Raw genomic sequence first — 56,772 nt, 5'->3', positions numbered from 1 at the left:
GCAGGACCTATGGCCCTAGGCGGCGGCCCGATACACGCGCCAGAGTGGATCCTGGTGCGCGATATCGTGCCCAGAACCGCGTGAAGGGACTGAAGGACTTTGTCGATCCAGACCTCAGCACAGGCCGAGACTCATGTCAGCACATCCCTCCGGGAGGTCGTGGAGTCCGAACTCAGATGGATCTCGGAGCTGCGCGAGGGCAACGTCACGGCCTGGGTCGAGGATCGTGACGTCACCTTGTTCGGTCTGGTCGACTGGACCTATCAGAGTGAGGCTGCCGAGCGGGCAGTCCGGAACATCCCCGGAGTCGAATCAGTGGAGAACCAGATCGCCACTGCTGCCCGTACGCCGTTGCAGAATGCGGAGGAACGACTCAGGAACGCCGCGTTCCGGGACCCCCGGATCGACGCCGACCACGTCGTCGCCACCATCACCGGTCAGACGGCGGTTCTGACGGGGAAGGTCAAGTCTCTGGCCGAGAAGCGGCAGGCAGGTCTCGCAGCATGGATCTCCCCAGGGGTGATCGAGGTGGACAACCGCCTCGACGTCTGCCCACTATGACCTCAAGAAGGAGCAGAATATGAAGAAGAAGACCGTGATCAAGAAGCACCCCGTGAAGGATGCGAGGAAGTCCCCGAAGAAGCAGTGGAAGGACATGAGCCCGGGCAGGCGGGCCGGGACCATGGTGTTCAGCATCGTCCAGATCTCGCTGGCCGTGGCGGCCTGGGTCGACCTTGCCAGGCGGCCTGCGAATCAGGTCAACGGCAAGAAGGGCATCTGGGCCGCGATCATCGCAGTCAACTACGTCGGACCGATCAGCTACTTCCTCAAGGGTCGCCGGACCGACTGATGGCTGCGCTCTCGGCGCTCAGCCTGCCTCAGATCCTTCACCGAGTTCTCGCTCAGGATGGGGGCCGAACTGGAAGTGGCGGCCACTGATCTCGGTAGGGGTCACCCGCACGTAGTTGTCCTTCACAGAGGGCGCCCAGGGCCGCAGCTCCAGCCTCTCTGCCTCTTCGATCTCTTCAGTTCTCTGCAGCCACTGCGCCTGGCCGCGCACCGTCACCGACCATGCCGTGTCAACAGAGATGTGGTCCGCCTCGAACAGGACCGTCTCATTGATCGCGAGCTTCGCGAGCTTCGTTCCCGGGGCGGTGCGGAAGACCAACGTCCGGTCAGGCGCCGCGGCGTAGTTGATCGGGAAGATGTCTGCGCGTTGCCCGACGACGACGACCAGGCGCCCGAATCGGCCCCGTTCGAGCAGCCCCCAGATCTGATCTGGGTTCAGCGTGAGGATCGGTTCACCGTCTGCGTGTTCGAGAATCATGGGCGTGTCACTTTCAATGCTTGTGAGTGGGCACCACGAGAACGGGGCAGACCGCGCGATTGAGCACTGCCTGGCTGACGGAGCCGAGGAGCAGACCGGAGAACCCTCCGTGGCCGCGGGTTCCGAGGACCACCAGCTCCGCAGTCCTGGAAGCCTCGGAGAGCACGCCTGCGGGTGAGCCGTCGAAGAACTGCCAGCGCACGGGAACCTCTGGGAACTCCTCGGATACCCGGTCGGCTGATTTCTGCAGGTGCTCCGTGTAGGGGCGGCGCAGATTAGGAATCTCGAGATTGTGTTCGATGGTGTTGGGCCACCAGTGCCCCTGTGCGTTCAGGGGAGCGGCCGAGACCAGGGTCAGCGGGTTGTCCAGCAGTGCGGCCGCCTGCGCCGCCAGGTTCACGACCAGCTCAGGGTCGGTCTCGACGTCGATTCCCACCACGATCTCGGAATCGAAGTTGAGATCCGTTTCCACGTTGGCGAAATGGCGGCGCTCATGCGTTCGAGGGCTCGACTCTTCCATCTGAGCCAGCGGCTCGGTGGCGCCGGTCTGACCAGTGGGCAGGTCCTGAGCCGGGGCGAGGAGCTCTGTCGAGGACTCGTTCTCCCACTTCTCGGGGACCACCAGGGTGGGGCAGTGCGCATGAGCGGCAAGCTTGGCCGATACGCTGCCGAGGAAGCGGCCGGCGAAGCGGTTGCGTCCGCGTTTGCCGACGACGACCACCTGCGCGGACTTGGACTCCGCGACCAGCTCGGAGCCCGGGTCGCCTTGTACGGCACGCACGGTGACCTTCACCCCGGACGCCTCCGCCTGTGTCGCGTACCCACGGAGCATCTCGTGCACCTCTTTGACCACGGCCTCGAAATATTCGTCCATCATCGGCACGTAGTAGGCGTCAGTCACCACGGGGCGGGCGAATGTGCCGACCAGGCGCAGCGGGAGGTTTCGTTGCTGAGCGATTCGCAGACCAGCTCGGAAGGCGCGCTGACCGGCGGCTGAGCCGTCCATGCCTACAAGAACACCGGGGTCGTGGTCAGTGCCACTCTCGTGAGAAGGATTCATGGCCCAACCATACGTCTCGTATTCCATCGATCTAGGGTCTTTGGCCTCTATCAATAATCTACTTTTCTGGTATGAAAACATCGTGTCATGAGTGTTTTCTCGGGGCGGAAGCGTCACATCAGGATGAACGGCAGCGCATCTGACGATCTCGGGCAGCCGGCGGGACCAATGGCCCTGCACCACTGGTGAGCCACGCTGGACAGTGGAATCAGCTTCGTGGCTTCGTGAGCGATCACCCTAAGGGCTCCGCCTGTGAAACACACATGCCGAGCTCCACCCGTGCGCGATCTTGAAGCCTCTTCTGACCACCGAGAACTTCCGGCGCCGCAGCTGACGTCGAACCAGGTAAGTCCCCGCTCAGAGAGGCCTCCATCATGAGCTCGCCAGGCAGGAATCTTCGTCTCGTCGCTGCAGCCCTGATGGCGGGTGGTGTGATGATTCTCCCCACGGCGAGCGCCACGGCCTCCGCACCCTCAGAGTCCGTACCCTTGGAGGGATCCCTCGCCACATCTGAGATTGCGTCGACATCAGATGATGGGGAGGGCCCGCAGTTCTTCAGCGGCGTCTCCGTCGAGGTCTCGGAACAGGTCCAGGGCGATGTCTACGTCTCCGGGCAGAGCATCACCATCAGTGGCGACATCTCGGGTGACGTGATCGCGGCAGCTCAGACGATCGACATCACCGGCACAATCGATGGAAACGTTCGCCTGGCGGCCCAGGATGTGTCGATCAGTGGGGAGGTCGGGCGGAGCGGAACCGTCTTCGCCTCAGTCCTGAACCTCGCTGAAGATGGATCGATCGGAGACGATCTCGTCGCCGCGGCAAGATCGGCCACTATCGGAGGAGACCTCGGCCGAGACCTGGTGGCTGCCGTCGACGGTCTCACCATCGACGGGGCCGTCGGGGGAGACGTGACCTATTACAGCGACCGTGACGCGACCATAGCTGAGGGTGCGGTGGACGGCGACGTCGAACGCATCGCCCCGACACCAGCACCGGAGATGGAGCCGTCGCCGTGGGCGCTGTTCATCGGGTGGTTCCTCGGGCTGCTCTACGCGCTGGTTGCGCTGAGCCTGATCACTCTGCTGGCCGGACTGCTGCTTCCCGGCAGATTGACACGGGTCACCGATCAGCTGAGGCACGCTCCCTGGAAGGCGCTGCTCGTGGGGTTCGTCGCCTCGATCGTCGTTCCGGTGATGCTGGTCGCGCTGCTGATCACCATCATCGGCGCCCCGCTGGCTATTGCTGGTCTCCTGGTGTGGCTGCTGCTGACGCTGGCCACGTTCGTCTACGGATCCCACTTCATCGGGCGACTGGTGTTCCGGGACTCCCAGCGACCTGTCGTCATGACCCTGGTCGGTGGGCTGATCCTGATCTTCGCTCTGCACGTTCCGTGGTTGAACATCGTGGTGTGGCTTGCGATGGTGCTCTTCGGCCTCGGCGCACAGCTTCTGGCCTTCTATGCTCAGCGGCCATGGCGGGTGCGTCCCGAGGTCATCGCGGAGCCACCCGGCAGAACAACCGCCAACCCACCCGTGGAACCACCGGGGGAGCCTCTCGGGGAACCGGCGGTCAGGTAGCGGAATGCAGGCCTGACCGGAAGCTTCGCCCGCCACTCTGGTTGTCAACGGGACCTGCGGCCCTGGGACGGCGAGTCCCATTCACGCACAGTGGGTCCAGCGATACACGACCAGAAGTGCCCATCAACTGGCATAGTCAGGACCATCGGCGCGCGCTGGCAACTGCGATGGATGCCGGGGGAGCCGAGTGACCGTGCAGGACGAATCCAGGAGGATCACCATGAAAGCTCTCCAATACGTCGCCATCGGCCAACCGCCGCAGGTGCGCGAGGTCCCCACCCCGGAACCCGGCCCCGGTGAGGTCCGGCTGCGCATCACCGCCGCGGGCGCCTGCCGTTCGGACAGCTTCGTGATGGGACTCAGCGAGGAGCAGTACGCCGCCTTCGGCTACCCGCTGCCGATGACGCTGGGACACGAGGGCGTCGGGGTCGTGGACGCTCTGGGTGAGGGCGCCTCCGGCATCGAGGTCGGCGAGGCCGTCGCGGTCTACGGTCCGCAGGGCTGCGGGCGCTGCCTCAGCTGTGCCCAGGGCATCGAGAACTACTGCCCCCACGCCGCCGCCCTCGGCATCACGCCACCGGGACTGGGCAAGGACGGGGCGATGGCCGAGTACATGATTGTCACGGACCCGCGGCTGCTGATCCCGCTGGGAGATCTGGACCCGTCTGCCACGGTGGCCCTCACCGACGCCGGACTGACCCCCTACCACGCGATCCAGGGGTCACTGGATCTGCTGGTCCCCGGCAGCGTGGCCGTGGTGATCGGAGTTGGCGGCCTCGGCCACATCGCGGTGCAGCTGCTGCGCACCCTGACCTCTTCCACAGTGATCGCGCTGGACATCAGCCAGAGCAAGCTCGACTTCGCCCGCGAGGTCGGAGCTCATCACGCCTTCCTCTCCGACGACCAGGCCGCCGCACAGATCGCCGAAGCCGTGGGGCCGGGCCCGGTCACCGCGGTGTTCGACTTCGTCACCAACGGCCCCGTGATGAACATCGTGCGCTCGCTCAGCGGTCCGCGCACCGACCTGGTGCTGGCGGGAGCCGGATCCGTGGAGACCACGGTGGGACTGCTCGGCCAGCCCTTCGGGTCTCGCATCCGGGCGCCCTACTGGGGCTCACGGCCCGAGCTCATGGAGGTCTTCGAACTGGCGCGCACAGGTCAGCTCGCCGTCGAGACCGAGACCTTCAGCTTGGATCAGGGGCCCGAGGCCTACCGCAAGCTGCACGACGGCGAACTGCGCGGTCGCGCTGTAGTGGTTCCCTGATCTGGGGTCGAGGAATAGGATCGGAAACGAAGCGGGCGAAATCCGACCACGGGGGCGTCGCTCGCATCTGCTGATATCAGACCCCCGGGTGGAGGATTGTCATGGACAACGACGCTCACGCAGCACCACGACCTGTCGCATTTGATCCCGCCACACGTGATCTGGGGGTGCTGGTCGGCTTCGATGGTTCCAAGCAGTCCTTCCTCGCCCTGCACTACGGGGCCCTGGCGGCGCAGCGCAGCGGGCGGGTGCTCACCGTGGTCAGCGCGTTCCACGTTCCGGCCCGGATCTACACCACCCTGATTGCGGTGCCGGAGAAATCCGAGGCCGAGGTGGCCGTCGACGCAGCCAAGACCGTCCTCGCCGAGGCCAGGGAATACCTGAAGGACTACTCAGGCAAGGTGATCTACCGGACCGAACGCGGAGATGCCGCAGGGGTGCTGGTGGATCTCTCCGCCCTTGCGGAGCTCGCCGTCGTCGGCGCTCGGGGCAGGGGAGGGTTCCTGGGCAGGGTGCTGGGATCGGTGTCCTCGGCGCTGCCGGCCCACGCGCACTGCCCCACCGTGGTGGTGCCCCGGCAGTACAAGGTCAACGAGCCTGAGAGTCAGGCTGAGGGCGCTGGTCGGTTCATTGCGGGCAGGGATCGGCGTCCGGTGGTGGTCGGCATCGACGCGTCGGGTCAGAGTCGGGTCGCGATGCTCCAGGCCGCGCTGTCGGCACAGAACCGGGGGGTCACGCTGCATCTGCTGATGGCGCTGCCGTCTCTGGAGGCGTGGCTGGAGTGGTATCCGGAGCTTGATTCCCCTGATGAGAGCGTCACCGAACGGCGCAAGACGCAGCTGGAGAAGACCCTGGAGACCGAGCTCGCCCTGGTGAAGAGGCACTTTCCGGCCCTGGAGGTGACCGCGTCGGTGAAGCCGGGGGATCCGATCGCTCAGCTGGTGAAGCAGACCCGGGAGGCGCAGCTGACCGTGATCGGCACCCGGGGTCGCAGCGGATTCACCGGAGCGCTGATGGGGTCGGTCTCCCGCGGCGTGCTGCTGCGCGCGGAGGGCCCGGTGATGGTGGTCCCTGATCTGAAGGACGAGCGGCTGGAGGACCATCCCGAGCCCTCGCGATGACGTCGTCGCAGTGAGGCTTCCGCTGTGAGCCGCAGGATCATTCTGGTCCGCGCCGTGAACGTCGGCGGCACGGCCAGGCTTCCGATGGCCCAGTGGCGCGACCTGGCCGAGTCCCTCGGGGCCACCGAGGTGTCCAGCCATATCGCGTCGGGCAATCTGCTGTGCAACCCGCCCGGACCGGCTGAGAACTTCGACCGGGCGCTGGAAGCCGCTGTGCAGACACGCTTCGGCTTCTTCCGGGAGGTGATCAGCCGGTCCCGGGAAGAGGTTCTCGCCGCCCTGGAAGCCCATCCGTTCGAAGAGCTCGACCCGCGGTTCTCCTACATCAGCTTTCTGCAGTGCGCGCCGACAGCCGAGGCGGTACAGGCGGCCGCCCTGCTGGAGACCGGCGACGACCGCTGGCAGGTGATCGACCGCGAGATGCACCTGCGCTACGCCGACGGCGCGGGCTCGCCCCAGATGAAGGAGCCGACCATCTCCCGGGTGCTGGGAGTGACCGGGACCGCGAGAAACCTCAACACCGTGCGCAAGCTTCTCGACCTCTCCGATGTCTGACACGAACGCCAGCTGGCCGGATCATCTCCGAACTCGCGGAGCTCCTGGGCGCACCGGCATGCCACGGCGAGCCTGCGCGCAACGGTTCACGGGTGCGGCAGTCCAGGATCACGGCTGGCAGCGGTGGCGGTGCTGCAGCGGCGCCGTCGTCGGGCGCCGGGACTGGAGTCACAGAGGCGTCCGCGCTTACGCTCATGTCATGACAGTCCGCAGCGCGTTCGAGATCCTGACCACCGGCGATCTCGGCGCGGCGCACGCTGGCCGCAGGGGGCGTCAGCGTGCGCCGCGTCGAGATCGGCTTTGGGGTGAGCGGCTCAGTGTCGCTTGGCGCGGTGGGCGGCCTTCTCGTAGAGGTTCTCGACCACACGCTGGAAGTCACGCATGACCTCGGCCCGGCGGATCTTCAGCGAGGGCGTCAGGTGCCCCGAGTCGATGGTGAAGTCATCCTCGAGCACGGTGAAGCTGCGGATGGACTCGGCCTTCGAGACACTTGCATTGGTGGCATCGATGACCTGCTGCAGATGCTCCAGAACCTGGGGGTGCTCGGTGAGCTCGCTCATCGCGGTGTCGGGGTCGAGACCTTTGCTGCGCAGCCAGGCAGGTATGACATCGCCGTCGAGGGTGATCATCGCGCTGATGAAGGGCTTGCCGTCACCGACCACGACTGCCTGGGAGACGAGCAGGTCTGCCCGGATGGCATCTTCGAGCTGCGCGGGGGCGACGTTCTTGCCTCCGGCGGTCACCAGGATCTCCTTCTTGCGTCCGGTGATGATCAGCCGACCCGCCTCATCTAGACGACCCAGGTCACCGGTGTAGAACCAGCCATCGGCGGTGAAGGACTCGGCGTTGAGCTCGGGCCGGTTGCGGTACCCCCGGAAGACGCTGCTGCCCTTGACCAGCAGCTCGCCGTCGGACTCCACGCGCACGGCATTGCCTGGGAGCGGGATCCCGACGGTGCCGATCCGGTAGACCGAGGGGATGTTGCCGGTGACCGGGGCCGTGGTCTCGGTGAGTCCGTAGCCTTCGATGATCTGGATGCCCACGCCGTTGAAGAAGTGGCCCAGCCGTTCACCCAGCGGGGACCCGCCGGAGAAGGCGTGGGTGACGTTGCCGCCCATCCGGTTGCGCAGCTTCGAGTAGACCAGCTTGCTGAACACGGCGTGCTTGAGCCGGAGACTCAGCGGAACGCGGCCCTCGGCGGTGGCGCGCGACCAGTCCACCGCCGCGTCGGCCGCGGCCTTGAAGATGCGCTTCTTTCCATCGCCTTCGGCCTTCAGCGCGGCGGCGTTGTAGATCTTCTCGAAGACCCGCGGAACTCCGAGCAGGAAGGTCGGCCGGATCACGCCGAGATCTTCGATGAGCTGCTTGATGTCGGGGGTGTGCGCCACCCGTCCGCCGGCGGCGATGAAGATCACCGAGATGAACCGAGCGAAGACGTGGGCCATGGGCAGGAACAGCACCGTGGAGGAGTGTCTGCCGACGACGCCGTCCATGGCGGCAAGGGTCTGCAGGCTGTGGTCCACGAAGTTGCCGTGGGTCAGCTCGCAGCCCTTGGGTCGGCCGGTGGCTCCCGAGGTGTAGATGATGGTGGCGAGATCCTCACCGACGGCGGTGGCCCGGCGGCCCTCGAGGTCCTGGTCTGAAACAACAGCGCCGGCCTGCCGGAGCTCGTCCAGTGCGCTGGACTCGATGAGCAGCACCTCGGGGGTCTGCTGGAGTCCGGATCCCTTCAGACCCTCCAGGATGGTCTCCCGATGCCCTGGCGTCTCAGCGAAGACCAGGCTGAGTGCGGAATCCTCGGCGATCCAGGCGATCTGTGCGGCGGAGGAGGTCTCGTAGACCGGGACCGAGACGGCGCCGGCGTACCAGAGCGCGAAGTCCAGCAGGCTCCACTCATACCGGGTCGCAGACATGATCCCGACGCGATCGCCCAGCGTGACACCGCGCTGGATCAGGCCCTTGGCGAGAGCTGCGACGTCGGTGTGGAACGCGGCGGCGGTGACGTCCACCCACTCGCCGGCGGCGTCACGGCGCGTGAACAGGACGTTCTCAGGGTCCTCGGTCCGCTGCTGCTCCAGAAGATCGGTGATGTTCATATCGGCCGGCACATCGATGAGCGCCGATATCGCGGTTTCCTGCACGGAGTTCCTCCCGGTGTGGTGACGCGTTCTTCGGCGAGCGCTGCTGGTGATCCGGTGTTGACCACCGCCTTAGGAAGAATATCCTGCCCGCGATGAGGTGTGCTCAGAGGCGAAATCCGGCGACGCCGTGTGAAGCGCCCGAGGGACGGTTTCAGACCGACGGCAGGTCCACGTGGTTCATCGCGCCGTCCTGCAGGCGCAGCAGAATGCTGCGGGGTGCCCGGCCGGACGCATCCTGATAGCGGATGCTGAACGGCTCGCCTGCCACCAGGGTGATCGGAAGATCCAGCGGGTCCCGCTTCAGAGACTCGGCCAGGCTGTCACCCTCATTGAGGATGGCCACGACCTTCGCGTCCAAGCTGCTGGTCAGGGTGATGACTCCGGGCTGATGTGACGCGGTGATCCGTGCGTCCTTGCCGGCGTGTCCCCGAGCGATGGCCACCACAACGGCAGCCACCGCCAGTATCGCGATCGCGCCGGCGGCGAGCCAGTTCGCGGAGAGAAAGTCCATGCCCCAACCCTACTCACCGTGCTGGGCTCCGATGGCAACCGGGCCTGATGGCAGCCGGGGTGATGGCAGCCGGGGCGACGAAGCCGATCACGGCAAGCCAGGCGCGGGAAGGAGATCTCTGGCTGCGTTGAGCGCGGAGTCGTTTCGGTGCCCTGGTCTCCCACGCTTCGACCAGGAGCTCGGAGAGCTCATCGGCCTCCTCCTGCTGAGCCTCGCAGATGAGATCGCATGAACCCTCAAGGCTGATCTGCGGGGACGACTCCGGGCGGAGTGCTGCAAAAAACTTGCAGCGAAGCGTGAACGAAACCGGGTCGAGCGGCGTAACCCCTAGAAACACTCCCATCCAGCGACCGAGGGGACGCCAGGACATGAGCAGTCGAGCTGAACTCGAGGACCAGGCCCATTTCGCCCTGATGGACGTCAACAGGCACTGGTTGGAAGCACTCACCGCGGAGCAGGCAGGGGATCTGATCAGATCCCACTCCGCATTCGATGACATGATCACTGCGGCGCGCGCAGGGAAAGCCGCACTCGAAGCCGTGGAGAGCATGGTCGAGGAGCGCCGAAGCAAGGAACACGCAGCATAGGATCTGGCACCGGTGGGCAGTGGCGCGCTGTTCACCGCATAGAGACTTTTCCATCCGCGTACGCGTGCCGCGTGGACTTCACCGTACCCAAGCTCCACCGAGGCGCATGCTGACCCAGGAGCGCCAGGGTCTCGGCCCTCGGTCCGCCTTCGCGCGCGCAACGAAGAACGGCCCTGGTCGGATGACCAGGACCGTTCCATGGGGTGAGCGACGGGGCTTGAACCCGCGACCCTCGCGACCACAACGCGATGCTCTACCAGCTGAGCTACGCCCACCATGTGGAGCCGAAGCCGGCTCCCGCACTCGCTGCTCATCAGTCTTGAACGCCTGAAAGCAACGCATATCAGTCTACACAGACTCCGGCCGAATCCGGAAATCGGCTCAACTCTGCTTGAAGACCGTCCGGCGGTAGTGCCGCAGCTCTTCGATGGAGTCCTGGATATCTCCGAGCGCCCGGTGGTTGCCGGTCTTCGCCGGCGCGGACTCCTTCGCCTGCGGGTACCAGCGGGAGGAGAGCTCCTTGATGGTGGAGACATCGATGAGTCGGTAGTGCAGGTGCTTCATCAAGTCCGGCATGGCCACACGCAGGAAGGCCTTGTCCGCGTGGATCGAGTTCCCGGCCAGGGGCGCCACACCCGCCTCAGGGATCCAGGCCTTCACATAGTCCAGGACCCGCTCCTCGGCGACCTGGACCGAGACGCCGTTCTTGAGGTCCTCGAGCAGGCCCGAGGCGGTGTGCATCCTCTGCACGATGGGGGCCATCGTCTCCAGCCGCTCGGCCGGGTCCGGGCTGATGACCACCTGGACCCCTTCACCGAGGATGTTCAGCTCGGCGTCGGTGACCAGCGCCGCGATCTCCACCAGGACATCGTGATCGGGATTCAGTCCAGTCATCTCACAGTCGATCCACACCATCCGGCCCGCCCAGGAGCCACCCGGGCTCACCGGCACAGACGTGATGGATGAGGCGTTGGTCTCAGTCTCTTCGGAATTCACGGTTCTCACTCTACCGACAGCCCGCCAGGCGCCGGGGTGACAGCGACTGTGGGTGATAAATTCAAGGGCGATGAGCGCTGAGGCTGGAGCCACCGAGAACAGCCCTGCACCGCGCGGTGCCGAGGGCGCCGTCGGGCTCGGCAACCCCGATCAGCGCCCCCAGACGGACCCCGATCCGCGCCCGCCGCGCAAGCGGGACATCTGGCTGCACATCCTGCGGTCCTCCACCCGCCCCAAGAGCGTCTGGTCCCCGATGGTCGAAGGCCTGCTCGGGTCGATGCTGGTCCTCCTGGGCTCCTTAGGCGTCGGATGGCTGGTCAGCGTCTCCCCGCTGTCCCGGCAGCCGTGGATCATCACGTACCGCACCGAGACGGTCGGCGTGGTCGTCGCCACGATCGCGCTGACCCTGGGCTGCTGGGTCATGCTGCGCGCCTGGCTGCGGCTGGGTCGGGTGCTGGAGAACCCCGATCAGAGCCAACAGTGGCCCACTCGCTCGCTGCGCACGGTCAACGCCGCCGTCGTGCTCTGGTCGCTGCCCCAGCTGGTCGCGCTCCCGATCTTCTCCCGCGACGTCTTCGCCTACCTGAATCAGGGCAGGCTGGTCCTGGCCGGTCAGGACCCCTACACCACGGGCGTCTCCACCCTGGACAACTGGTTCCAGCTGGGCACCGACATCCTCTGGGCCGAATCCGAGACGCCTTACGGTCCGCTGTTCCTCTGGCTCGAGGCCGCGGTGATGAACATCGCCGGAGACAGTCCCGACCTTGCGCTGTTCCTCTTCCGGCTCGCCTGCGTGGGCGGGGTGGTCATGATGATGATATTCGTGCCCAAGCTCGCCCGGATCCACGGGATCGACCCTGCCCGGGCGCAGTGGATCACGCTGGCGAACCCGCTGCTGATCATCAGCTTCATCTCCAGCGCCCACAACGACGCGATCATGGTCGGCTTCGCCCTGGCGGGCATCTACGCCGCGGCCCACAGCAGGGGAGTCCTCGCCACGCTGCTGGTGGTCGTCTCGATCGGGATCAAGCCGATCACCATCGTGCTGCTGCCTTTCATCGGGCTGCTCTGGGCCGGACCGGGGGCCTCCTGGTCGCGGAAGTTCACCTACTGGTTCCTCACCGCTGGCATCGCCGCCGCCGTGATGATCACCATCGGCCTCATCCAGGGCTACGGCTTCGGCTGGCTCGCCGTCCTGGCCGGCACCGGCACCGGAAGCGTCTTCTGGTCCCCGATCGGGATCGCCGACGGCTGGCTCGGCACGTTGCTGCGCTCCTTCGGACTCGACAGCAGCTGGACCCTGGAGGTGTTCAAGGTCGCAGGCCGGCTCCTCTCGGTGGCCGTGGTGCTGTGGCTGATGTTCCGCGGCAGTGAGAAGTTCGTCGTCCAGCGGATGGTCTGGGCGTTCACCGCCCTGGTGGTGCTCTCACCGATCATCCAGCCCTGGTACCTGCTGTGGCTGCTGCCGCTGTTCGCGATCACCGGGATCCGCAAAGACTGGCAGTTCAAGTGGGTGGTGTTCACCATCGCCTTCTTCCTGACCTTCGGCGCCTCGGACCAGCTGTCCATCTACCAGTTCCTGCAGCTGGACGCTCAGATGCTCGCTCTCTCCGTCACGGTGTCCTGGATCTGCATCGTGTGGCTGGCCCTGCTGGACCGGCAGACCCGCTGGGTGGTCTGGGAGGGCTGGGGCCTGCCCGCGGTCCGCTGGGAATGGCCCCGACTGCGCGGCCGCCGATCCTCCCAGACCGACGACGGCGCACGGGCCAGCCCCGCCGCCCACGACGCCGCCGCACCGGCCGACGCCGCCGCACCGGCCGCCGAGCCCGGGGGAGAGGAGACCGCTCCAGGTGCGCGCTAACCTCGTCTCCCGCAATGCGCTGCGCGCGCGCTCTTTCCTCGGCCAGTGGCGGCCGACCGCCTGGTTCATCGGCGGCGAAGAGGCCGCCGCCTCGCACACCGCCCGTCAGGGACTGCTCGCCTCGATCATGATCATGTTCGGCTCCTGGGGCGTGGGCTGGCTGGCGATGACCCCGCAGTCGCTGCTCGCGCTGAACCCGGTGCTGCTGCCGCTGCGCACGACGACGGCGGGCGTGGTCACCTGCACGGTGCTGCTGGTCTTCGGCGCGCTGCTGCTCGTGCGGTCCTGGCTGCGCCTGTCCCAGCGGGTGGGGTCCTGGTCGGCGCGGGCGACCCCGGTGATGCGCCGGACCCTGTTCATGTGGGCCACCCCGCTGATGTTCACGCTGCCGATCTTCTCCCGCGACGTCTACTCCTACCTGGCCCAGGGCCGGGTGCTGCACGCCGGACTGAACCCCTATGAGCACGGCGTCTCCGAGCTCCCCGGATGGTTCATGGAGGGCGCGGACGGGCTCTGGGCGGAATCCCCGTCCCCCTACGGACCGCTGTTCCTGGTGCTGGCGCAGGTCGTCTGGTTCGTCTCCGGCGGCGTCCCAGAGATCGCGATCCTGCTCTTCCGCGGCCTGTCCCTGATCGGGATGGCACTGATGCTCTACTGCATCCCCCGGCTGGCCAAGGCCTTCGGCTCTGAGCCTTCCTGGGCGCTGTGGCTGTGCCTGCTGAACCCGATGACCCTGCTGGTGTTCCTCCCGGCGGCCCACAATGACGCGCTGATGATCGGGCTGATGCTCGCCGGCACGCTCGCGGGGCTGCGCCGGAGACGGGTGCTGTGCCTCGTGTTGGTGGTCGCGGCGATCGCGGTGAAGCCCATCGCGATGGTGGTGCTGCCCTTCATCCTCCTGCTGCCGCTGCGCAGCACCGCCGCGCTGCGGCACCGTCTCCGAGAATGGGCCGTCGGGGGCACCGCCGCCGCCGTGCTCCTGGTCGCCGGTGGCGCGGCGCTCGGGATCGGCCTGGGCTGGATCGCAGCCGCCCTGGGTGCTGGCGCCGCGGTGCTGCAGGCCGCCCCGGTGGGACTGCTCGGGATCGGCCTCGGTGCCGCGCTGCAAGCGCTGACCGGGGTGGACGCCGCCGTGGTGACCGAGATCGTCTACACCCTGGCGCGCGCCGCGGCCGGCGCGATGCTGGCGTGGATGCTGCTGCGCCGCAACGTCGGCAACCCGGTCCTCTGGGCCGGCTACGGGCTCACCCTGGTGGTGCTGACCTCCTCGATCATCCAGCCCTGGTACCTGCTCTGGCTGCTGCCGTTCTACGCGGTGGTCCACGTCTACCGCGGACGAGTCCTGGTGCTGGTGACCACGGTCTTCACGGTGATGGTGCTCCTCTCGATGGTCGGTCAGCTCTCGGTGGCGCAGTGGATCGATGCGGCCGCGATCTACACCATCGCCATCGCCGTGGTCACCCTGTACCTGATCTATGTGGTCTTCCTGGACCCCAACACCACCGAGTTCTTCGACATGCGGCGGCGCTCCCAGCGCTGGAATGCACAGCACGGGTGGGAGCGGCTGAGAGGATTGACCCCGCCGCGCACCTCCTGGGCGGCCGAGGACATCTACGAGAAGGACACGACGTGAAGCTCCCCGGCTCCCGACTGCTCTGGCTGCTGCTGGCCGCCACCACCCTGGGCGCCGCGCTCTCCGTGGCGGCCGTGCAGTGGTGCCGGATCAACGGCTGGACCGACCCCGATCAGCACATCCACATGTGCTACTCCGACTTCTCCCTGCTGTTCAGCCAGCGCGGGCTCGCCGAGGGACTCTTCCCCTTCGTCGATGACGTCCCGGCCGATCAGGTCATGGAGTACCCGGTGCTGCTGGTCATGGTCGCCGGGGTGCTCGCGCTTCTGGTCCCCGGAGAGGGCATCACCGACGAGCGGATCCTGGCGTTCTACGACCTCAACCACTTCGCGGTGATCCTCTGCTGGCTCGGCGTCGTACTGGCCACCGCGTACTCCACCGCAGGTCACCGACGCCAGGACGCGCTGATGGTGGCCCTGGCTCCGGGGATCATCCTCTCGCTGTCGATCAACTGGGACATGTGGGCGGTCTTCCTGGGCGCCCTGGCGCTGCTGCTCTGGGGCCGCTCGCATCCGGTCTGGGCCGGGGTGCTCATCGGTCTGGGCGCTGCGATGAAGCTCTATCCGCTGTTCTTCCTGGGCGCGATCCTGGTGCTGTGTCTGCGCAGCGGGCGGCTGCGCTCCTTCGCGGCGACGACGATCGCCGCAGTGCTGACCTGGCTCGCGGTGAACCTGCCCTTCATGCTCCTGCAGTTCGAACAGTGGTCCACCTTCTACCGCTTCTCCTCCGAGCGCGACGTCAGCTTCTCCTCGGTCTGGCTGTTCTTCAGCTGGCTGCCGCTGGACGGCGCCGGGTTCTCGCTGCTCTCCAACGGGCTCTTCCTGCTGTGCTGCCTCGGCGTGGCCTACCTGGGCTGGGCGGCTCCCACCCGGCCGCGGATGGCGCAGCTGTGCTTCCTGATCGTGGCCAGCTTCCTGCTGCTGGGCAAGGTGTACTCCCCGCAGTTCGTGATGTGGCTGATCCCGCTGCTGGTGCTGGCGCGCCCGAAGGTCCGCGGATACCTCGTCTGGCAGGCCGCGGAGGTCTACCACTGGGTCTCGGTGTGGATGATGAGCGCGAAGATCACCTCCGGCGGGGAGTTCGCCGGCGGCACCGAGCTCATCGACTGGGCCTACCACATCGGGATCCTGGCTCACATGGCCACCCTGATCTACCTGATGGTCCAGGTGGTCCGCGAGATCCTGGACCCCGAGAAGGACATCGTCCGCTCCCAGCCGAGGGATCGGGACCGGGCGGCCGCGAGAGCAGCAGCGACCGACGACGACGCGCGCAGCTCCCAGCAGCGCACCTCCGCACCGCGCCATCCAGATCCGGATGGCACGGTGCTGGGGGAGACAGACCCGCTGGCCGGTGTCACCCGCGGGCGACCCGATGCGTTCGGGCTGCCCGGACTCGGCCGGACGACCTCCTTGAAGCTGCGCTGGTGACCCGCCGGCTGCTGCCGCGGGCCGCGCCGGCTGCGCCCGCTGGTCTCTTCCACGGCGGGGGAGACCCTGATGCTTGACATGCTCGCCGTCATCGGCCCGATGTTCCTGGTGATCGGCGTCGGTTTCGCCGCCGGATTCATCCCGCGCTTTCGCAGCGGGCAGGACCACCTCAACGGCTTCCTGTTCTACTTCGCGCTGCCCACCTTCATCTACACCGCGATGATCACCGCCCCGCCCACCGCCGGCTTCCCGCTGCTCGCGGTGGTCATCGTCGCCGTCGTGACCCCGCTGGTCTCCATCGCCCTGTACTACGGCAGCCGCCTCTTCGGCGTCCGCGGCCACGAGGGCGCCGCGGCGACCTCGCTGGCCGGCAGCTTCGGCAACGTCGGGTACTTCGGAATCCCGGTGTCGATCAGCGTGCTGGGCCCCGAAGCCGGCCTGGCCGCCGGGATCGTGCACATGATGCACAACCTGATCTACCTCAACGGCTACCCGCTGGTCCGCACCGTCGTAGCTTCCCGTGCCACACAGACCGGGGACGCGCAGATCGGGGATGCGCAGGCCGGGCACGCGGAGCGGGCCGGCGGCATCGGGCACCTGCTGCGCACGCAGATCGGGCCGATCCTGAAGCGGGCGCTGCTGCTGAACCCGGTGTTCATCGCCATGGCGCTGGCGCTGCTGGTGGTCTTCAGCCCGCTGAGCCTGCCCGCGCCGATCAACGAATCGGCGAGCCTGCTCGGGCAGACGGCGGTCCCGCTGGCGCTGTTCTGCGTCGGCCTGGCGCTGCACCCGGCGATCGAGGGGATCCGCAGCGGGGGAGTGCCCAAGCGTCTGATCGGACTGGGCACGGTGGGCAAGATCCTGGTGCTGCCGGTGCTGACCTGGCTGGCGGTGCTGCCCTTCTATGACCAGCTGGGACCGATCTGGGCGGGCACGCTGATCATCATCGCCGCGATGCCGTCGTCCACCACGGTCTATGTCTTCGCTCAGCAGTACGAGGGCGACGGCCGGCTGGCCGCCTCGATCCTGGTGACCAGCACGCTGGCCTGCCTGATCACGCTCCCGCTGCTGGCAGAGCTGCTGCTCTGATCTTCCCCGCGTCGATCTCGTAGACGCTGCCCACATGGCGCAGCACCGCGCTGCGGTGGGCGATCATGATCACCGTCGCGTCGGTGGCCTCAGGCATCCGGCGCAGGATCTCGGCCTGGGTGAGCGGATCCTGGGCCGAGGTGATCTCGTCGAGGATCAGCACCGGGCTGCCCCGCAGATACCCGCGAGCAAGCGCCAGCCGCTGTGACTGACCCCCGGAGAGCCGGGCGCCCTCGCTGCCAAGCTGCGTGTCCAGACCTTCCGGCATCGCCTCGATATCGGCGGACAAGCAGGCGGAACGGCAGGCGGCAAGGATCTGCTCCTCGGTGGCCGCCGGGCTGCCCAGCAGCAGGTTCTCCCGGATGGTGCCGCTGATCATCACCGGGCGCTGCTCCACCACGGTGATGTTCGCGCGCAGCGCGGCCAGCTCGAGATCACGCACATCGGTGCCCCCGAGCCGCACCTCACCGGCCTGCGGGTCCCAGACTCGGGTCAGCAGCGAGGCCAGCGTGGACTTTCCCGACCCGCTGACCCCGACGACGGCGGCCACCTGCCCGGCTTCGACGTGAAGCTCCACGTCGCGCAGCACCTCTCGCTCGGTGCCGGGGTAGCCGAAGCTGACCCCGTGGAAGGACACCGAGGCGGCGCCGTCGCGCTCGGTGCTCACCGCGACGGGGTGGGTGGGCTCGGCGACCTCGTGCGTGCTCTCCTCGAGCTCGCGCAGGTTCGCCGCGGAGGCCAGCGCCGCAGGCAGCGAGATGCCCAGCGCCTCGATCGCGGCGAGCGCGGGGGCGGTGCCGGGCACCAGGGCCAGCACCAGCAGCAGCTCGGTGTAGCCGATCACGCCCTCCTGGGCCTGGGGCAGTCCCAGCAGCAGCAGGATGAACAGTGCGAGCACCTGCCAACCCTGACCGGCAGCCGCGCGCAGTCCCTGCAGCACCGAGGCGCCGCGGGAGCCTTCCCCGATCTGGGCGCCGATGTGGTCCACCCGCTGAGCCCGCTGTTCCTGGGCGCCGAAGATCGTGATCTCCTGAGCCCCGCGGAGGTCGTCGCTGATCTCCTGGGCCAGGGCGCCCCGCGCACGCACCTGAGCGGTGCTGTTGGCGCGTCCGCCGCGGCGACCGATGCCGATCAGCGCGGCAGCGGCCGCCAGGTAGATCAGCAGCAGCCCGAGTCCCAGCGCTGCGCCGGTCAGGTTCCAGGTGAGCACGACGGCGGCGGCGGGGATCAGCACCGCAGTCACCACCGGGGCCAGGGTGTGCGCGAAGAAGACCTCCACCCGGTCCACGTCACGCGTGGCGGCTGAGAGCAGCCGGCCGCTCCCGCGGGAGGCGGTCACCGCCGGGGCCAGCGGGATCAGCTTCTCGTAGAGCCTGACCCGCAGCTGCTCGAGCAGCGCGAAGGCCGCGGTGTGCCCGGAGAGCTGCTCGGCGTAACGGGTCAGGCCTTTGGCCGCGGCCAGGGCGATCATGACCGCCACGACGGTCCCCAGCTGCGGGATGTCCTGGCCGTCGGCGAGACGGCCCACCAACCAGGCCGGATAGACCAGCAGAGCGGCGCCGCAGAGCAGGGTCAGCGTCCGGGCGAGGGCCGAGAGCGCGAGCAGCCCGGCGGATCCCTTGGCCAGCGTCAGCAGATGCATGATCATCGGTCTTCACCTTCTCCTGCAGTGGCCTGCGCGTAGTAGCCCTCCTCGGCGAGGAGCTCCTCTGGGGTGCCCAGCGCCGCGGTGCGTCCGGCTTCAAGGACCAGGACCTGATCGGCCCAGCGGGTGGTGGCCAGCCGGTGGGCGATGATGATCAGCGTGTGGTCTCCGGCGAGGCTGCGCAGCGATTCGTCGACCAGTTGTTCGGCGCGCCGGTCCAGGTCAGCGGTGGGCTCGTCGAGGATCAGCAGCTTGGCCCCGGAGAGCAGCGCGCGGGCGATCGCGAGTCGGCGGATCTGTCCACCGGAGAGCGAACCGCCGTCCTCACCGACCTGGGTGGCCAGTCCTCTGGGCTTTGCGGCGATCTCCGCGTCGAGGCGCGCCTGGGCGAGGACCTCCCAGAGCTGGCGATCGGTGGCGTCGGGACGGGCGAGGCGGAGGTTGTCCGCCACGGTGCCGGAGAAGATGAACGGCTTCTGCGGCACGGTCACCGCCGCCTGCTGCAGCGCCGCAGAATCGGCCGGCTGACCCTCGAGCAGCAGCTGACCGGCCGCCGTCGGGATCAGGCCCTGCAGCACCGCGGCCAGGGTGGACTTGCCGGCTCCGGAGGGACCGACGACGGCGACGGCGGTGCCGCGCGGGACGCTCAGCGTGACTCCGCGCAGGACGCTGCTGCCGCCGCGGTCCACGCCGAGATCCTTCAGGCGCAGCAGTTCGACGGTCTCCGCCGCAGGTTGTGCACGCGCAGCTTCCGACGGGGCCTCAGCGACCGTCGTCGGGGTCGTCAGCGTCTGGGTGAACAGTCCCTGCTGGGTCCGTCCGGCCATCGCGACGTAGAAGGAGCGGCCGAGCTTGTCGATGGGTTCGTAGAGCAGCGTGGCGAGCAGCACCACGGCGAGGAATCCGCCGGCGGTGATCGCACCGACGTCGAATCGCCACAGGGCCAGCCCGACCGCGGCGGTGATCATCACCAGCGAGAAGAGCGCGTCATTGACCAGGATCATCAGCTGGCTGCGCTTGAGCAGCGTCACCGCCTGGACCCGCAGGGCAGCGGCGGCCTCGGCCACGCTGCGCCGGCCGGCGTCTTCAGCGCCCAGCAGCACCAGCCCGCCGAGGGAGCGCAGCACCTCCTGGAACTTCGCGGTGGCCTGTCCGGCGAGGCGCCGGTAGGCGGCGGTGGGGCGGCGGAAGCGCGCCAGGAAGAACCGCACCAGCACCGGGACCAGCAGCACCAGGACCAGCAGCACGACGGCGATCACCGGGTCCACGAAGATGCCCAGCATCAGCAGCACCAGGGCCGGGGCGGTGAACGCCGCCAGCGCCGGCCCCAGGAACTCCGCACGGTATTCCGCGATGCGTTCCACCCCGCCGGTGAGCAGCTCAGCCTCACCCGTGCCCGGGCGGCCGCCGCCAGGGCGCCCACCGGGACCGCCGCCGCCGGGGCCAGCAGGTGGCCCTGACGGAGCGGCCGGGTCACGGCCCAGCGCGGCCCGGATCCCGCTGGCCCGCCAGCGCTGTTCCTCGACCGCGCGCAAGCGAGGCGGCACGGCGGCGGCGATTCCGGCGCAGATGACCGCAGCGGCGCCGGCGATCGCGCCGAGGACCAGCGCACCGGTGGGGTCCGTCTCGCCGAGCGCCGCATCCAGGACCTGGCCCAGGGCGAGGAACAGCGTGGCGAGCGCGATCGTGCGGATCCATTGCAGCGCGGCAGCGATCCACGCGCGGGGAGGCATATCTTGCAGAAGCACGCCTCAGATCATTCCAGGTTCAGCGGACCCCCGTGGGCCAGTGCAACATTTGCGAAGCGCCGTCCGATGCGCTGATCGAGCTGCCGTGATGCAGCCACCGGGTCACGCCCCCGGCCGGGACAGCAGTCAGCGCGGCGTCGGACTCCATCGCGATCAGCTCGGAGGCCTCGGTGCGGAGGTCCAGGTGAACGCCGCTGGGCTCCGCGGACACGCGCTCGACACCGATCTGCGCCGACCGGTGCCGCGGATGACCTGATCTGGCTGAACAGGACCAATCGGCTGACCGGGGCTGTTCAACTTCTGTTAACCTTCCTGCTCGAGTGTGTGCGCAGATGACTGAGCACGCAGAGGACGACGCCGGCCCCGCCGTCTCCCGACACCCCGGCACCGTGGCAGAGGTGTTCCTGGTCTTCCTGCGCCTGGGGCTGACCTCCTTCGGCGGGCCCGTGGCCCACCTGGCATATTTCCGCGAGGCCTTCGTCACCCGACGCCGCTGGCTCACCGAGAAGGCCTACGCCGACCTGGTGGGGCTGTGTCAGTTCCTGCCCGGCCCGGCGTCGAGCCAGGTCGGCATGGCGCTGGGCCTGCAGCGCGCCGGCTACCCCGGGATGATGGCGGCCTGGTTCGCATTCACCATGCCCTCGGTGGTGCTGCTGGTGGCGTTCGCACTGGGAGTCCAACACGCCGGGGACCTCACCGAGGCCGGCTGGATCGACGGACTCAAGGCCGCCGCGGTGGCCGTGGTGGCCCACGCGGTGCTCTCGATGGCCAAGGCGCTGACCCCGGACGCTCCGCGGGCGTCCATCGCGGCGGCCGCGATGGTGCTGGTCCTGCTGGTGCCGAATCCCTTCATCCAGGTCGTTGCGATTCTCGCCGCCGGGGTCATCGGGGCCCTCTGGCTGCGCCCCCCGGAGACCGGACCGAAGCCCGAGGACGCGTTCACCGTGCGGGTCTCCCGACGTGCCTCCTGGACCGCGGGTGCGCTCTTCGCCGCGCTGCTGGCGGGCCTGCCGATCCTCGCCGCCGCCAGCGGCACCGGATTGGCGGCCATGGTCGACTCCTTCTACCGAGCCGGGGCGCTGGTCTTCGGCGGCGGCCATGTGGTGCTGCCGCTGCTGCAGGCCGAGACCGTCCCCGCCCTGGTGGACCCCGAGGTATTCCTGGCCGGCTACGGGGCCGCGCAGGCAGTCCCCGGCCCGCTGTTCACCTTCGCCGGCTTCCTCGGCGCCTCCAGCACCGGCACGCCCACCGGCCTCGCCGGCGCCGCCGTCGCGGTCCTGGCCATCTTTGCGCCCGCCGCGCTGCTGGTCATCGCGGCGCTGCCATTCTGGGAGCGGCTGCGCAGCAACACGTCCGCGCAGAAGGCGCTGATGGGGGTCAACGCCGGAGTGGTCGGCATCCTGGCCGCCGCGCTCTACACCCCGGTCTTCACCGCTGGGGTGCTCGAGGTGGGAATCGAGGCGCTGGTGCTCGCTGTCCTGGCCTTCGTGGCGCTGAACAGCTGGCGGGTCCCGGCCTGGGCCGTGGTGCTCGCCGCGGGCCTGCTCGGCTGGGTGCTGCTCTGAGACCCGGCTGACGGGAACCTGGATGTAGAGCAAAAGCGCAGGACCGAGAGGTACAGTTCTGAGGTACTTGACTGCTATGGCGAGGAGGACCCTGCCGCATGCTGAGCTCCCAAGCTCGCGGGCTGAGTCGTCTCTATGCCCTCGACGTGGCGCGCGCCGCCGCCGTCTTCGGCATGATCATCGTCAATGTCGGTCCTTACAACACCGACGGATGGGCCTCCTGGATCGTACGGGCCCTCAATGGTCGCGCCTCCATCCTCTTCGTGGTGCTCGCCGGGATCGGCGTGACCTTTCTGGCGCGCCGCTCGCTGACCAAGGGCATCACCCGGCGCAGCACGCTGCTCTGGCGGGGCCTGCTGCTGCTGGCACTGGGCCTGGGACTGCAGACCCTCGAGCACGGGGTCAACGTCATCCTCACCACCTACGCGGCGCTGTTCTTCCTGGCGGCGTTCATGGTCAAGATGTCCACCCGCTGGCTGTTCTGGTCCGCGACCGCCTCTGCGCTGCTGGGACCGGTGCTCTGGATCCTCGCGCGGCAGACCACGCACTTCCACATCGAACCCGCCCAGATCGGGGACTCTCCGTTCCAGATCATCGGCGCGATCCTGGTCTCTGGCCCGTATCCGCTGGTGGTCTGGATCGCGCCGTTCTTCCTCGGGGTCTGGCTGGGCCGGCAGCCGCTGGGCAACGCGAAGCTCCAGTGGCGCCTGGTCTACCTGGGAGCCATCGCCGGGTTCGGCGCCTTCGGAGCCTCCGAGGTGCTGGTCCGGGTCCTCGGCGAGCCGGACACCACGCAGGTCGGCTTCGATCGGATGATCTCCGCGGTGGGACATTCGCAGATGCCGCTGTGGCTGATCAGCTCCAGCGGCACCGCGGTCATGCTGCTCGGCATCCTGCTGATCGCGGTGCCTCATTTCAACCAGGGCATCCGGCCGCTCGTCGTGGTCGGGCAGATGCCGCTGACCGCCTACACCGCGCACCTGGTGATCATCGCGCTCTTCATCTACCCCGGACCGCAGAAGCCGCTGGAGGGCTTCTTGATCAGCTGCGCGATCATGCTGGGGCTGATCCTCTTCGCCGTCGTGTGGATGGCGAACTTCCGCTACGGCCCGCTCGAGGCGCTGCTGCGGATGACTCCCGCATTCCTGCGCGTCACCTACCGCCTTCCCGAACGTCACCGCCGCCGGCAGCTCGCGCGCCCCTACCCGCGCCGGGCGAAGCCGGGGGCATCCATGGAACAGAAGCCGACGCCTTCCTGAGGGAGACGAAACATGCAGCCGAAGAACCCCCTGTCGCACCGCGACGCACCGATTGACGTCCACGCACCGCCCCACCTCCTTGAAGCGCCCCACACCGTGCGCCTCCGGACGCTGCGCAGGCGGGCTGCGAAGACCACAGCGCTGCTCGCCGCCTTCGGGCTGCTCGTCGCCTGCGCCACCGAGGAGGAGCCCCCACCGCCGCCCCCGCCGGCGCCCAGCGAGGAGCCGCAGGAGCCCACCAGCACCCCCGAACCGGTGGAGGACACCCTCACCCAGCAGGGAGTCAGCGCCGGGCATCCGCTCGCCGTGGACGCCGCAGAGCAGGTCCTCGCCGACGGCGGCAACTCCGTGGACGCGGCCATCGCCGCCGCCTTCGTCATGTCGGTCGTGGAGCCCTTCGCCTCTGGGCTCGGCGGCGGCGGCTCGGTGGTCATCGCCGGCCAGAACGGTGACCCGCTCTTCTACGACTACCGCGAGATGGTCGGGGTGGACGGGGAGATCCCCGAGACCGGCATCGGCGCACCGGGCTTCGTCGCCGGCATGGGACGCCTGCATCAGGAACACGGCAGCCTGGACTGGGAGCGGCTGCTCCAGCCAGCCCAGCAGCTCGCATCCGAGGGCTTCGAGGTCTATGACTTCCTGGCCAGCCGGATGACCGAGGACCTCGGGCCCGAGGCCATCGAAGGGGTGGAACCCTTCGAGGTCGACGGCGAGGCGCTGGCCAGCGGAGACCAGCTGGTCCAGACCGAACTCGCCAGCACCTTGGAGACCCTCGCCGCGGAGGGCTGGGATTCCTTCTACACCGGCAGCCTCGCCGAGGAGCTGACCCAGGTCGAGGGCATCGATGCGCAGACCCTCGCCGACTACGAGGTCACCGCCTCCGCACCGGTCTCCGGGGAGTTCGGCGACTACGACGTGCTCGCCGCGGCGCCGGCGCTCCCCGGCCCGGCGCTGGTGCAGCTGCTCCAGATCGCTGAGGCCCAGGGCATCGCCGAGCTGGAACCGGGCTCTGCGGAGTACATCGAGACCCTCTCTGAGGCCTGGCTCGTCGCCGAGGAGACCGTGTTCACCCAGATCGGCGACCCCGCCTTCGTGGAGGTCCCCGTCGAGGAGCTCACCGACGCGGCCGCCAACGCCGAGATCGAGGTCTCCGCCCAATCCGCCGCGCAGGATGCCGCCCAGGACTCGGAGGAGCAGCCTGCCCAGGCTCAGGCGGACGCTCCGCAGGATGCCAACACCACACACATCTCGGTGATCGATGACGAGGGCATCATGGTCTCGATGACCAACACCTTGACGAACTTCTGGGGCGCCGGGGAGGTCAGCGGAGGCTTCTACCTGAACAACCAGCTCAGCCGCTTCGAGGCGGTGGACTCCCCGGCGAACCAGCCAGAGCCCGGCCGCAAGTCGGTGACCTGGTCGATGCCCAGCATCGTCCTCGATGACCAGCAGCGACCCGTGCTGGGCATCGGCACCCCGGGTGGACACCAGATCCTGAACATCATGGGCACCGTGCTCACCCAGTGGGGCCTGCAGGACGCGCCTCTGCAGGAGGCCGTGGACGGGCTGCGCTTCCGTCTCATCGAGGAGGACGAGCTTCTGGTCCTCGACGATGAGCCCGACGAGGAGACCCGGGAGGCCCTGGAAGACCTCGGCTGGGAGCTGCAGGTCTGGCCGGACGAATGGGGCGGCTTCGGCTCGGTCCAGGCGCTGGAGGTCGACTACGAGACCGGCGAGGTCACCGGCGCCGACGATGACCGGCGCGTGGGCAGCCACACCGTCATCGACTGACCTGGGACCTGCCTGCATGATCCGGCCCGCGCCCCGCCGATGAGAGCGGCGGAGGGGAGCGGCGCGGGCCGATTAGCATGGAGCCATGAGTCTCCCGTCACCGCGCAGCATCCCCAACATCCTCTCGATCGCCGGAACCGATCCCACCGGCGGCGCCGGCATCCAGGCGGACCTGAAGAGCTTTGCGGCGCACCGTGGATACGGCATGTGCGTGGTGACTGCGCTGGTGGCACAGAACACCCAGGGGGTGCGCGGCATCCACCTGCCCCCGGCGAGCTTCCTGCGCGCACAGCTGGATGCCGTCTCCGATGACGTGGCGCTGGACGCGATCAAGATAGGGATGCTCGGCACCGAGGAGATCATCACCACGGTGGCCGAGTGGCTGGACGCGCTGGGGCTCAGCGGTGATCACGACGACGCCGGGATCCGACCCGTGCTGGTGCTCGACCCGGTCATGGTCGCCACCTCCGGGGACCGGCTCCTCGACGCCGCCGCGGAGTCGGCGCTGATCCACTTCCTGCACCGGGCGGACCTGATCACCCCCAACGTGCCCGAACTCGCGCTGCTGGCCGGGACCGAGCCGGCGACCGACCCCGCGGGGCTCATCTCTCAGGCGCGCACCGTGGCGGATGCACATCAGGTGGTGGTCCTCGCCAAGGGTGGACATCTCGACGACGCCTCGGCGAAGGAGTTCGTCGTCGACACCCTGGTCTACCCCGAGCAGTCAGGAGCGCGCCAGGAGGAGGAGCAGTTCCTCTCGCCGCGGATCCACACGCAGAACACCCACGGGACCGGTTGCTCGGTCTCCGCGGCGCTGGCGACTCTCGCCGCCCGCGGCCACAGCTGGTCGACCGCGCTGCCGGTGGTCAAGGACTGGATGACGGCCGCGCTCCAGGACTCTGAACGCCTCGACGTCGGCAAGGGTCACGGCCCGATCCAGCACTTCGCGCAGCTCTGGCGCTGAGCTTCCAGCGCGTACCTGCCGGCGTCGGGCTGGCGCAGATGCCTCAGCCCTGCGGCGTCTCGTGCGGTCCACCGGCGTGCTTGGCGATGTCTTCCCACTTCCAGGTGGTCCCCATCGCGTCATCCGAAGGGAACCAGGCCCCGGTGGTCGCGCGATCACGTGGAGTCGGCCCGGTGGCACCCTGACCCGAGACCGGCGCCTGATCCTTCAGCGCGGTGACCCGGTCCCTGATCGAAGCCATCTGCTGATCCAACGCCGCGGCCTGGACCGCGGCGTCGCGCAGCTCATCGAGGATGTCGTCGGGCACCTCGCCGTCGTAGGTGTAATAGATCTTGTGCTCCAGCGAGGCCCAGAAGTCCATCGCCACGGTGCGGATCTGCACCTCCACGTAGACGAACTCGGTGCGGTTGGAGAGGAAGACCGGCACCTGCACGATCACATGCAGGCTCTGGTACCCGTTGACCTTGGGCGTGCGGATGTAGTCCTTGACCTCGACGACCCGCAGGTCCGGCTGGCTGCACAGCATCTCCGCGACCCAGTAGGCGTCTGAGACGAAGGAGCAGGTGATCCGGATCCCTGCGATGTCCCGGATGGAGTGCCGGATGCTCTCCAGGGTGGGTTCACAGCCATAGCGCTGCACCTTGTCCAGGATCCGGTCCAGGGATTTCAGCCGGTAGTTCACATGCTCGATGGGGGAGTAGTCGCGGGTGTGTTCGAACTCCTCGCGCAGCACGTTGATCTTGGTGAGCACCTCATCCATGCCGAACTTATAGTGCAGCTGGAACTCGGTGAGCTGCCGCCGGATGTCCACCATCCGCACCGCCACGCCGTCACCCTCCTCTCCGGCGCTGCTGTGCAGCTCCGAGAGCAGCGCTCGGTAGACATCGGACTCGCTGCGCTGCGCCTTCTTCGCCAGCGGCGCCTGCTGGGCCAGGTCCTTGCCGGGCGGGACGCGGACCCCGGCGCTCAGCGAGACTCGGTCAGGGGCATCGACGGGCAGGAAATGGCTGTCAGTGGCAGGAGCGCGTCCAGCGGACATGGGGGAAGTTCTCCTAGGGGGTTTCAGGGGTTCACAGCGCGGGGCTGGGAGACGACGGTCACGGGACCGGTGATTCTGATTCTCGACCCTAGGTGCACTCTCTGTGAAGTCCCTCTACGGAATCGTTGTGATCGCCCAGACAGCTTCCGCCGACAGCCGCGAAGCCGCGATACTCTGCAGGACCCATGTTCGGGCGGTATTGCTCGTCGATGGGATCCTGGATGAGACCCCAACCACAACATCTGGTGAATGATCGAGGGCGCAGACGCAACATCTTCCGATTTCACGGTCCAGACACGCCGAGACACGCGGTGGTTCAAGAAACTTCTTCTCGGGAGTATCGAACTCCACAGCTGTGGAGGAAGAGCGGGTGAGGGCGCCGCTTCCGCGCCATTCCAGGGGAGTCATGGTCCACAGGTCCTGTGGACAGTCGGTGGAGAACTACACGGGTGCAAGTACATCATCTAGTGCCTGCTGATATCTCCGAACCCAAGATGTAGTATTGAGGCATAGCCAAAACGTCACGTTTGAATCGGGGAGCCCATGTCTGTCACTGTCTACACCAAGCCCGCCTGCGTCCAGTGCAACGCCACTTACCGCGCCCTGGACAAGAACGGCGTGACCTACGAGACCGTCGACATCACCCAGGATGCCGAGGCCCTCGAGCGGCTGCGCGGCCTGGGCTACATGCAGGCACCCGTGGTCATCACCGAGTCCGACCACTGGTCCGGATTCCGTCCCGACAAGATCTCCGAGCTGACCGTTCAGCACGCTGCGATCAGCTCGGTCGCCTGATGCAGCCGTGAGCACCTCGGCGAGGCTGATCTACTTCTCCTCGGTGTCGAACAACACGCACCGATTCGTGGAGAAGCTTCAGCGCGGGGCAGGGGAGGTTGCGAGGCTTCCGCTGCTCACCAGAGATGAGACCCTCGAGGCGGAGCAGCCCTTCGTCCTGGTCCTTCCCTCATATGGGGCCGACGCCGGCGAAGGCTCGGTGCCGAAGCAGGTCATCAAGTTCCTCAATGTTGAATCCAACAGGAACCTCCTGCGCGGAGTGATCGGCGCGGGCAACACGAATTTTCATGAGAGCTACTGCATCGCAGGCGACATCGTCGCCGCCAAGTGCGGAGTCCCTCATCTATACAGATTTGAACTGATGGGCACACCAGAAGACGTGGCCACGGTCGAGATGGGATTGGAAGAGTTTTGGAAACAGCAACCAAGCCGCTGAACGCGGCGAGCACCGCACAGACCCAGCACGGCAGGGACTCCATGGACGCACCGCTGGCCAAAGTCATGCCCGCCCAGTGGCAGGGACTGAGCTATCACGAGCTCAACGCCATGCTCAACCTCTACGGCCCCGACGGCGAGATCCAGTTCGAGGCGGATCAGCTCGCGGCCCGCCAGTACTTCCTGGACCATGTGAACACCAACACGGTCTTCTTCCACAACCTGGAGGAGAAGCTGGGCTACCTGGTCGAGAACGACTACTACGAGCCCGAGACCCTGGAGCAGTACTCCAAGGAGTTCACCAGGGCCATCTTCGACCGCGCCTACGCCGCGAAGTTCAGGTTCCCCACCTTCCTGGGCGCCTTCAAGTTCTACACCTCCTACGCGCTGAAGACCTTCGACGGTGACCGCTACCTGGAGCGCTACGAGGACCGCGTGACCATGGTCGCGCTGCACCTGGCCCGCGGCGACGAGCAGCTGGCGAACAAGATGGTCGACGAGATGATCTCCGGCCGCTTCCAGCCCGCGACCCCGACCTTCCTGAACTCAGGCAAGAAGCAGCGCGGTGAGCTGGTCTCCTGCTTCCTGCTGCGCATCGAGGACAACATGGAGTCGATCGCCCGCGCCATCAACTCCTCCCTCCAGCTCTCCAAGCGCGGGGGAGGCGTGGCCCTGTCGCTGACCAACATCCGCGAGAACGGCGCCCCGATCAAGCACATCCAGAACCAGTCCTCCGGTGTGATCCCGGTGATGAAGCTTCTGGAAGACTCCTTCTCCTACGCCAACCAGCTCGGCGCACGCCAGGGCGCCGGCGCGGTCTACCTCAACGCCCACCACCCCGACATCTTCCGCTTCCTCGACACCAAGCGGGAGAACGCAGACGAGAAGATCCGGATCAAGACCCTCTCTCTCGGCGTCGTCGTCCCGGACATCACCTTCGAGCTCGCCAAGAAGAACGAGCCGATGTACCTGTTCAGCCCCTATGACGTCCAGCGCGTCTACGGGAAGGCGTTCAGCGAGATCTCGGTGACCGAGAAGTATCACGAGATGGTCGACGATGCGCGGATCCGCAAGACCAAGATCAACGCTCGCGAGTTCTTCCAGACCCTGGCCGAGATCCAGTTCGAGTCCGGCTACCCGTATGTGATGTTCGAAGACACCGTGAACCGGGCGAACCCGATCGCCGGACGGATCTCCATGTCCAACCTGTGCTCGGAGATCCTCCAGGTCTCAGAGCCCAGCGAGTACGCCGACGACCTGAGCTACTCGGAGATCGGCAAGGACATCTCCTGCAACCTTGGCTCGATGAACATCGCCAAGGCGATGGACTCACCGGACTTCGGGCAGACCATCGAGACGGCGATCCGCACCCTGACCGCGGTCTCGGACATGTCCTACATCAACTCGGTCCCCTCCATCGCTGAGGGCAACCGGCGCTCCCACGCGATCGGTCTGGGGCAGATGAACCTGCACGGCTACCTGGCGCGGGAACGCGTCTACTACGGGTCCGAAGAGGGCATCGACTTCACCAACATCTACTTCTACACGGTGCTCTATCACGCCCTGCGCTCCTCGAACCAGCTCGCGATCGAGAGCGGCCAGAGCTTCGACGGCTTCGAGAACTCCCAGTACGCCACCGGTGAGTTCTTCGAGAAGTACACCGAACAGCTCTGGGCGCCGGCGACCGAGAAGGTCCGCACCCTGTTCGGCCACGTGGCCATCCCGACCCAGGCCGACTGGCTGGAGCTCAAGGCCTCGGTCATGGCCCACGGCATCTACAACCAGAACCTGCAGGCGGTGCCGCCCACCGGCTCCATCTCCTACATCAACAACTCGACCTCTTCGATCCACCCGGTGGCCTCGAAGATCGAGATCCGCAAAGAGGGCAAGCTCGGGCGCGTCTACTACCCGGCGCCCTACCTGACCAATGACAACCTGGAGTACTACCAGGATGCCTATGAGATCGGGTACGAGAAGATCATCGACACCTACGCCGCTGCGACCCAGCACGTGGACCAGGGCCTGTCCCTGACGCTTTTCTTCAAGGACACCGCCAGCACCCGCGACATCAACAAGGCGCAGATCTACGCATGGCGCAAGGGCATCAAGACGCTCTACTACATCCGCCTGCGCCAGCTCGCGCTCGAGGGCACCGAGGTCGACGGCTGCGTCTCCTGCATGCTGTGACCCTCGCGCCCACCGGGGCCGTGATCATCACGGCCCGTCCCGGAACTCCACGCTTCTTCTAGAAAGAGACCCCTGACGTTGACACCATCTAAAGCGCTCCTCGAGCACGTCGAGGCGATCAACTGGAACCGCCTCGAAGACGAGAAGGACAGCGAAGTCTGGAACCGCCTGGTCAACAACTTCTGGCTGCCGGAGAAGATCCCGCTGTCCAACGACGTCCAGTCCTGGGCGACGCTGACCGAAGAGGAGAAGACCCTCACCATGCGGGTCTTCACCGGGCTGACCCTGCTGGACACCATCCAGGGCACCGTGGGTGCGGTGGCGCTGATCCCGCACGCACTGACCCAGCACGAGGAGGCGGTGATGACCAACATCTCCTTCATGGAGTCGGTCCACGCCAAGTCCTACTCACAGATCTTCTCCACGCTGTGCTCCACCAAGGAGATCGACGAGGCCTTCCGCTGGTCCAAGGAGAACGCGAACCTGCAGCGCAAGGCGCAGATCGTGATGGACTACTACCACGGCGATGACGGGCTGAAGAAGCGGGTGGCCTCCACCATCTTGGAGTCCTTCCTCTTCTATTCCGGGTTCTACCTGCCCATGCACTGGTCCTCGCGCGCCAAGCTGACCAACACCGCAGACATCATCCGGCTGATCATCCGCGACGAGGCCGTGCACGGGTACTACATCGGCTACAAGTACCAGCGGGCGCTGGAGCGCGAGACTCCGGAGCGCCAGCAGGAGCTCAAGGACTACACCTACGAGCTCATGTACGAGCTCTACGAGAACGAGCTGCAGTACACCCACGACCTCTACGACGGCGTGGGCCTCAGCGAGGATGTGAAGAAGTTCCTGCATTACAACGCCAACAAGGCCCTGATGAACCTGGGCTATGAGGCGATGTTCCCCAAGGAGCTCACCGACGTGAACCCCGCGATCCTCTCCGCGCTGAGCCCGAACGCCGATGAGAATCACGACTTCTTCTCCGGCTCTGGGTCCTCCTACGTGATCGGCAAGGCCGAGGAGACCGAAGACGACGACTGGGACTTCTGATCCGCCCACCGGCTGACAGATCTCACCAGACACACATCGCATGACAGACGCAGGGCCGCTCCAGGTCTACCGACAGCGCGCAAGCCACGGCGCCGAGGCCGACCTCGAGCTGGCCCTGACTCTGCTGCAGCGCACGCGCGCCGCGAAGGCCCTCCGCATCCGGGACTCTCAGAGCGACGGCGGGATCGCACCGTTGTTGCGGCTCTACCGTCCAGAACCCACGGTGGCCTTCGGACAGCGCGACCAGCGGCTGCCGGGATTCGCCGCAGCTGCCCAGGGCTGCCGCGAGGAGGGCTTCACTCCGCTGGTCCGGCGCGCCGGGGGTCGTGCGGCGGCCTATCATCCGGGTTCCCTGGTCATCGACCACATCGAGCCGGACCCCGATCCGATCCGTGCATCCCAGACCCGGTTCACCGAGTTCGGCGAGCTTCTGCGCGAAGCACTGGAGACGGCGGGGGTCTCGGCCCGCCTGGGACCCATCCCCGGCGAATACTGCCCGGGCGACCATTCGATCCACGGCATCTCGCGGGTGGATCCTGACCTCAGGATCAAGCTCATCGGGACCGCCCAGCGGGTCATCAGCTCGGGCTGGCTCTTCTCCTCCTCGATCATCGTCGAGGACGGAGCATCGATTCGTCGGGTGCTGTCCCGCGCCTATGCGGCTCTGGGGCTTCCCTGGGACCCGCTGACCGCCGGTGCGATCACCGATCTCGGCGTGGACACCACCGTGGAGAACATCGAAGCCGCGGTGCTTCAGGTCTACCGCCGGCACTGGGCGCTGGAAGAGATCGACGAACCCTCGCCGACCCCTCCCAGCGTCAATGCGCGCCGTTGATCAGTGCCCGCAGCTGATCACTCCCTGCGGCTGATCACACTGCGCGTCCGATCACTCTCCGCGATCGATCCATTCCTGCAGCTGCGGCGACTCGGCACCGATGGAGGTCGACGGGCCGTGCCCGGTGTTGACCACCGTCTCGGCCGGCAGCTCCTGGAACAGTCGAGTCCGGATCGACTCGATGATCGTCTCGAAGCTGGAGTAGGACCGACCGGTGGCGCCGGGACCGCCGGAGAACAGCGTGTCTCCGGAGAACAGCACCGGTTGTGTTGCGCCGTCGGGGCCGGTCAGCGCCTCGGAGTAGAAGCAGGTGGACCCGGGGGAGTGGCCCGGGGTGTGGATCGCCACCAGGGTGGCGTCTCCCACGGTGAACACGTCGCCATCGCCGATGTGCACATCCGGCACGGTGCCCCCATGCACGGAGTCCCAGAGCATCTGATCCTCCGGGTTCAGATGGATCCTGCCGCCCAGGCGCTTCTGCACCTCCAGAGCCTGGCTGATGTGATCGTCATGCCCATGGGTCAGCAGGATCGCGCTCACGGCCCGTTCCCCCACGGCCTTGGCCACGGCGTCGGCGTCGTGGGCGGGATCGATGATGATGACCTCGTTCGCATCGCCGATGATCCAGACGTTGTTGTCCACATCCCAGGTTCCGCCGTCGAGCGAGAACGTTCCGGAGGTGACGAGATTCTCGAAGCTGGTGCTCATGGGATTCCTCAATTCTGGGTGGAGGACTGAAGCTCGACGACCGAGCGCAGCACCTCGCCGCGGTTCATCGTGTCGAAGGCTTCCTGGACCTGGTCGAGGCTGACGCGTTCGGTGACGAAGGCGTCGAGGTCGAGGTTGCCGTTGCGGTAGTGGCTCACCAGCATCGGGAAGTCCCGGGAGGGCAGGCAGTCGCCGTACCAGGAGGACTTCAGCGATCCGCCGCGGCCGAAGAAGTCGGCCAGCGGAAGCTCCAGGGTGTGTGAGGGATCGGGAACCCCGACGAGCACCACCCGTCCGGCGAGGTCGCGGGCATAGAACGCCTGCTTATACGTCTCTGGTCGGCCCACGGCGTCGATGACCACATCAGCGCCGAAGCCGCCGGTCAGCTCGCGGATGGTCTCGACCGCGTCGGACTCTTTCGAGTTGATGGTGTGGGTGGCGCCGAGGTCGGCCGCCTTGGCAAGCTTCCGGTCGTCCAGGTCCACGGCGATGATGGTGGTGGCTCCGGCCAGCTTCGCGCCGAGCACCGCGGCGGTGCCGACTCCGCCGGCGCCGATCACAGCGACAGACTCGCCGCGCTTGACCTCGCCGGTGTTGATCGCTGCGCCGATTCCGGCCATGATTCCGCAGCCCAGCAGGCCCACGGCTGCATTGGACTCGGCGGGCAGGTCCTGGATCACGGTGCACTGTCCGGCGGCGACCAGGGTCTTCTCCGCGAAGGCGCCGATTCCCAGCGCGGCCTCCAGCGGGGTGCCGTCGGTGAGCGTCATCTGCTGCTGCGCGTTGTGGGTGTCGAAGCAGTACTTCGGCTCGCCCTTGCGGCAGGCGCGGCACTCGCCGCAGACAGCGCGCCAGTTCAGGATGACGGTGTCACCGACAGTCACATTGGTCACGCCTTCGCCGATCTTTGAGACCCGGCCGGTGGCTTCGTGGCCCAGCAGGTACGGGAAGTTGTCGCCCACCTCGCCCTGCTGGTAGTGCTGATCGGTCTGACACACGCCGCAGGTGAGGACATCGACGACGACCTCACCAGCGATCGGGTCCGGCACGATGATCTGCTCGAGAACGGCGGGGCCGTTCTTCTCTTTGACGACGACGGCACTAACGGTCTGGGACATTGCCAGCTCCTAAATATCTGCAGGTCACACGTTCGGCGTGTCTTGCACGCCGGTTTCCACGATATCTCAGGAGCCCGACGGTGCTCCTCAGCCGGTGAAGACCTGAGGGAACTGCACGATGATGCTGCCCAGCACCACCAGGTAGATCAGCGCGATGACCACCCACCACCAGTCAGCGGAGAGCTTCTGCAGTCCGGTGCCCGCGGGCAGGGCGCCGGTGGCGATGTTGCGAGCGGTGACGACCACGAACATCGGGATGACCGCTGCCCAGACCACCATGCAGTAGGGGCAGAGCGCGCCGATGACGAACACCGCCTGGGACCACAGCCAGATGCAGAAGATCAGCGCGAAGGTCACGCCGGCCTGCAGCCCCAGCCAGTACCAGCGCGGAAGCGGGACCCGGCTCAGGATGGTCACGGCGACAAGGATCGCCATCGGGAAGCCGATCACGCCCAGGAAGATGTTCGGGAAGCCGAAGCTGGAAGCCTGCCAGGAGTCCATCACGAGCCCGCAGGAGACCCAGGGGTTGATGTCGCAGGCGGTGGTGTAGTCAGCGTCGCGCCAGAGCTGGACGCGCTCATACATCAGCAGCCCGCTGGCCACCGCGGCGATGACCGAGGTCAGCAGCAGCCAGAGGCCCACCGATCGTGTGGAGGCGACGGCGGGACGAATCAGCTGCTCAGTCGGGTAAAGGGCCATGCGGGGATTCTACGCAAGATATCTGGAGGGGTATGCGATACTGAGTTGCATCGGCGAGCGGACCACACCCGCAGACCGAGAAGGCTTGCACGCCATCACCTGGGCCTCAGCGATGCCGCTGTGAGAAACGGTCACAGCAGAGGCCGGGGAGTGATGAGCAGCCACTGGAAGGCCGCGCAGAGCGCGCTCCGAGAATGGGAGCAGCGCCCGGAAAGCCAGTGCAGCTAGGAACATAGGTTTGAGACAACATCAATAAGTGGAATGAGCAGGTCGCACCCTTTGTGAGAGCCAGGGTCAACGCGACCGGCTGAATCCACCTAAGCAGAGCCGCAGACGCGGTGAGTGTGGCACCGTGGGAGCGGTCAGGAGCAACTCCATAATGTCCCACCCCGAGACCCCCGCAGACGACGCAGCGGGCAGCAACGACATCTTCAATCCCTTCAGTGCGCCGCAGCCGTCGCCGGAGAGCTCCGAGCCCTCCCGCAGCGCCGCAGAGGCGGAATCGGCCCAGGAGCCCCGAGCAGCCGTTCAGGACGACGCCGTCAACGTCCTGTTCCAGGCGCCGGATCTGGCCACGGTCAAGCCACGGACCCCGGCGAAGACCCGCAGCGCCGACACCGAGGACTCCGACTCCCAGGACGAGGACCAGCCTGAGTCCGGATCACGCCGGCGCGGTTCGCGACGCAGCGGCTCCAACGCGGGAAGCCCGTCCAAGGACGACTCCGCTTCGCGCAGGGGTGACCGGTCCGCCAGTGATGGTGACCCCAGCTCTGGCGCCCAGGACCGTCCAGCGCAGGGCGGTGACTCGGCGAACAGCGATTCCCAGGGCCGCGACTCACAGAACAGCAGCTCCCAGGATCGGGACTCCGAGGACGACGAGTCCCAGGACTGGGATGCGCAGTCCGAGGACGACCAGGACGGTGACGGCCAGGGCCGTCGCTCGCGCCGCAAGCGTCGCCGCGGCGGTCGGAACAAGAACCGCAGCTCCGAAGACTCCAGCGACTCCGACTCGTCGGACTCGCAGAGCTCAGCGGGGGACTCCGCGGACCAGCGGGACTCTGCGCGGCAGAACGGCTCGAAGAACTCCGATTCCAAGAACGGCGACTCCAAGGACAGCGAGTCCGGCGACGGGTCCGGTTCGCAGAGCCGCTCCGAGCGGGAGACCAGCTCCGCGGACGATGACGAGCCGGTGATCCGCAAGCGCCGTCGTCGTCGTCGCGGCAGCGCCGACCTCGAGGTCGAGTCCAACGAAGATGACGCCCACACCGTGACCCGGGTCCGCGCGCCGCGCGAGGCCGCTGAGGCTCCCGTCTCGGACAAGGTCACCGGGCTCAAGGGCTCCACCCGGCTCGAGGCCAAGCGGCAGCGCCGGCGGTCCTCCCGGGACACCGGACGCCGCCGCCAGGTCATCACCGAGGCCGAGTTCCTGGCGCGCCGCGAGTCCGTGGACCGCAAGATGATCGTGCGCCAGCGCGGCGAGCGGATCCAGATCGGCGTGCTCGAGGACGGCGTGCTCGCAGAGCACTACGTCTCGCACACCACCCAGGATTCGCTCATCGGCAACGTCTATCTCGGCAAGGTCCAGAACGTGCTGCCCTCCATGGAGGCCGCCTTCGTGGACATCGGCCGCGGCCGCAACGCCGTGCTCTACGCCGGTGAGGTCGACTGGGCCGCGTCCCGTCTGAGCGGAGGCCCGCGCAAGATCGAGAACGCGCTGAAGTCCGGGGACTCGGTGCTCGTCCAGGTCACCAAGGACCCGGTCGGACACAAGGGAGCCCGGCTGACCAGCCAGATCTCGCTGCCCGGTCGCTACCTGGTCTTCGTGCCCGGCGGTTCGATGACCGGCATCTCGCGGAAGCTGCCCGACACCGAGCGCGCCCGGCTGAAGAAGGTCCTCAAGGACCACATGCCCGACAACGCCGGCGTGATCGTGCGCACGGCTGCGGAAGGCGCCTCCGAGGAGGAGCTGACCAACGACATCAACCGGCTGCGCTCGCTCTGGGAGCAGATCCAGCGCCAGTCCGATGACAAGAAGGTGCTGGCACCGGAGCTCTTCTACGCCGAGCCCGACCTGACCATCAAGGTGGTCCGTGACGTCTTCAACGAAGACTTCTCCTCCATGGAGGTCCAGGGTGACGAGACCTGGGACAACATCGAGGCGTACGTCACCTATGTGGCTCCGCACCTGCTCGACCGGCTCCAGCAGTGGATCCCGGAGGAGCAGCAGGCCGACGACATCTTCTCCCACCACCGGATCGACGAGCAGCTGAACAAGGCGCTGGACCGCAAGGTCAACCTGCCCTCCGGCGGCTCGCTGGTCTTCGACCGCACCGAAGCCATGACCGTGGTCGACGTCAACACCGGCAAGTTCGTCGGCTCCGGCGGCAACCTCGAGGAGACCGTCACCAAGAACAACCTCGAAGCCGCCGAAGAGCTCGTCCGGCAGCTGCGCCTGCGCGACATCGGCGGGATCATCGTGGTCGACTTCATCGACATGGTCCTCGAGGTCAACCGCGATCTGGTGCTGCGCCGACTGGTCGAGTGCCTGGGCCGAGACCGCACCAAGCACCAGGTCGCTGAGGTGACCTCGCTGGGTCTGATCCAGATGACCCGCAAGCGCATGGGCACCGGCCTGCTGGAGGTCTTCTCCGAAGACTGTGAGCACTGCGCTGGACGCGGCGTGATCACCCACGCCGAACCGATCGAGCACGGTGGATCCTTCACCTCGCACGGGGACCCGCAGAAGGCCCGGGCGCCGAAGAAGCGGCGCAAGGCCAAGGGTCGCCGCCCCGAGGATGACAACGACTCCCAGCAGTCCACCCCCGAGGTCAGTGCCGAGGAGAAGGAGCGGCAGGAGAAGGCCCGCCAGGCACTGGCCCAGGTCGCCGCGGCCACCGCGTCGAAGCACGCCGAGGAGGAGCAGCGCTCCTCCGGGGATCGCGACAAGAACACTGACGCCGGTGCCGAGCAGGGCTCCGCGAAGAACGCCGAGAAGGGTGCTGACCGCAACGACGGCGACCGCTCTGCCGAGAACGCTCAGTCCGGCTCCACGTCGGGGTCCCGTCCGGCACGCCGCAGGGGACGACGCAGCGCCAGCCAGCCCGCTGGCAGCGCGGGGTCGAGCACTCCGGCTGACTCCGGTGCAGCTGATTCCGGTGCAGCGAAGACCGACAGCGTGAAGACCGGCACGGCCAAGTCCGACGCCGCGGCAGCGGCTCCGGCCGAGGCCTCCGGCGAGAAGGTGCTCAAGATCGGCGGCGAGGAGGTTCCGCTTCCGCGCGCCGAGAAGCGCGAGCAGAAGGCGCCCGCCTCCGCAGGCGCCTCCAGCCAGGACAAGCAGGCCTCGCTCGACACCCTGGGTCAGGCGCTGGACTCGCGTGAACCGCGCAGCCCGGCACCGGCCCGTCGCCGTCGTCGTGCCGCCGGATCGGTCCAGGGCGCCTCCGGCGAGGTGCAGCAGATCGCCGCCGCGCAGAAGCCTGAGGGCAAGACCTTCTCCTCGGCGCAGGCCGAGCAGGGATCTGCCGAGACCGCGACGAAGAAGCCGGCGACCGAGCCGGTGATGCTCGGCGTAGGGGTCAAGGCCGAGGAGATCTCCCGCCCCGAGTAGCCAGCGGGCCGGGCCTGCTCCACCCGCTGGGTGGATCGGGCTCGGCCAACTTGCTGTCCCAGGGGTCCTCGCGTAAGGTTGACCCTTGGTGTTATAAGCACCAACATGTCTTCCGCGCAGATCGGCGGAGAATCTCTGCAGAGAGAATTCACCGCTGATATGCGCGATTGGTTTAGTCCGAAATGATCATCGAGAGAAGTGAGTCCCAAGTGGTGTACGCGATTGTCCGCGCTGGCGGCCGCCAGGAAAAGGTTTCCGTTGGAGACCTCGTGACCGTTGACCGAGTTCCGGGCGCGGCAGGCAGCACCATTAAGCTGCCGGCAGTGATGCTGGTGGACGGGGACAAGGTCACTACCGCAGCAGATGAGCTCGCCAAGATCTCGGTCGAGGCCGAGGTCCTGGAGAACTTCCGCGGTAAGAAGATCGTCATTGAGAAGTTCAAGAACAAGACCGGCTACCGCAAGCGCCAGGGTCACCGTTCTGAGCTCACCCGCATCAAGGTGACCTCGATCGCCTGAGGCGATCAAGGTTCGCAGTTTCCCCGTTCTTCCCGAGAGGTAGGCAGACCCAATGGCACATAAAAAAGGTGCGAGCTCGACTCGCAACGGCCGCGATTCCAACGCCCAGTACCTGGGCGTGAAGCGCTTCGGCGGTCAGAACGTCTCCGCTGGTGAGATCCTGATCCGCCAGCGCGGCACCAAGTTCCACCCCGGCGTCAACGTCGGACGCGGTGGCGACGACACCCTCTTCGCACTCGCAGAAGGCGCCGTCGAGTTCGGCAGCCGTCGCGGTCGGAAGGTCGTCAACATCGTCCCAGCAGCCTGATCCAGGCCTGCACAGACGTTTCGCACGTAAAGTCGAGGGTGGGCCCACTTGATGGGCCCACCCTCGACTTGTCTTAAGTCAGAATTTTCTTCAAGGAGTCTCCAGCCATGGCACATTTCGTCGACCGAGTGGTCCTCCACACCACGGGCGGTAACGGTGGCCACGGCTGCGTCTCCGTGCACCGCGAGAAGTTCAAGCCCCTCGGCGGGCCCGACGGCGGCAACGGCGGCGACGGCGGCTCCGTGGTCCTCGTGGTCGACCCGCAGACCACCACCCTGCTGGAGTACCACCACCGTCCGCATCGCCACGGCGAGAACGGCGGCGTCGGCCAGGGCGACCTCCGGCACGGCACCCGCGGTCCCGTGCTGGAGCTGCCCGTGCCCGAGGGCACCGTGGTCAAGGACCGGGACGGCCGGGTCCTCGCCGACCTCGTCGAACCCGGTGCCCGCTACACGATCTCCGAAGGCGGACAGGGTGGTCTCGGCAACGCCTCACTGTCCTCGAAGAAGCGCAAGGCCCCCGGCTTCGCCCTGCTCGGCACCCCCGGTGAGGCGAACGACATCGTCCTGGAGCTGAAGTCCGTCGCGGACATCGCCCTGGTCGGATTCCCCTCCGCCGGCAAGTCCAGCCTGATCGCCGCGATGAGCGCCGCGCGGCCCAAGATCGCTGACTACCCCTTCACCACCCTGGTGCCCAACCTGGGCGTCGTCGAAGCCGGTGAGACCCGGTTCACCGTGGCTGATGTGCCCGGACTGATCCCCGGCGCCGCCGAGGGCAAGGGCCTGGGACACGAGTTCCTGCGCCACGTGGAGCGCTGCGCCGCGCTGGTGCACGTGCTCGACTGCGCCTCGCTGGAGAGCGACCGCGATCCGCTGGGCGATCTCGACGCCATCGAGGCCGAGCTTGCCGCCTACGCCCCGGACAAGGTCGAAGGCGCCGGCGGCACCGAGGACAACTCCTCCAACGCGGTTCCGCTCAACGAGCGCCCACGCCTGGTCGCGCTGAACAAGACCGACCTGCCCGACGGTGCCGCGATGGCTGAGATGGTGCGCGCCGAGCTCACCGGCCGCGGCTACCGGGTCTTCGACGTCTCCGCACTGAACCGCGACGGACTGCGCGATCTCGGCTTCGCCATGGCCGAACTGGTCCTCGAGGCGCGCGCCCAGCGCGAGATCGAACCCGCCCCGGTGCCGGTCACCGTGCGGCCACGCTCGGTGAACCGCAAGCAGTTCACCGTCACCGCGGAGTCCAAGGGCGGCGAGCCGCTGTGGCGCGTGCGCGGGGACAAGCCCGAGCGCTGGATCCTGCAGACCGACTTCGGCAACGACGAGGCCGTCGGCTACCTCGCCGACCGCCTGGTCGCCGTCGGCATCGAGGACGAGCTCTTCAAGCAGGGCGCCAAGCCCGGCGAGGCCGTGGTCATCGGCTCCGAGGAGGACGGCGTGGTCTTCGACTGGGAGCCCACCATGGCTGCCGGTGCCGAGCACCTGGGCGGTCCTCGCGGCACCGATCTGCGCCTGGACGACCATTCCCGGCCCACCCGTGCGGAGAAGAAGCAGGAGCAGGCAGACCGCCGCGCCGCGAAGGTCTCCACCCGCGCCGAGATGGACGTGGAGTACCGCTCCCAGGCCGGCGCGCCCACCAAGCGCAAGGACGACGGCGCGCCCACCAGCGTCACCGATGAGGACGGCGTGGAGATCTTCTACCCGCACGGCAATCCTGACGACCTGCAGGACGAGGGCTTCGGCACTGATGAGGCGGAGGCCGACCAGCGATGAGCACGCCCCGGCTGACCGAATCGATGGTCACCGCCCGCACGGACCTGGTCAACGCCAGGCGCGTGGTGGTGAAGATCGGCTCCTCCTCGCTGACCACCCTTGACGGGGGGATCTCCGTGGACGCGCTGAATCGGCTGGTCGCGGATCTGCAGGTGCTGCGTGCGCGCGGCACCGAGGTCGTGCTGGTCTCCTCAGGTGCGATCGCCGCGGGCCTGGCCCCGCTGGGTCTGGGCACCCGGCCGGCCGACCTCGCCACCCAGCAGGCTGCGGCCGCCGTCGGCCAGGGGCTGCTGCTGGCGCACTACACCCGGGCCTTCGCCCAGTATCAGACCACCGTCTCGCAGGTGCTGCTGACCGTGGAGGACCTGATGCGGCGCACCCAGTACACCAACGCGCTGCGCACCCTGGAGAAGCTGCTCAGCCTCGGAGCGGTCCCGGTGATCAACGAGAACGACGCGGTGGCCACCCACGAGATCCGCTTCGGCGACAATGACCGGCTCGCCGCGCTGACCGCGAACCTGCTCCGCGCGGACGCGCTGATCCTGCTCTCCGACGTGGACGCCCTCTACGACGGGCCGCCGGAACAGGGCGGCTCACCGGTCTCCCATGTCTCCGGTCCCGAGGACCTGACCGGGGTGACACTGGGCCGCCGCGGGAAGGCCGGCGTCGGCACCGGGGGCATGGTGACCAAGGTCGAAGCCGCCCAGATCGTCGCCTCCAGCGGCATCCCGGCGCTGCTGACCTCCGCGCCGAACGCCCGCCGGCTCTTCCACGGCGAAGACGTGGGCACCTTCTTCGAGGCCAGGGGACGACGCCGCGGCGCCCGGTCCGCCTGGATCGCCCACCTGGCCCACCCCAAGGGCCGGCTGAGCATCGACGACGGGGCTGTCGCCGCCGTCGTCGAAGGTCGACGCTCACTGCTGCCGGCCGGGATCCTCGCCCTGACCGGGGACTTCGAGGCTTCGGACCCGGTGGAGATCACCGACCGGGCCGGCACCGTGCGGGCCAGGGGACTGGTGGGGTACTCCTCCACCGAGCTCCCGCAGATGCTCGGGCGCTCCACCGCCGAGCTGGGCACCGACCTGGGGCCGGAATATGAACGTGCAGTGATTCATGCAGATGACATCGTCCGCATCGAGACTAGGCTGTGAGCATGGCAGACCAGCAGAAGACCCAGCAGCCCGAGACCAGCTCCGCGAAGGACGACTCCGAGGAGACGGTGAAGGACGTCCCGGGTGAGACCCCGAAGGACGTCCCGCAGGAGGTCGCCGACGGCATCAGCGCAGTCGCCGAGCGCGCCCGCGAAGCATCCCGGGGTCTCCGCGGCCTCGACCGCGAGCACAAGGACCGGACCCTGGCTGCAGTGGCCTCCGGCCTTCGCGAGTCCGTCGTCTCCCTCACCGAGGCGAACCATGAAGACCTCGAGCGAGGCCGCGAAGCAGGACTCAGCCGCTCGCTGCTGGACCGGCTGGCGCTGAGCCAGGAACGCATCGAGGCCCTCGCCGCATCCGTGGAAGAGATCATGGGCCTCAGCGACCCCGTCGGTCGGGTGCTGCAGGGCCGCACGCTGCCCAATGGGCTGCGACTGACCCAGGTCAGCGTTCCGCTCGGAGTGATGGGAGTGATCTACGAGGCCCGCCCCAACGTCACCGTGGACATCGCAGCCCTCGGGCTCAAGTCCGGCAACGCCGTGATCCTGCGCGGCGGGTCCGCCGCGCAGAAGACCAACGAGATGCTGCTGGCGATCATCCGCGACGCGCTGCGCACGACCGCGGTGCCCGTCGACGCGGTGCAGTCCATCGACAGCTTCGGACGCGAGGGTGCCACCGCGCTGATGACCCAGCGCGGCTCCGTCGACGTGCTCATCCCGCGCGGAGGCCGGGAACTGATCCAGCACGTGGTGCAGAACTCAAGAGTGCCGGTGATCGAAACCGGTGAGGGCAACGTGCACATCTACATCGACGCCCACGCCGACGCCGAGACCGCACGCAACATCGTGGTCAACGCCAAGACATCGCGGCCCAGCGTCTGCAACGCCGCCGAGACCCTGCTCCTGCACGCCCACGCCGCCGAGGCCGGCCAGGAGGTCCTGCGCGGGCTGCTGCGCAGCGGCGTGAACCTGCACGTGGACGCGCGTGCCCGCGAGTGGCTGCCCGCCACCCAGCCGGAGAGCCTCACCGAGGATCCGGTGAAGTTCGGCACCGTCACCGAGGTCACCGAAGACGACTACGCCACCGAGTACCACGACCTGGAGATGGCCGTCGGAGTGGTGGACTCACTCGATGACGCCATCGCACACATCACCCGCTTCTCCACCGGGCACACCGAGGCGATCGTCACCGACTCGGTGGCCAACGCCGACCGGTTCGTCGCCGAGGTCGATGCCGCGGCCGTGATCGTCAACGCGTCCACCCGCTTCACCGACGGCGGGCAGTTCGGCCTCGGTGCGGAGGTCGGCATCTCCACCCAGAAGATGCACGCCCGCGGGCCCATGGGAATGGCCGAGCTGACCACCACCAAGTGGATCGTCCGCGGCGAGGGCCAGGTCCGCGCCTGATTCCCGTACACTGGGGATCGATAAATCCACGTTCATCCCACCTGAGGGAGAAGCATGTTCAACCTGCACGTCATCGCCACAGTTCTCGGCGCCGAGGAGCCCAGCGCGCTGCCGATCGAAGCGCACTGGTTCGGCATCATCATGTTCGTCCTGCTGATGTTCCTGCTGCTGATCACCATGAGCTTCGCCGATAAGGGCCGCCAGCTGCCCGCGGCACCGCACAGCGATCACTGACCCTCTTGGCGCAACGTCACCCGCGCGTCGCGGCGACCTCTGAGCGTGCTCCAGGTCCGCTGCGACTGGGGATCATGGGTGGCACCTTCGACCCGATCCATCACGGTCACCTGGTCGCGGCCAGCGAGGTGGCAACAGAGTTTGCCCTCGATGAGGTCATCTTCGTCCCCACGGGGGAGCCGTGGCAGAAAGCGGGCCGTGAGGTCGCGCCCGCTGAGCATCGCTACCTGCTGACCGTGGTCGCCACGGCCGCAAATCCTCGTTTCACCGTGTCCCGCGTGGACATCGACCGCGGGGGAGCGACGTACACCATCGACACCCTGCGCGACTTTCGCGAGATGTACCCCGATGCTGAGCTGTTCTTCATCACCGGTGCCGATGCGATGGCCCAGATCATGTCCTGGAAGAACGTCGATGAGCTCTGGGAGCTCGCGCACTTCGTCTCGGTGACCCGTCCCGGGTACATCTCCGAGGACTTCGGCCGGACCGATGAGATCTCCCTGATGGAGATCCCGGCGATGGCGATCTCCTCCACGGACTGCCGCGAACGCGTCCGCGCCGAGAAGCCGGTCTGGTACCTGGTGCCCGACGGCGTGGTGCAATACATCGCCAAGCACCGGCTGTACCAACCAGATTCAGCGGACCCCGCGCGTTGAGTGCTCCGCACCCTCACGCCTCGGCATACGATGGACATCGGTGCTCCACCATTGAGACCGATTTGATCCAGGGCAACGTCCCTACTCGGGCAGCACTGTCTGGCCGGGGACTTCAGGAGGCCGCACGATGACCGCAGAGAACACCGAGCTGAACGACGCGTCAGACGGCGAAGATCTGCGCGCCCGGTACCTTCCGGTCTCCCGCAAGGAGCTGCGCCGTCAGCGCGAAGCTGAGCTCGCCCAGAAGCGCACCGGAAAGCGTCGTGCGCCGAAGCGGGTCATCGACGGGGTCTCAGCCGACGCGACCGCGCCGGAGAGTGGCCTTGGATCCCCCGAGGCCGCTGAATCCCTCAACGACCCCGAGCCCGGCGCCGTCGGCGGGTCCGGCACAGCCCCCGCGTTCACGACCGGTTCCGAGTCCACCAGCGGATCCAGCTCCAGCACAGCGCCTGCCGCCGCCTGGGAATTCTCCCTCCCAGCGCCTTCCACCCAGGACTCCACACCCGTTTCGGCAGCCGTGGCGGCTGCTGAGGCTGACCACTCGGAATCTCAGCAGCCTGAAGAGGCCGAGTTCTTCGGTGCCGAAGAGGGTGAGACGCCTGAGGATCGGGCAGAGACCGACTGGTCCGAAGCTGATCTCGCCGCCGAGGACAGGATCGCGGAGCTGCGGGAGCTCACCCAGGCCGTGGTCGCCGCCGATGATCCAGACCGAGTGGATCCCGAGCTGCTGAAGAAGCAGCAGGCCCTCGCAGCCCGGGCGATGCAGGCCAACCAGGAACGGCTGCGCAGGGAACAGGTCGAGGCGGACCGGGATGATGAGGAGCGGCGGCGTCCTCTGCGGCCCGAGTCCGACGTGATCACGCGCAAGACCCTGCGGGCTCACCTGGAATCTGATGAGCCCGCGGAGCCGACCGTCTACGCGACCGGATCCATCGAACCGATCCAGGCGCGCGGAGCCCACGGTCTCGAAATCGACGCGATGGTCGAACACAGCACACGTCAGGGAGCGCGTCAGTCCATGATGGGCTGGCTTGTGATCATTCTCGCCCTGCTGCTGATCATCACGGTCGGTGTTGTACTCTCATTCATCCTCTAAGCTTGGACGTCATGGCTATCACCGAACTAGTGCTCTCTGAACTCCGCACCGCGGCCTCTGCGGCTGCGGACAAACTCGCGACAAACATCGTCGGGCTGGACGTGGGGGAGCGGCTCGGCATCACCGACGCTTTCCTGGTCTGCTCGGCACCTTCTGAACGGCAGATCGGCGCCATCGTCGACGAGGTCGAGCGCCAGCTCAAAGAGGTCCACGACTCCTCACCGCTGCGCCGTGAAGGCCGCGGCACCGGTACCTGGGTGCTGCTGGACTACGGACACATGGTCGTCCATGTCCAGCATGAAGAAGAACGCGCGGTCTACGGCCTCGACAGGCTCTATGCCGATGTTGCCAAGGTCGACCTGCAGCTTCCTGATGCACCGTAGGTAGGGGCGCATAGCCCCAGGTCAGCGGCTGGGCCAGGCAATTCTCTGGTAGTTGGACGCCGATTTGCGCAGCGATTCGGGTTCACAGTACAGTAGGGGAGTTGCCGCGGCGCAGTTGCTGAGCCGGGGTGATGATCTGGGGGTATGGCGCAGCTGGTAGCGCGTCCGCATGGCATGCGGAAGGTCAGGGGTTCGAATCCCCTTACCTCCACCAGAGCGAAGCAGGTCCGGAGTCCAACAGGACTCCGGACCTTTTTCGTATGCCCGCATGCCCCCCCGCTGACCTGGCTGTTCTCTCCGCGCCAAGCCGGCGCGCCGGGACCTGAGACGTGTCCTCGGTGAGGAGTAGGCTGGTGTCGATCGTCACAGCTGTCTCAGATCACAGCCAACCTCGGAGGTTTCCCTATGCAGCATCGTGTCCTTGGCCGCACCGGTCGCGAAGTATCCACCATCGGTCTCGGCACCTGGCAGTTCGGCGGGGACTTCGGTCGCGTCGAGGAAGCCGACGCCTACGCCGTCATGGATGCCGCAGCTGAGCAGGACGTCACCATGTTCGACACTGCAGACGTCTATGGCGACGGCCTCAGCGAGCAGCTGATCGGCACATGGCTGGGCAAGAACCCTGAATGGACCGGACTGGTCGCCACCAAGATGATCCGCCGCGCGGAAGAACCCAGCCTCGAGCACGCCACGGCTGAGAACTTCCAGGCCTGGATCGACCGCTCCCGGAAGAACCTCGGCAGAGACACCCTGGACCTCGTCCAGCTGCACTGCCCCAACGATGATGTCTTCAGCTCAGATGCCGTCTTCGACCGCCTGGATGCCCTCGTGGAATCCGGCGCCATCGCCCACTACGGCGTCAGCGTGGAGACCACTGACCAGGCCCTGAGCGCCATCGCCCGCCCCAATGTGGCCTCGGTGCAGATCATCCTCAACGCCTTCCGGCAGAAGCCGCTGGAGGCCGTGCTGCCGGCCGCACAGGAAGCCGGAGTGGGCATCATCGCGCGCGTCCCGCTCGCCAGCGGACTGCTCAGCGGCCGCTACACGAAGGACACCACCTTCGAGGAGACCGATCACCGCAGCTACAACCGCTCCGGTGAGGCCTTCGACATCGGGGAGACCTTCTCCGGCGTGGACTTCGCCACCGGGGTCGAGGCGGCCGCGGAGTTCTCAGAGCTGGCCAAGCAGGAGGGGCTGAAGCCGACGACGGCGGCCCTGGCCTGGGTCGTCCAGTCCTCCGGCGTGAGCACCGTCATCCCCGGGGCGCGCAATGCCGAGCAGGCCCGCCAGAACGCGCAGGCCGGTGGAGTGCCGAAGCTCTCCGAAGACTTCCGGGCAGCGGTGAGCAGGCTCTACGCCGATAAGATCGCGCCCTCGGTCCACGCCCGCTGGTGAAGACCGCGGGGCGTGCGCTGAACTGAGCACCCAGACCAGATACCACCGAGCAGGAGGACCTATGCGCATCGCCGTCATCGGAGCCACGGGCAACGTCGGAACAGCGGTGCTGAGGCACCTGAGCAGCCGCACCGAGGTGGACAGCGTGCTGGGGATCGCACGGAGACTCCCCGACACCGACGCCGCCCCGTATGCGGACGCGCAGTGGCATCGCGCGGACATCCAGTACAGCGAGGTCGTGCCCGAGCTGGCCGAGGCGCTCTCCGGCTGCGACGCCGTGATCCATCTGGCCTGGCTGATCCAGCCCAACAAGGAGCGCACCCTGCTGCGCCGGGTCAATGTCGACGGGACCCGGCACGTGCTGGAAGCCGCGGCCCAGGCGGGGGTGCGCCAGGCCGTCGTCGCCTCCTCGGTCGGGGTGTACTCGCCAGCCGAGGATGACGTCGCGCACGATGAGCAGTGGCCCACCGAGGGCATCCCCGGGTCCCACTACAGCGAGGACAAGGTGGCCCAGGAGCGCGTCATGGACGAGTTCCTGCAGGCTCATCCTGACTTCTCACTGGCCCGGCTGCGACCCGGGCTGGTCTTCCAACGCGAAGCCGGCTCCGAGATCCAGCGCTACTTCGCCGGAAAGCTGGCACCGGTGCAGCTGCTGCAGCTCTTCCGGCCTGCGGTGGTTCCGGTCCCCGGCGGCATTCGCACCCAGGCTGTGCACGCCGATGACCTGGCTGCCGCCTACGCACAGGCCGCGATTCTGGGGGCACAGGGCGCATTCAACATCTGCGCCGATGACCTGCTCGACGGGGACGCCATCGCGAAGGTCGTCTCCGGTGAGAAATCCCCAGGAATCGCGCTCCCGCTGCCGGCTGCTGCGCTTCGTCCGATGATCAAGGCCGCCCACCGGGCCGGGATCCTCCCGACGGATGAAGGCTGGCTGGACATGGGCCGCCACGTGCCGGTGATGGACAACTCCCGGGCGAAGAAGGAGCTCCACTGGGCACCGGAGCATTCCGGTGCCCAGGCACTGGAGGAGCTCGTCCAGGGCATGGCCGCCGGGGTCGGCGCCCCCTCGGCGCCGCTGCGCCCCCGGGACCTCGACGCCGCGGACCGGCCGGAACTTCCATCTGCTGAGCACGAGCTGGGCGGAGAGGTCGACGCGCTGCTGCTGCGCCAGTACATGTCCGACCATCTTGCCGGAGCCACCGCGGGAACGAATCGGATCAAACGCATGGCGGCCGACTACGTCGACACACCGGTGTTCCCGCAGATCTCCGAGGTGGCCGAGGCGATCAGGCGCGAACGCGGCTTTCTGGTCAAGCTCATCCAGCGTCAAGGCTTCTCGACTCCACCCGGGTCCACCACCATCGCGTGGCTGGGGGAGCGGGTGGGACGGCTCAAGCCCAACGGCAGACCGCCGGGCGGCCGATCGCCCTCCACGCTGGTGCTCGAAGCGGAGATGATGATCACCGCGGTCACCGGCAAGCTTCACGGGTGGTCTGTGATGAAGGACCACGCCCACGCCCTCGGGGTGGATCCGCAGGTGTTCCAGGGGTTGATCGAGGATGCCGAGGCCCAGCGCGAGCAGCTGGAGACCGTCCACGAATACGCCCGGCACCGAGCCTTCCGCAAAGACCGCGACACGTTCGAGAAGACACGCTGAACCACTAGTTCTGAACTACTCGTAATAACTTCTTGATCTTGCTAAGCTCAGAGAGTCCACCCCATAAGCCTGCCCGCCTCATGTCGGGCAAGTGAGGGTCCTCTTCAGTCCATGAGACGCAGGGGACCTCGCTGCAGCGAAAAGGAGAGCGAATTGGCACAGACCGATCCGATCCTGACCACTCGACAGGGTCACCCTGTCACCAATAACCAGAACCAGCGCACCGTGGGCAACCGCGGGCCCGCCACGCTGGAGAACTACCAGTTCCTCGAGAAGATCAGCCACTTCGACCGGGAACGCATCCCGGAGCGTGTGGTCCACGCCCGTGGATTCGTGGCCTACGGCGAGTTCGAGGCCACCGGCATGATCGGCGACGAGCCGGCGTCGAAGTACACCCGCGCCAAGCTCTTCCAGGAGGCCGGCAAGAAGACCGACCTGGCGATCCGCTTCTCCACCGTCATCGGCGGCCGTGACTCCTCAGAGTCCGCCCGGGATCCCCGCGGCTTCGCTGTGAAGTTCTACACCGAAGACGGCAACTGGGACCTGGTCGGCAACAACCTTCCGGTGTTCTTCATCCGCGATGCGATCAAGTTCCCCGATGTCATCCACTCGCTGAAGCCGGACCCGATCACCTTCCGCCAGGAGCCCAACCGCATCCTGGACTTCATGGGCCAGACTCCCGAGTCCATGCACATGCTGACCCACCTCTTCAGCCCCCGCGGCATCCCGGCGACCTACCGCCACATGGAGGGCTTCGGCGTCAACACCTACAAGATGGTCAACGCCGAGGGCGAGACCGTCCTGGTGAAGTACCACTTCCACCCGCGCGCCGGCGTCGCCTCGATGACCGAGGCAGAGTCTGCCAAGGTGCAGGGCCAGGACCTCGGCCACGCCTCGAAGGACCTCTTCGAGTCCATCGAACGCGGCGAGTTCCCACAGTGGGATGTCCACGTCCAGATCATGGAGGATCACGAGCACCCCGAGCTCGGCTGGGATCCGCTGGATGACACCAAGATCTGGCCCGAGGACCAGTTCCCGCTGCGCAAGATCGGCGTCATGACGCTGAACCGCAATGTGGGTGACCACCACAACGAGAACGAGCAGATCTCCATGGGCACCGGTGTCCTGGTCGACGGCCTGGACTTCTCCGATGACAAGATGCTGGTCGGTCGCACCTTCTCCTACTCGGACGCGCAGCGGTACCGCGTGGGACCGAACTACCTGCAGCTGCCCGTCAACCAGCCCAAGGGCCGCGACGGCAAGGTCTACACGAACCAGCGCGGCGGACTGATGTCCTTCGGCAACGACGTGCATCCCGAGCAGAACCCGCACGTGAACTACGAGCCCTCCATCCACAATGGACTACACGAGTCCCCGGGGCCGCAGCCGAACAACGCTCCGGCCGTCGGCGGACAGCTGGTGCAGGAGAACCTCGATCGCCGCAATGACTACCTGCAGGCACGCGGTCGCTACAACACCATGATGGACTGGGAGCGCGATGAGCTGATCAACGTGCTCACCGGCATGCTCGAGCAGTCCGAGCGCGACGTGCAGGAGCGCATCGTCTGGCACTTCTTCATGATCCACGATGACTACGGTCAGCGGATCGCGAAGAACATCGGCCTCACCGTGGAGGATGTGTCGCACCTGTTGCCGTTGGCGGTGCAGAACTTCACCGAGGAGGAGGAGCAGCGCCTCGCCAACCTCGGCAACAATGGCGACACCATTGACCCCGAGCAGTGGGGCACCTGGACGGCGTCCGTCGAGAACCGCCAGGCCTCGGCCGAAGACGTGCTCGCCGGCAACCTGGGAAGCCCCAGCTACAGCAAGTGATGCTGCACAAGAACTGAGCGTCAGCTGAGACGGCAATGGCCGGGAACCCGACGGGTTTCCGGCCATTGCCGTCTGCTGGCCTGCTGGTCCCGCTGAGAACCTCAGTGGTTGCGCAGCGCGTCGATCAGTTCAGGCTTGTTCATCTTCGAGTACCCGGTGAGACCGAGCTCCCTGGCCCGATCCTGCAGCTGCGCCACGGTCCGGTCCTGGTAGTTCGACGCCTCCCCGCCCTTCTCGCCTTCGCTGCTGCGGCCTTCCTTGGCAGCCGCGTTGGCGATGCGAGCGGACTTCTCCTTGGAGTTGCCCTCCTCGCGGAGGCGTTCGTAGAGCTCCTCATCCTTCACGCTTGATCGTGCCATGGAGAGAATCCTTCCGTCGGCTCATGCTGGACTCAGGTGCTGCGGCTCAGAAACCCTTGCCGCCGGTGACCGGGATGACCGAGCCGGAGACGTAGGAGGCCTCCTCGCTGGCGAGATAGACGTACGCCCCGGCGAGCTCCGCGGGCTGCCCTGGGCGGCCCAGGGGAGTGTCCTGACCGAATTGAGCGACGCCGTCGAACCCGGTGGCCGGGATCAGCGGAGTCCAGATAGGGCCCGGTGCCACACCGTTGACGCGGATGCCCTTCTCGGCCAGCTCCGCTGCCATCGACTCGATGAAGGCGACCTGGGCAGCCTTGGACATCGCGTAGTCGAAGAGCACGGGCTTGGGGCCCACCGCCTGGATGGAGGTGGTCACGATGATCGAGGCCCCGGGGTTCAGATGGGGCACCGCCTCACGGGTGATCACGATATGCGCGATGAGGTTCGTCTCGAAGACCTTGCGCACCTCAGCGGTAGGTGTCGAACCGACGCCGTCACGGGCCCGCTGGTAGGCGGCGTTGAGGATCAGCACGTCGATCCCGCCGAGGTCTTCGACGGCGCGGCGCACGATGCCCACGGCGCTCTCCTCGTCGGTGATGTCCACCGGGTAGGTGGCGCACTGACGGCCGGCCTCGCGCACGTGCTGAGCCGTGACCTGGGCGTCCTCCTCCTCCTCTGGGAGGTAGGCGATGGCGATGTCCGATCCCTCGCGGGCGAAGGCGATCGCGACGGCGCGGCCGATGCCGGAATCGCCGCCGGTGATCAGGGTCTTGCGCCCCTTGAGCCGTCCGTGGCCGACCCAGCTCGCTTCGCCGTGATCCGGCTCCGGACCGGTCTTGCCGGTCAGCCCGGGCTGGTCCGGCTGCTCCTGCTCGGGGAGGTCGCTGTGACGGTACTTCGTCCGGGGGTCCTGCTGGGTGTATGGATCGCTCGTCATGACTGATGTCCTTCGAGAGAGGTGTGTCCGGCAGGCAGCCGGCTCAGGTTGGTGGCCGCCGCTCAGACTGCTGACCTGGTGGGATCCAGGACGACCTTGATGCAGCCGTCTTCCTTCTTCTGGAACATCTCGTAGGCGCCGGGAGCGTCGGTCAGCGGCAGCGTGTGCGTGATGAAGTCGTCCACAGCCAGGGGATCTGCGGGATCTTCGACCAGCGGCAGGATCTTGTCGACCCAGTTCTTCACGTTGGCCTGGCCCATCTTCACGGTGATCTGCTTGTCGAACATGGTGATCAGTGGAAGCGGGCTGGCGGCGCCGCCGTAGACGCCGCTCAGCGAGATCGTGCCGCCGCGGCGGACGAGCTCGATGGCCGAGTACAGGGCAGCCAGGCGATCCACGCCGACGGTCTGCATCATGGCCTTGCCGAGGGCGTCGGGCAGGAACTGCGCGGAGATCTGGGCTGCCTTGGCGATGGGGGAGCCGTGGGCTTCCATGCCGACCGCATCCACGACACCGTCGGGGCCGCGGCCGTCGGTGGCCTCGCGGATCTGGTTCAGCGATTCCTCGCCGGTGTCGAAGACCATGACGCCGTGGCGGGCGGCCATCGCGCGGCGCTCGGCCACGGGATCGATGGCGTAGACCTTCATGCCCTGGTGCTTGGCGATGCGCGCCGCGAACTGGCCGATCGGGCCGAGTCCGATGATCGCGATGCTGTCACCGCTCTTGAGTCCGGTGTAGGCCACGCCCTGCCATGCTGTGGGGATGACGTCGGAGAGGAAGAGGTAGCGGTGGTCGGGCAGCTCGTTGCCGACCTTGATCGGGCTGTAGTCCGCGTGGGGGACTCGCAGGTATTCGGCCTGGCCGCCGGGGACGGCGCCGTAGAGCGCGGAGAAGCCGTAGAGGGCGGCGCCCATGCCCTGCTCGCGGACTTGGGTGACCTCACATTGGGTCTGCAGGCCGCGCTGACACATGAAGCAGCTGCCGCAGGAGATCTGGAAGGGGATGACCACTCGGTCACCGACGGCGAGGTTCGAGTCGGGACCCGCCTCGACGACACGACCCATCGGCTCGTGGCCCAGGATGTCGCCGGGGGTCATGAACGGGCCGAGCACCTCATAGAGGTGAAGGTCCGAGCCGCAGATCGCGGTGGAGGTGACCTCGATGATCGCGTCGTTGGTCTGCTGGATCTGTGGATCCGGGACGGTCTCCACACTTACCTTGTTATGGCCCTGCCATGTCACTGCTTTCACGTCACGTCTCCTCAGAAGTTCTTCTGCGCGGCATATCTGGGAGAGATGTCATTCTTCACTCCCGGAATCACCCTTACAGGGTCCACATTATCGACTACCACCTGGCAGTGAGCTGGACATGAACCCCACGTTGGCCTCAGCGCGTCACGCCGCGACGCGTGGGTCGGCCAGTGAGCAGACCACTGACCAGGCGTCTGCCGAGCAGCAGGGTGCCCAGTACGCCGAGCGCCACCAGGATGAAGGACCATTCCGCGCCGCCGCCGCCGCTGAGCACGCGCACAGTCATGCCCAGAGCCACGGTGCCGAGGATCACGACGACGGCGTCCGGCCAGAGCCGCGAGGGGCTGCGCCAGAAGCGCACTGCCAGCGAGCTGACCAGCAGTGCGAGCAGGAACGGTGCAGCGGTGCCCCACACATCGCTGAAGGCCAGTCCGGTCTCGTGGGAGCGATTGCCCGTGGCGGCGAAGGCAAGCACCAGCAGGCCGTCCAGCAGCAGGAGCAGCCAGGGGAGTGCGGCATGGCGGGTCGGCGCTGCCTGCGGGGAGGGGGAGGAGTGCATGGACCGAGTCTAGGACTATGCCTCTGCGTGCGTCGGGGCTGCCCGATCATCTATCGAGGCGGTGCAGGCATCGATGCGGCTGATCGCGGTGGTCAGCGTTTCTACGGTGGCCCAGAGGTCGGGGTGCTGATCCTGGATCTCCTCGAGTGTGGAACCTGAGGACTTCAGGGTGGCCAGATCGAAGCTGGCGTTGGTGCGTGCACCCGCGACGGCGGCCCGAAGTGCCCCGAAGGCGACGACGACGTCGGCGATCACGGCTCGCTTGCCATGTTCTGCCAGCCAGGACAGGTCGTCGATGGCCGAGACGGCGTACTCGCCGAGTTCTGCGGAGGTCTGCGCCGCACCGATCGCGGCCTCACGGATGGCCTTCTCGCGCTTCGGTCCCCGCTCCAGCTTGAAGGCTGCGCCGAAGGCGTGGGAGGCGGTGGCGTCGTCGTCGGCCAGCTGCAGGGCGGTCTGCCGAAGATCGCCGGCTCGGGCGAGGATGGCGGCGAGCGTGTCCCGCCGTTCTGGATCGGCTTCGGTGTACCCGGCGACCATGGAGGTCAGCGACGCGGCGATGGCAAGCATCGTCCCGGCCCCGGCGCCGCCGCCCGGGGATCCGGTGGACTGGGACAGGCCTTGGGTCCATTCGGCGACCGTCGAGCGTTGCGTGGTGATCTCTTCCGCATCAGTCATGGGTCGAGTCTGTCCTACGACTGGTAGGAATGAAACGCAGGCTGCAGGGGAGTGCAGGTCCAGGCAGAGGTGGAGTGGGCCGAGAGCTCCCTGTCATCGACACATGTCGATCCCGCTCAATACGGGTATCCGTAAATCTAATTTATAGACATTATCTTCACTGCTAACTCAGTGTAGAAACTAGGATCGCTGGTCTCGACTCATGACAAGTCGACCGTCGTCCCACCGGGGACCCTCTCGCATCTGCGCGCCGACATGGTGACTTACGCAGCGTGATTGCTGAGCGCAGAGCAACTCGTGATCCGCCTGCTGGCCGAGCCGGTCGAGAACGGCGCCACCGTCGATGATGTCGCTGCAGCACCAAGCCTGTCGCGCGCCGATGCTGAGACGCTGATCGCAGGCTCAGACTCACCGAACCCGGACTCAGCTGAGTCGCTGCTAGGCACCCGAGCGATGAGGACGGTGGGTGCGGGCACGAGGCATGCCAGCAGTTTTCATCTGTCTCCAGGGACAACCTGACATAATGTAGATTATCGGCGCTTTATCCGACGGGCCCAGTCGGGGCAGGATCATTGTCTAGTCCTATAGAACCTGGCCACTATCCTACGAAACCTGGTGTCGCTACGATTGTCATCTTAAATCCTGCGATTCATGGCCACTGAGGAGAAAGCATGATCCGCCGGAGTCGACAGCCAGGTTACGCAAACTCGACTGACCGTACCGTGATCTCGTATCGGGACGGTCTCTTTCGAGTCAGTCCTGCCCGTCCGCATTGTGCTCTCATGGAGTCGGTGCGTCACGCCGCTGCGGTGAAGATCCCGACCTGTGACGAGATGATCCAGAACGCATCATCCGTTGTTTAACGTCACCCACATTGATTTCGCCCCTGTGTTTCCTGGGTTCTAGTGGTGACCATGGCCGAACTTTGACGGAAATGAATGGACCCGGCGAAGACTCCTTGTGTCCATAGCTCAAGATCAGGCAAAGAGGACGGTGACCACGACCGGGCCGACCGCGGTTAGTGCAGTGATCGCGCTGACCCCTATTCCGATGGCCGTGATCATGTGGTTCCGCTTGGCGCGCAGCGCTTCAATCCGTTCGCCGCCCGGCTTGCTCGCGTTGAGGCGCAGGACTTCCATCTGGGTCTGCCGCGCGGAAAGGTGACGTCTTGACCTACCCACAGTTTGGGCTCCACTATTCCTCGCTAGCCGATGGCCTTCATGGAATGCTGATGAACATACCACCCCCCCCTACCCTCCAGAGTTCCGGGCCCGCGCCATCGCACTGGTCCGCGAAGGACGACCGATCAAACAGACCGCGGCCGACCTCGGCATGCACGAGGTCACACTGCACTCCCCCCTTAGTCAGGTACAGCATTCTCTGACTAAGGATGTTCGATGCCGCGAATTTCACCTCCATCACAGCTGCCAAAGTAAGCGGCATCCCCTCGGCGCCAGCATCCCCCGCGGCGGAGACTCCCGGATTCGTGATCAACTCCAGATCCGCTGAGCCGGCGATGCTTCGCGGGCCGTACAGCACAATTGCTCGTCCGGTGACCTAATCCCTGGGGACGGAAGGCCGGCCTGGAACCCCTGCCTGCCGCACGATGGTGTTGTGTCTTAATCGATCCTTACTCAATTAACACACACTCTCCTTGCGTATCTTAAGGTAGCCTCATAGCTGTCCAATCAGGCCTCACGTCCGAGAGCCCTCCACTCAGATCCGAAGGAACACTACTCATGCGCAGAACCTCTATGGCGGTCACCCTGGGCGCACTTGTCGCCCTGACCGCGACCTCCTGTGGCGATACCACTGAGCCGGCGTCGAACGGTGACGAGACCACCGCCGAGCAGGAGAGCCTGGTGCTCTATTCCGGGCGCAACGAGGAACTGATCCAGCCGCTCATCGACACCTTCTCGGAAGAGACCGGCATCGAGGTCGAGGTGCGCTATGGCGACACCGCCGAGCT

At 66.9% G+C, this 56,772-nt stretch carries 51 protein-coding genes, 2 tRNA genes and 1 pseudogene; 36 read left to right on the top strand and 18 right to left on the bottom strand.

The annotated features are described in order from the left end of the window. Positions 1-99 precede the first annotated feature (99 nt). Positions 100-561 (top strand): BON domain-containing protein, encoded by a 462-nt coding sequence (locus tag LTI14_RS07420; RefSeq protein ID WP_274616011.1) that lies wholly within the window; start codon positions 100-102, stop codon positions 559-561. Between the two features lie 19 nt (positions 562-580). Further along, the gene (locus LTI14_RS07415) at positions 581-850 is read left to right on the top strand and encodes a PLD nuclease N-terminal domain-containing protein (RefSeq protein ID WP_241464700.1); all 270 of its coding nucleotides are present in this window, start codon (positions 581-583) and stop codon (positions 848-850) included. A gap of 18 nt (positions 851-868) precedes the next feature. Here the strand turns inward: LTI14_RS07415 and LTI14_RS07410 are convergent, their stop codons facing one another. Both LTI14_RS07410 and LTI14_RS07405 read right to left on the bottom strand, forming a co-directional pair. After that, positions 869-1,327, bottom strand: a complete 459-nt coding sequence (locus tag LTI14_RS07410) for a pyridoxamine 5'-phosphate oxidase family protein (protein WP_241464701.1) — start codon at positions 1,325-1,327, stop codon at positions 869-871. A gap of 13 nt (positions 1,328-1,340) precedes the next feature. Next, positions 1,341-2,387 (bottom strand): universal stress protein, encoded by a 1,047-nt coding sequence (locus LTI14_RS07405; RefSeq protein WP_241464702.1) that lies wholly within the window; start codon positions 2,385-2,387, stop codon positions 1,341-1,343. A gap of 488 nt (positions 2,388-2,875) precedes the next feature. Here LTI14_RS07405 and LTI14_RS07400 point away from each other — a divergent pair, with 488 nt between their 5' ends. The 4 genes from LTI14_RS07400 (at position 2,876) to LTI14_RS07385 (ending at position 6,907) form a co-directional block, all read left to right on the top strand. Continuing rightward, positions 2,876-3,967 carry a polymer-forming cytoskeletal protein gene (locus LTI14_RS07400; protein ID WP_241469438.1) on the top strand — a complete coding sequence of 364 codons (1,092 nt, stop codon included), beginning with the start codon at positions 2,876-2,878 and terminating at the stop codon, positions 3,965-3,967. A gap of 220 nt (positions 3,968-4,187) precedes the next feature. Beyond that, positions 4,188-5,231 carry an NAD(P)-dependent alcohol dehydrogenase gene (locus LTI14_RS07395; RefSeq protein WP_241464704.1) on the top strand — a complete coding sequence of 348 codons (1,044 nt, stop codon included), beginning with the start codon at positions 4,188-4,190 and terminating at the stop codon, positions 5,229-5,231. 101 nt (positions 5,232-5,332) lie between these two features. Next, positions 5,333-6,352, top strand: coding sequence for a universal stress protein (locus LTI14_RS07390; protein WP_241464705.1), 1,020 nt, complete (start codon positions 5,333-5,335; stop codon positions 6,350-6,352). Between the two features lie 24 nt (positions 6,353-6,376). Further along, positions 6,377-6,907 (top strand): DUF1697 domain-containing protein, encoded by a 531-nt coding sequence (locus LTI14_RS07385; protein WP_241469436.1) that lies wholly within the window; start codon positions 6,377-6,379, stop codon positions 6,905-6,907. A 314-nt stretch (positions 6,908-7,221) separates the two neighbouring features. Here LTI14_RS07385 and LTI14_RS07380 read toward each other — a convergent pair whose 3' ends face one another. Continuing rightward, positions 7,222-9,048, bottom strand: coding sequence for an AMP-dependent synthetase/ligase (locus LTI14_RS07380; protein WP_241476153.1), 1,827 nt, complete (start codon positions 9,046-9,048; stop codon positions 7,222-7,224). 151 nt (positions 9,049-9,199) lie between these two features. After that, positions 9,200-9,559 carry a hypothetical protein gene (locus LTI14_RS07375; protein ID WP_241464708.1) on the bottom strand — a complete coding sequence of 120 codons (360 nt, stop codon included), beginning with the start codon at positions 9,557-9,559 and terminating at the stop codon, positions 9,200-9,202. Positions 9,560-9,927: 368 nt separating this feature from the next. Between LTI14_RS07375 and LTI14_RS07370 the strand changes: the two genes are divergently transcribed. Further along, positions 9,928-10,146 carry a hypothetical protein gene (locus tag LTI14_RS07370; RefSeq protein ID WP_241469433.1) on the top strand — a complete coding sequence of 73 codons (219 nt, stop codon included), beginning with the start codon at positions 9,928-9,930 and terminating at the stop codon, positions 10,144-10,146. Between the two features lie 199 nt (positions 10,147-10,345). On the opposite strand, the gene LTI14_RS07365 is transcribed toward LTI14_RS07370, so the two are convergent. Next, a tRNA-His gene (locus LTI14_RS07365) sits at positions 10,346-10,421 on the bottom strand. A 106-nt stretch (positions 10,422-10,527) separates the two neighbouring features. After that, positions 10,528-11,142, bottom strand: coding sequence for an oligoribonuclease (gene orn, locus LTI14_RS07360; protein WP_342357735.1), 615 nt, complete (start codon positions 11,140-11,142; stop codon positions 10,528-10,530). 70 nt (positions 11,143-11,212) lie between these two features. Between orn and mptB (LTI14_RS07355) the strand changes: the two genes are divergently transcribed. The 4 genes from mptB (LTI14_RS07355) (at position 11,213) to LTI14_RS07340 (ending at position 17,152) form a co-directional block, all read left to right on the top strand. Further along, positions 11,213-13,003: a polyprenol phosphomannose-dependent alpha 1,6 mannosyltransferase MptB gene (gene mptB / locus LTI14_RS07355; protein WP_241476152.1), complete on the top strand. Its 1,791-nt coding sequence runs from the start codon at positions 11,213-11,215 to the stop codon at positions 13,001-13,003. Further along, positions 12,993-14,636 carry a polyprenol phosphomannose-dependent alpha 1,6 mannosyltransferase MptB gene (gene mptB / locus LTI14_RS07350; protein WP_241469431.1) on the top strand — a complete coding sequence of 548 codons (1,644 nt, stop codon included), beginning with the start codon at positions 12,993-12,995 and terminating at the stop codon, positions 14,634-14,636. Before mptB (LTI14_RS07355) ends, mptB (LTI14_RS07350) begins: the two co-directional genes overlap by 11 nt. Next, the gene (locus LTI14_RS07345) at positions 14,633-16,063 is read left to right on the top strand and encodes a glycosyltransferase family 87 protein (RefSeq protein WP_241469430.1); all 1,431 of its coding nucleotides are present in this window, start codon (positions 14,633-14,635) and stop codon (positions 16,061-16,063) included. Before mptB (LTI14_RS07350) ends, LTI14_RS07345 begins: the two co-directional genes overlap by 4 nt. Positions 16,064-16,132: 69 nt before the next feature. Then, positions 16,133-17,152 carry an AEC family transporter gene (locus LTI14_RS07340; RefSeq protein WP_241476151.1) on the top strand — a complete coding sequence of 340 codons (1,020 nt, stop codon included), beginning with the start codon at positions 16,133-16,135 and terminating at the stop codon, positions 17,150-17,152. Here the strand turns inward: LTI14_RS07340 and LTI14_RS07335 are convergent. Both LTI14_RS07335 and LTI14_RS07330 read right to left on the bottom strand, forming a co-directional pair. Beyond that, complete coding sequence (locus LTI14_RS07335) at positions 17,118-18,800, bottom strand: amino acid ABC transporter ATP-binding/permease protein (protein ID WP_241476150.1); 1,683 nt, start codon at positions 18,798-18,800, stop codon at positions 17,118-17,120. The two genes, LTI14_RS07340 and LTI14_RS07335, sit on opposite strands and share 35 nt — an antisense overlap. Beyond that, entirely contained in the window at positions 18,797-20,545 is a 1,749-nt protein-coding gene (locus tag LTI14_RS07330; protein ID WP_241476149.1) for an ATP-binding cassette domain-containing protein, read from the bottom strand. The genes LTI14_RS07335 and LTI14_RS07330 overlap by 4 nt, the downstream gene beginning before the upstream one ends. An 88-nt stretch (positions 20,546-20,633) precedes the next feature. Between LTI14_RS07330 and LTI14_RS07325 the strand changes: the two genes are divergently transcribed. The 5 genes from LTI14_RS07325 (at position 20,634) to thiD (ending at position 26,124) form a co-directional block, all read left to right on the top strand. Continuing rightward, the gene (locus LTI14_RS07325) at positions 20,634-20,801 is read left to right on the top strand and encodes a hypothetical protein (protein WP_241476148.1); all 168 of its coding nucleotides are present in this window, start codon (positions 20,634-20,636) and stop codon (positions 20,799-20,801) included. A 76-nt stretch (positions 20,802-20,877) separates the two neighbouring features. Beyond that, positions 20,878-22,110, top strand: a complete 1,233-nt coding sequence (gene chrA, locus LTI14_RS07320) for a chromate efflux transporter (protein ID WP_241476147.1) — start codon at positions 20,878-20,880, stop codon at positions 22,108-22,110. Between the two features lie 98 nt (positions 22,111-22,208). Next, positions 22,209-23,369 (top strand): DUF418 domain-containing protein, encoded by a 1,161-nt coding sequence (locus tag LTI14_RS07315; protein WP_241469422.1) that lies wholly within the window; start codon positions 22,209-22,211, stop codon positions 23,367-23,369. 12 nt (positions 23,370-23,381) lie between these two features. Beyond that, positions 23,382-25,160: a gamma-glutamyltransferase gene (locus LTI14_RS07310; protein WP_241476146.1), complete on the top strand. Its 1,779-nt coding sequence runs from the start codon at positions 23,382-23,384 to the stop codon at positions 25,158-25,160. An 85-nt stretch (positions 25,161-25,245) separates the two neighbouring features. Further along, positions 25,246-26,124, top strand: a complete 879-nt coding sequence (thiD, locus tag LTI14_RS07305; protein WP_241476145.1) for a bifunctional hydroxymethylpyrimidine kinase/phosphomethylpyrimidine kinase — start codon at positions 25,246-25,248, stop codon at positions 26,122-26,124. Positions 26,125-26,167: 43 nt separating this feature from the next. On the opposite strand, the gene LTI14_RS07300 is transcribed toward thiD, so the two are convergent. After that, a complete protein-coding gene (locus LTI14_RS07300) occupies positions 26,168-27,163 on the bottom strand; it encodes a GTP pyrophosphokinase (protein ID WP_241464720.1) in 996 nt (331 codons plus the stop codon). A gap of 543 nt (positions 27,164-27,706) precedes the next feature. Here LTI14_RS07300 and nrdH point away from each other — a divergent pair. From nrdH to LTI14_RS07275, 5 genes are all read left to right on the top strand, one after another. Beyond that, complete coding sequence (gene nrdH / locus LTI14_RS07295) at positions 27,707-27,958, top strand: glutaredoxin-like protein NrdH (protein WP_241464721.1); 252 nt, start codon at positions 27,707-27,709, stop codon at positions 27,956-27,958. A 7-nt stretch (positions 27,959-27,965) separates the two neighbouring features. Further along, positions 27,966-28,394 carry a class Ib ribonucleoside-diphosphate reductase assembly flavoprotein NrdI gene (gene nrdI / locus LTI14_RS07290; protein ID WP_241464722.1) on the top strand — a complete coding sequence of 143 codons (429 nt, stop codon included), beginning with the start codon at positions 27,966-27,968 and terminating at the stop codon, positions 28,392-28,394. Positions 28,395-28,435: 41 nt separating this feature from the next. Then, the gene (gene nrdE / locus LTI14_RS07285; RefSeq protein ID WP_241465087.1) at positions 28,436-30,580 is read left to right on the top strand and encodes a class 1b ribonucleoside-diphosphate reductase subunit alpha; all 2,145 of its coding nucleotides are present in this window, start codon (positions 28,436-28,438) and stop codon (positions 30,578-30,580) included. Between the two features lie 78 nt (positions 30,581-30,658). Next, positions 30,659-31,633, top strand: a complete 975-nt coding sequence (gene nrdF, locus LTI14_RS07280; RefSeq protein ID WP_106123034.1) for a class 1b ribonucleoside-diphosphate reductase subunit beta — start codon at positions 30,659-30,661, stop codon at positions 31,631-31,633. Positions 31,634-31,673: 40 nt separating this feature from the next. Then, entirely contained in the window at positions 31,674-32,468 is a 795-nt protein-coding gene (locus tag LTI14_RS07275; protein ID WP_241476144.1) for a lipoate--protein ligase family protein, read from the top strand. Positions 32,469-32,519: 51 nt separating this feature from the next. On the opposite strand, the gene LTI14_RS07270 is transcribed toward LTI14_RS07275, so the two are convergent. The 3 genes from LTI14_RS07270 to LTI14_RS07260 all read right to left on the bottom strand — a co-directional run bounded on the left by LTI14_RS07270 (position 32,520) and on the right by LTI14_RS07260 (position 34,993). Next, positions 32,520-33,176 carry an MBL fold metallo-hydrolase gene (locus LTI14_RS07270; protein WP_241464724.1) on the bottom strand — a complete coding sequence of 219 codons (657 nt, stop codon included), beginning with the start codon at positions 33,174-33,176 and terminating at the stop codon, positions 32,520-32,522. An 8-nt stretch (positions 33,177-33,184) separates the two neighbouring features. Then, a complete protein-coding gene (locus LTI14_RS07265) occupies positions 33,185-34,294 on the bottom strand; it encodes an S-(hydroxymethyl)mycothiol dehydrogenase (RefSeq protein WP_241464725.1) in 1,110 nt (369 codons plus the stop codon). A gap of 87 nt (positions 34,295-34,381) precedes the next feature. Further along, a complete protein-coding gene (locus LTI14_RS07260) occupies positions 34,382-34,993 on the bottom strand; it encodes a vitamin K epoxide reductase family protein (protein WP_241464726.1) in 612 nt (203 codons plus the stop codon). Positions 34,994-35,372: 379 nt separating this feature from the next. On the opposite strand from LTI14_RS07260, the gene LTI14_RS07255 reads away from it, so the two are divergent. The 14 genes from LTI14_RS07255 (at position 35,373) to LTI14_RS07190 (ending at position 51,020) form a co-directional block, all read left to right on the top strand. Further along, positions 35,373-38,603: an Rne/Rng family ribonuclease gene (locus LTI14_RS07255; protein ID WP_241476143.1), complete on the top strand. Its 3,231-nt coding sequence runs from the start codon at positions 35,373-35,375 to the stop codon at positions 38,601-38,603. Between the two features lie 209 nt (positions 38,604-38,812). Continuing rightward, positions 38,813-39,121 carry a 50S ribosomal protein L21 gene (gene rplU, locus LTI14_RS07250; protein WP_241465088.1) on the top strand — a complete coding sequence of 103 codons (309 nt, stop codon included), beginning with the start codon at positions 38,813-38,815 and terminating at the stop codon, positions 39,119-39,121. A 52-nt stretch (positions 39,122-39,173) separates the two neighbouring features. Then, positions 39,174-39,428 (top strand): 50S ribosomal protein L27, encoded by a 255-nt coding sequence (rpmA, locus tag LTI14_RS07245; RefSeq protein WP_036475435.1) that lies wholly within the window; start codon positions 39,174-39,176, stop codon positions 39,426-39,428. 107 nt (positions 39,429-39,535) lie between these two features. Then, complete coding sequence (obgE, locus tag LTI14_RS07240) at positions 39,536-41,206, top strand: GTPase ObgE (protein ID WP_241469409.1); 1,671 nt, start codon at positions 39,536-39,538, stop codon at positions 41,204-41,206. Continuing rightward, the gene (gene proB, locus LTI14_RS07235; protein ID WP_241464729.1) at positions 41,203-42,357 is read left to right on the top strand and encodes a glutamate 5-kinase; all 1,155 of its coding nucleotides are present in this window, start codon (positions 41,203-41,205) and stop codon (positions 42,355-42,357) included. Before obgE ends, proB begins: the two co-directional genes overlap by 4 nt. Before the next feature lie 2 nt (positions 42,358-42,359). Next, positions 42,360-43,763, top strand: coding sequence for a glutamate-5-semialdehyde dehydrogenase (locus LTI14_RS07230; RefSeq protein ID WP_241476142.1), 1,404 nt, complete (start codon positions 42,360-42,362; stop codon positions 43,761-43,763). A 54-nt stretch (positions 43,764-43,817) separates the two neighbouring features. Further along, entirely contained in the window at positions 43,818-43,997 is a 180-nt protein-coding gene (locus tag LTI14_RS07225; RefSeq protein ID WP_241464731.1) for a hypothetical protein, read from the top strand. 59 nt (positions 43,998-44,056) lie between these two features. Beyond that, entirely contained in the window at positions 44,057-44,653 is a 597-nt protein-coding gene (gene nadD / locus LTI14_RS07220; RefSeq protein ID WP_255727177.1) for a nicotinate-nucleotide adenylyltransferase, read from the top strand. A gap of 127 nt (positions 44,654-44,780) precedes the next feature. Next, positions 44,781-45,749 (top strand): hypothetical protein, encoded by a 969-nt coding sequence (locus LTI14_RS07215; RefSeq protein WP_241476141.1) that lies wholly within the window; start codon positions 44,781-44,783, stop codon positions 45,747-45,749. An 11-nt stretch (positions 45,750-45,760) separates the two neighbouring features. Beyond that, positions 45,761-46,132, top strand: a complete 372-nt coding sequence (gene rsfS, locus LTI14_RS07210) for a ribosome silencing factor (protein WP_241464733.1) — start codon at positions 45,761-45,763, stop codon at positions 46,130-46,132. A 138-nt stretch (positions 46,133-46,270) separates the two neighbouring features. Beyond that, positions 46,271-46,346 (top strand) — tRNA-Ala (locus LTI14_RS07205). A gap of 191 nt (positions 46,347-46,537) precedes the next feature. Further along, entirely contained in the window at positions 46,538-47,527 is a 990-nt protein-coding gene (locus LTI14_RS07200; protein WP_241476140.1) for an aldo/keto reductase, read from the top strand. Positions 47,528-47,588: 61 nt separating this feature from the next. Beyond that, a complete protein-coding gene (locus LTI14_RS07195; protein WP_241464735.1) occupies positions 47,589-49,187 on the top strand; it encodes an NAD-dependent epimerase/dehydratase family protein in 1,599 nt (532 codons plus the stop codon). 153 nt (positions 49,188-49,340) lie between these two features. After that, positions 49,341-51,020: a catalase gene (locus LTI14_RS07190; RefSeq protein ID WP_274616006.1), complete on the top strand. Its 1,680-nt coding sequence runs from the start codon at positions 49,341-49,343 to the stop codon at positions 51,018-51,020. A gap of 101 nt (positions 51,021-51,121) precedes the next feature. Here LTI14_RS07190 and LTI14_RS07185 read toward each other — a convergent pair whose 3' ends face one another. The 6 genes from LTI14_RS07185 to LTI14_RS07160 all read right to left on the bottom strand — a co-directional run bounded on the left by LTI14_RS07185 (position 51,122) and on the right by LTI14_RS07160 (position 55,942). Further along, a complete protein-coding gene (locus LTI14_RS07185; RefSeq protein WP_241469405.1) occupies positions 51,122-51,379 on the bottom strand; it encodes a DUF7218 family protein in 258 nt (85 codons plus the stop codon). A gap of 46 nt (positions 51,380-51,425) precedes the next feature. Next, positions 51,426-52,316 carry an SDR family oxidoreductase gene (locus LTI14_RS07180; protein WP_241469404.1) on the bottom strand — a complete coding sequence of 297 codons (891 nt, stop codon included), beginning with the start codon at positions 52,314-52,316 and terminating at the stop codon, positions 51,426-51,428. Between the two features lie 62 nt (positions 52,317-52,378). Continuing rightward, positions 52,379-53,566 carry an alcohol dehydrogenase catalytic domain-containing protein gene (locus LTI14_RS07175; RefSeq protein ID WP_241464738.1) on the bottom strand — a complete coding sequence of 396 codons (1,188 nt, stop codon included), beginning with the start codon at positions 53,564-53,566 and terminating at the stop codon, positions 52,379-52,381. Between the two features lie 136 nt (positions 53,567-53,702). Then, positions 53,703-54,125 (bottom strand): DUF3054 domain-containing protein, encoded by a 423-nt coding sequence (locus tag LTI14_RS07170; RefSeq protein ID WP_241476139.1) that lies wholly within the window; start codon positions 54,123-54,125, stop codon positions 53,703-53,705. Between the two features lie 15 nt (positions 54,126-54,140). After that, entirely contained in the window at positions 54,141-54,803 is a 663-nt protein-coding gene (locus LTI14_RS07165; protein WP_241464740.1) for a cyclodeaminase/cyclohydrolase family protein, read from the bottom strand. A gap of 977 nt (positions 54,804-55,780) precedes the next feature. Beyond that, entirely contained in the window at positions 55,781-55,942 is a 162-nt protein-coding gene (locus LTI14_RS07160) for a hypothetical protein (RefSeq protein WP_241476138.1), read from the bottom strand. 600 nt (positions 55,943-56,542) lie between these two features. Here LTI14_RS07160 and LTI14_RS07155 point away from each other — a divergent pair. Beyond that, a pseudogene (locus LTI14_RS07155) lies at positions 56,543-56,772 on the top strand (iron ABC transporter substrate-binding protein); the annotation flags it as partial.

This window comes from Nesterenkonia sp. YGD6 (genome assembly GCF_022565895.1).
Taxonomy (GTDB): domain Bacteria; phylum Actinomycetota; class Actinomycetes; order Actinomycetales; family Micrococcaceae; genus Nesterenkonia.
This window is presented reverse-complemented; position numbering and strand designations above follow the sequence as displayed.

Bases quoted from the DNA above. Each gene is read 5' to 3' on its own strand.
- obgE (WP_241469409.1), top strand. From the start codon at position 39,536: ATGGCACATTTCGTCGACCGAGTGGTCCTCCACACCACGGGCGGTAAC.
- nrdE (WP_241465087.1), top strand. From the start codon at position 28,436: ATGGACGCACCGCTGGCCAAAGTCATGCCCGCCCAGTGGCAGGGACTG.
- LTI14_RS07225 (WP_241464731.1), top strand. From the start codon at position 43,818: ATGTTCAACCTGCACGTCATCGCCACAGTTCTCGGCGCCGAGGAGCCC.
- rpmA (WP_036475435.1), top strand. From the start codon at position 39,174: ATGGCACATAAAAAAGGTGCGAGCTCGACTCGCAACGGCCGCGATTCC.
- nrdH (WP_241464721.1), top strand. From the start codon at position 27,707: ATGTCTGTCACTGTCTACACCAAGCCCGCCTGCGTCCAGTGCAACGCC.
- mptB (WP_241476152.1), top strand. From the start codon at position 11,213: ATGAGCGCTGAGGCTGGAGCCACCGAGAACAGCCCTGCACCGCGCGGT.
- LTI14_RS07300 (WP_241464720.1), bottom strand. From the start codon at position 27,163: ATGTCCGCTGGACGCGCTCCTGCCACTGACAGCCATTTCCTGCCCGTC.
- LTI14_RS07370 (WP_241469433.1), top strand. From the start codon at position 9,928: ATGAGCAGTCGAGCTGAACTCGAGGACCAGGCCCATTTCGCCCTGATG.
- LTI14_RS07415 (WP_241464700.1), top strand. From the start codon at position 581: ATGAAGAAGAAGACCGTGATCAAGAAGCACCCCGTGAAGGATGCGAGG.
- LTI14_RS07230 (WP_241476142.1), top strand. From the start codon at position 42,360: ATGGCAGACCAGCAGAAGACCCAGCAGCCCGAGACCAGCTCCGCGAAG.
- rsfS (WP_241464733.1), top strand. From the start codon at position 45,761: ATGGCTATCACCGAACTAGTGCTCTCTGAACTCCGCACCGCGGCCTCT.
- LTI14_RS07405 (WP_241464702.1), bottom strand. From the start codon at position 2,387: ATGAATCCTTCTCACGAGAGTGGCACTGACCACGACCCCGGTGTTCTT.
- LTI14_RS07180 (WP_241469404.1), bottom strand. From the start codon at position 52,316: ATGACGAGCGATCCATACACCCAGCAGGACCCCCGGACGAAGTACCGT.
- LTI14_RS07375 (WP_241464708.1), bottom strand. From the start codon at position 9,559: ATGGACTTTCTCTCCGCGAACTGGCTCGCCGCCGGCGCGATCGCGATA.
- LTI14_RS07265 (WP_241464725.1), bottom strand. From the start codon at position 34,294: ATGTCCCAGACCGTTAGTGCCGTCGTCGTCAAAGAGAAGAACGGCCCC.
- LTI14_RS07195 (WP_241464735.1), top strand. From the start codon at position 47,589: ATGCGCATCGCCGTCATCGGAGCCACGGGCAACGTCGGAACAGCGGTG.
- proB (WP_241464729.1), top strand. From the start codon at position 41,203: ATGAGCACGCCCCGGCTGACCGAATCGATGGTCACCGCCCGCACGGAC.
- LTI14_RS07270 (WP_241464724.1), bottom strand. From the start codon at position 33,176: ATGAGCACCAGCTTCGAGAATCTCGTCACCTCCGGAACGTTCTCGCTC.
- LTI14_RS07170 (WP_241476139.1), bottom strand. From the start codon at position 54,125: ATGCACTCCTCCCCCTCCCCGCAGGCAGCGCCGACCCGCCATGCCGCA.
- LTI14_RS07255 (WP_241476143.1), top strand. From the start codon at position 35,373: ATGTCCCACCCCGAGACCCCCGCAGACGACGCAGCGGGCAGCAACGAC.
- LTI14_RS07340 (WP_241476151.1), top strand. From the start codon at position 16,133: ATGCTTGACATGCTCGCCGTCATCGGCCCGATGTTCCTGGTGATCGGC.
- chrA (WP_241476147.1), top strand. From the start codon at position 20,878: ATGACTGAGCACGCAGAGGACGACGCCGGCCCCGCCGTCTCCCGACAC.
- LTI14_RS07395 (WP_241464704.1), top strand. From the start codon at position 4,188: ATGAAAGCTCTCCAATACGTCGCCATCGGCCAACCGCCGCAGGTGCGC.
- LTI14_RS07200 (WP_241476140.1), top strand. From the start codon at position 46,538: ATGCAGCATCGTGTCCTTGGCCGCACCGGTCGCGAAGTATCCACCATC.
- LTI14_RS07185 (WP_241469405.1), bottom strand. From the start codon at position 51,379: ATGGCACGATCAAGCGTGAAGGATGAGGAGCTCTACGAACGCCTCCGC.
- LTI14_RS07390 (WP_241464705.1), top strand. From the start codon at position 5,333: ATGGACAACGACGCTCACGCAGCACCACGACCTGTCGCATTTGATCCC.
- LTI14_RS07165 (WP_241464740.1), bottom strand. From the start codon at position 54,803: ATGACTGATGCGGAAGAGATCACCACGCAACGCTCGACGGTCGCCGAA.
- LTI14_RS07275 (WP_241476144.1), top strand. From the start codon at position 31,674: ATGACAGACGCAGGGCCGCTCCAGGTCTACCGACAGCGCGCAAGCCAC.
- LTI14_RS07260 (WP_241464726.1), bottom strand. From the start codon at position 34,993: ATGGCCCTTTACCCGACTGAGCAGCTGATTCGTCCCGCCGTCGCCTCC.
- LTI14_RS07215 (WP_241476141.1), top strand. From the start codon at position 44,781: ATGACCGCAGAGAACACCGAGCTGAACGACGCGTCAGACGGCGAAGAT.
- LTI14_RS07310 (WP_241476146.1), top strand. From the start codon at position 23,382: ATGCAGCCGAAGAACCCCCTGTCGCACCGCGACGCACCGATTGACGTC.
- LTI14_RS07160 (WP_241476138.1), bottom strand. From the start codon at position 55,942: ATGGAAGTCCTGCGCCTCAACGCGAGCAAGCCGGGCGGCGAACGGATT.
- thiD (WP_241476145.1), top strand. From the start codon at position 25,246: ATGAGTCTCCCGTCACCGCGCAGCATCCCCAACATCCTCTCGATCGCC.
- LTI14_RS07410 (WP_241464701.1), bottom strand. From the start codon at position 1,327: ATGATTCTCGAACACGCAGACGGTGAACCGATCCTCACGCTGAACCCA.
- LTI14_RS07335 (WP_241476150.1), bottom strand. From the start codon at position 18,800: ATGATCATGCATCTGCTGACGCTGGCCAAGGGATCCGCCGGGCTGCTC.
- LTI14_RS07315 (WP_241469422.1), top strand. From the start codon at position 22,209: ATGCTGAGCTCCCAAGCTCGCGGGCTGAGTCGTCTCTATGCCCTCGAC.
- LTI14_RS07325 (WP_241476148.1), top strand. From the start codon at position 20,634: ATGCAGCCACCGGGTCACGCCCCCGGCCGGGACAGCAGTCAGCGCGGC.